The sequence below is a fragment of the Kitasatospora sp. NPDC056184 genome, assembly GCF_042268405.1.
GTDB lineage: Bacteria > Actinomycetota > Actinomycetes > Streptomycetales > Streptomycetaceae > Kitasatospora.
Map to the genome: position 1 here is coordinate 1 of NZ_JBHJUI010000037.1, position 57,019 is coordinate 57,019.

A 57,019-nucleotide genomic window follows, 5' to 3' on the forward strand; every position below is an offset into this window, starting at 1 on the left:
TCCCAGAGGGTGCGCCAGGTGGCGGCGCCCTGTTCGGCACGGCGGCGGACCGGTCCGTCCCAGTAGCCGAGCAGCCGGGCGGCGTCGGCCGGGTCGTCCTTGCGGACGACGCCGATGAGCTGGCCGGGGAGGCGGCCGAGCAGGTCGCCGCCGTCGGGCAGGTAGGCGGCGGAGACACCGAGGGCGGTGGCCACCGAGACCGCCTCGGCGGTGCTCATCACCGTGGAGGGGCGCTCGACGTCCCAGCCCTCGGTGGAGCGGCCGGTGCGCAGGTCGCGGAAGGCGGTGACCAGGGCCTCCAGCACCGCGTCGTCCACCGCGTAGGCGGCGCCGGCGCGGGCGACGGCGGCGGTGGACTGGCGGCGGACCAGGTCCACCTCGGCGGCGAGGCTGCCGATCGGGCCGACCGTCTCGAAGTTGAACCGTCGCTTGAGGGCGGCGGACATCTCGCTGACGCCCTTGTCGCGCAGGTTGGCCGTGGCGATCAGGGTGAACCCGGGGACGGCGGGCAGCTGTCCGTCGGGGGTGCCGGCGAGTTCGGGGACGGCGACCCGCCGCTCGGAGAGCAGCGAGACCAGGGCGTCCTGGACCTCGGGCAGGCAGCGGGTGACCTCCTCGACCCGGGCGACCGCTCCGGTGGTCATCGCGGTGAGCACCGGGGAGGGCACCAGGGCGTCGCGGCTGGGGCCCTTGGCGAGCAGCAGCGCGTAGTTCCAGCCGTACTTGAGCTGGTCCTCGGTGGTGCCGGCGGTCCCCTGGACGGTGAGCGCGCTGGTGCCGCAGACGGCGGCGGCGAGGAGTTCGGAGAGCATCGACTTGGCCGTGCCGGGCTCGCCGACGAGCAGCAGGCCGCGCTCGCCGGCGAGGGTGACGACGCAGCGCTCGACCAGCGCCCGCTCGCCGACGAACTTCTGCTCGATCGCCAGGCTCTTCCGGCCGGCCTTGAGCTTCTCGCCGCCGCTGCCCATCACGAAGGTGACCACGGCGCGCGGGGTGAGCCGCCAGCCGGGCGGGCGCGGACCGGAGTCGTGGGCGGCGAGGAACTCCAGTTCGGCGGCGTACTTCTCCTCCGGCAGGACGACCTGCCGGGCGGCCGGCCCGGGCGGTGCGGCGGCGGTGGCCGTGGCAGTGGTGGTGGTCGTGGTGGTCATCGGCGGGCCTTCCTGCGCTTGCCGGTCTGGAGCTCTTCGAAGCCGGGGGCGTCCCCGTCGGTGACGCGCTGCCAGGCCCGGGTGAACAGCTCCGGGACGGGCAGCAGCGGCAGTGCGGCGTGGTGGGTGGGCAGGGTGTAGAGGCCCGCCTTCCAGGTCTCGACGGGCAGGCCGCGGGCCTTGGCCTCCTGCCAGCCGCAGGGCAGGAAGAGGGTGCGCCCGGCGCGGGACCGCTTGGCCTCCACCACCAGTCCGGAGGCGAGGAGTTCGGCGCGCGCCTTCTTCAGCCGGGCCGGCTTCCAGCCCGTCCAGCGGGCGACGTTGCGGTCGGTGGGGTCGGGCAGGGCGAGCAGCTGGAGGTAGAGCACGGCGGCGTCCTCGCCGAGCTCCCGGGTCTTGGCGACCTCGGTGACCAGCTCCGGCACGCTGAGCAGCGGGTGGTGGGGCCAGTGGTCGGCCCCGTCGCCGGCGGCCGCGGCCTCCCCGGGGAGCTCCGGCAGCGTGGCCAGCCGGTCCAGGCCGCCGTCGAGGAGGGCGGCGAGAACGGTCTTCTGGCGGGCGAGCCAGTAGCTCTCGGCCAGGCCGGCGAGCAGTTCCAGCGCCGGGTCCTGCGGCCCGCCGACGCCCGCCGGGCGCCACCAGATGTACTCCGCGTCGTCGTGGCCGGGCGACAGCACCACGGCCTCGCCGCAGCGGACCAGTCCGTCGGCGTCGGCGCCGCCCTCGGCGGGCAGGCCGTAGCGGGTGCGCAGCACCGCGGCGAGCGGCTCGCCCTTGCTGTTGCGGCGCAGGTCGTAGGCGAGCAGCAGCCCCGGGTCGGCCAGCCGGGTGCGCAGTGCCCGGACGGCCGGGGCGAGCAGGGCGCGCAGCGGACTGTTCCAGGACAGCCGGTACGCGAGCCAGGCGAGGGCGTCGACGAACTCGGAGAGGGTGCTGTACTCCGGGACGGCGTCCGCGTCCGCGGGCAGCAGGCTGAGCTTGGTGCCGTCGCCCTGGGGGCGCAGCCGCTGGGTGGTGGTGCGGCTGAGCCACGGGGTGGCCGGGTGGTTGAGGATCTCCTCGATCCGCTCGATGCCGGCGCCGCTGACGGCGGCCTGGTCCTCGTCGGACAGGGTGACGACCCGGCCGAGGCGCTCCGTCCAGCGGGCGGCGCCGGCGGCGCTGTCCGGGCCGGTGGTCCAGAAGTCCTCGGGGTCCCCGGGCAGCAACGCGGCCCAGACCTCGGCGACGGCGGCGCGCTCGCGCCCGCGCAGCCAGTCCCGGGCGGCCCGGGCCTCGGCGGACTTGAGGCCGTACTCCTTGAGCGTCGCGGCGGGCAGCGGCGAGCCGTACCACTGGACGAGGGCGGAGGTGGGGCTGAACAGCAGGGTGGAGCGGACGGTGCCGATGCCGGTGCGCTCCCCGAAGTCGGCGGCGCGGTCGGCCCGGTGGGTGATGGCGCCGTGTTCGGCGAGCAGGGCGGTGAAGCGGGTGACCCACGCGGCGGTGACGGTCTCCTCGGTGGTCCGCTCCCTGGTGGTGGCGAAGTGGGCGACCGGGCCGAAGGCACCGCCCGGGTCGTGGTCGACGGCGAGCCAGTACACCCTGTCGTCGTGGTGGTGGCTGCAGCCGAGGACGACGACGGTGCGCTCGCCGTGCCGCCAGACCTGGCCCGCGCGGCGCTCGTGCTTGCCCTGGTCGGCGCTCGGGTCGGCGAGCGGCTCGGAGAGGATGATCTCTCGCAGGGTGGCGCCGCGGTCGGCGAGCGGCCCGGCGGTGAGCTCGGTGAGCAGCAGCGCGAGCGAGGCGCGGTGCTCGTCGGAGGTGAGCGGGGCGGCGGCCGCGTAGGCGAGGGTGCCGAGCCTGCCGAGGACGTGCAGCCAGCCGTGGTGGGTGTCGTCGCCGTGCAGCTCGACCTGGTGCGGGGTGCTCCAGCCGTCGCCGTCGGCCGCGGGGGGCTCGGCGAGGACGGCGGTGACGGTCCGGAGGTTGTTGAGGACGCGGTAGTTGACGGTGCGCTCCCAGGAGCGGCCGAAGCCTCCGGTCCCGGGCAACAGCAGGGTGACGGCCTCGCTGAGGTCGTGGTCGGTGCCGTGCTCGGGCCGGTACGCGAACTCGGGGGCGCCGGAGGTGCCGGTGGTGCGGGAGGCGTCCTCGGGCTGGGGCAGGTAGCGGGCGACCGTGCCGAGCAGGTCGGCGGCGGTGCGGGCGAGGCCGGTCACGCCGGCCAGCAGCCGTCGGTGGGCGATGCCCGGCAGGACCTGCGCGACGGCGTCGAGCGGGAGCTCCTCGACCGACTTGCCGCTGCTGACGACGGGGCGGCGGACGCCCTGGACGGTGATCCAGCGCTGCTCCCCGGCGGGCACGGGCTCGGCGTCGACCGGCCAGGCCGCGTCGACGAGGCGGGCGGCCTGCTCGTCGGTGACGCCGCGCAGCACCGCCGAGCCCTGCTCGTCGCGCGGGCGCAGGGCGTGCCAGAAGGCGAGCGGCAGCACGATGGGGGTGCCGGCGGCGTCCAGGCCGCCGGGGCGGCCGGGTTCGAGGTCGGCGGTGTAGCCGGTCGGGTCCGCGGTGACGGTGCCGTCCGCCGCCGAGTGCGCGGCGGGCAGGCCGAGGCCGAGGTGGTGGCCGTTGCCGTCCTGGACGACCGGTCGGCCGCCGCCGGGCAGGGTGAGCCGGCCGCGCGGGTACGTCAGCGTCTGGTTCCGGGTGTTGTGGACGACGAGCGTGGTGCCGTCGGCGGTGCCGGTGGTCATCCGGAGGACGTCGACCCGCGGCCAGCTGCCGAGCACGGTGCCGTCGGTGCCGAGCGGGGTGGCCTCCAGGCCCGGCACGAGCGGCAGCAGCCGGGTGCGGCCGATGTCGAGGCGGCCCGCGGCGGCGCCCGCGGCGATCCGCGGCGGCTCGGAGGCGCGGCCCAGGGTGCCGGTGGCGGCGTCGAGTTCGTGCAGCACGTTGCCGCCGCGGGCCCAGCGGGCGGTCCAGTGGCCGGTGCCGTCGGTGAGGACGTGGTCCTGGTCGGACACCTGGGTGTCGCCGACGTGCAGCGGGCGGTGGCCGCCGGTGCGGCCGCCGCCGGGCAGCGGCAGGCTCGGCATCTCGATCTCGTCGCTGCCGCCGTAGTAGCGGGCGATGCTCTCGCCGCCGAGGACGAAGGTCTCGGCGGGCCGGCCGGACCAGTAGGCGTGCTGCTTGCCGTCGTGGAACCAGATGACCAGCAGTTCGCCGTCGGCGAAGCGGAAGTGGGGGTGCTGGTGGCTCTCCAGCTTGTCGGGGATGCGCAGGGTGTGTTCGAGCACGATGCCCTGCGGTCCGGCCACGACGACCTGGCTGCCGCGCGCGAGGACCAGGTTCGGCCAGGCCTCCTGCAGCACCAGCCCCTTGGGGCGGCTCTGGCCGTTGCCGTACCCGGGGGTGTCGTCGCCCTCGGCGCCGAGCTTGGCGAGCGCCTCCTCCAGGGCCGGCCAGGCGAGTTCGTCGAGGATGCCGCCCCGCAGGGCGCGGGCGAGCAGCCCGGCCACGTCGAGGTCGGCGATCCGCCGGGCGGCGGCCGGGTTCTCGTCGCGGATGCCGGTGCGGTGGGCGCCGAGCTCGCGCAGCAGCCCGTCCGCGCTCTCCAGGCCGCGGACGGCCTCCAGTTCGTCGACGCGGGCGTCGGACCACTCGACGAACAGCTCGCGCAGCACCGGCCGGGCGGCCAGGCCGCGGCGGTCCACGGCGTCCCAGACGGCGGGGACGGCGGCGCGCAGCGCGGGCCGGAAGCGGGGGTCCGCGGCGACGGCCGCCAGGGTGCGGCCGGTCGCGGAGGAGCCGGCGACCCAGTGCTGGAGGAGGAAGGTGTGGCCGTCGTCCGGGTCGGCGACCGGGACGCCCTCCGCGAGCAGCAGGTCGAGGAGTTCGATCTGGGTGGCGCTGCGGCGCACCCCGGTGAAGAGGTCGACCGGGACGGCCTCGGCGCGCAGCCGCTCCAGCATGCGGGTGACCAGGCCGACGGTCTCGGTGTTCAGGCCCCGGTCTCGCCAGCCGCGGCCGACGTGGTTGGTCCAGCGCCGCAGCCAGGCGGCGGCCGGCTCGGGGGCCTCGCCGGCGCCCGCGTCCGTGGCGGGCGCATCCGTGGCGGGCGGGTCGGTGAGCAGCCGGTCCGCGCCGCTCTCGGCGAGGAGGGCGAGCCAGGCGGCGTCCTGGACGTCGGCGTCGTTGTTGCCGGGCGGGTCGGGCATCAGCTCCAGCAGCCGGGCGCGGACGGCGTCGTCGCGCTGCCCGAGGGCGACGACGGCGCCGCGCCAGGCCGTCCAGAAGGTGCCGGGCGCCCGGTTGACGGCGGGTGAGGCGAGCAGTTCGGAGAGCAGCTCGCGCTCGTGCTCCTCGCGGTCCAGGCCGGCGGCCTTGAGCAGGGCGCGGGCGTCCTCGGCGACCCCGGCGTAGGGGGCCATGCCGGCGGCGGAGCGCTCGGTGCACAGCTGGCGGAACCGCTGCCAGGCGGTCAGCGGGTCGAGCCGGCCGCTCAGCTCCTTGACGTACTGGCGCAGCGCCTTGACGCTGAGCGCGCCCGCCAGGGCGAACTCCAGGAAGACGGCGCGCAGCCGCTCCTCGTCGATGGCGAGGTTGTGGGTGCGCTCGGCGTCGCGGGCCTTGCCGAAGAAGGTGCTGGCGTAGGTCTGGTTGCCCTGTTCGAGGAAGATCCGGCCGACCTGCTCGCAGTAGGTGGGCAGGAAGTGCGGGACGGCGCGGCCGAGCCGCACGGCCAGCTCGTCGAACCCGTCCTTGGCGTGGCCGGGCTTGGACTTGGCCTGGCGGGCGAGCCGCTCCATCTCCTTGACCAGGGCGAGCGCGTGGTGGCCGTTGGCCGGGTCGTTGACGAGCGCCCAGGCGGGGAAGCCGAGCGCCTCCTGGCGGACCTGGCCGACCTCCACGGGCTCGGTGGCCGGGGTGAGGCCGAGGAAGTCGACGGCGGCGTCCTCGGCGGGGCCGAGCGAACCGGGCACCAGGCGCACGATCCGGCGCCCGTCGAGGACGGGGTGGGCGTAGGTGCGGGCGGTGAGGACGTCGGCGGCGCTGTCGGGGGTGCCGACGCCGGACAGGGTGCCGGGGGCGAGGATCGCCCCGGACTCCAGCAGCCGCTCGTGGCGGGCGTGGTCGCCGGGCGCACCGGCGGTGCGGTCGGGTCCGGTGGTGGTGCTCATGCGGCTTCCTCCCCTTCGATCGTGCGGCCGGCGTACAGTGCGGCGGCCATCCGCATCCCCTCGGACCAGGCGACCGGTCCGACCTCGGCCAGCGGCAGGACCTTGCCGTCCGGGCCGGTCCAGCTGAGCGCGCCGGTCTCGCACTCGTCGTACTCGTAGTAGTCGCCGACCCAGACCCGGGCCTCCAGGGCGAGGCCGTCCTCGACGACGGGCAGCACGGCGTGTCCGCCGCGGACCCGGTAGCCGAGCCGGGCGCAGCGGCCGAGCAGGTCGCGCAGCGCGGCGTAGTGCCCGCCGGCGTAGGTGGAGACCTCGGTGCCGGCGGTGTCGCCGGGCCGGTGCCAGACCTCCCGGTAGAGCTGCTGGACCTGCTGGGAGACGCCGAGTTCGACGGCGAACTCGCGCAGCTCGTCGAGGTCCTCCAGCAGGACCGGGTGGGGTATCCGCAGTTCGCCGTCGGTGAGGCGGACGGTGTCCCCGTCGAGGTCGACCAGGCCGAGGCCGCGCTCGGCGTCGGCGCCGCGCAGGAAGCCGGCGACGGCGCCGTCCGGCCCGGTGACGACCAGGTCGCGCAGGACCTCCTGCCAGGCCTCGTCCGCCCAGACGGCGGTGACGACGGCGGCGGGCACCGGCAGCGAGCGGACCATCCACCGCTCGACGGTCTCCAGGCAGCCGCGCCGGTGCGCGTCGAGCCACTCGGTGAGCTGCTTGAGGCCGACGACCACCGGGTCGTCGTTCAGCTTCGGCGGGACGGCCTTCAGCAGGCGGCCGGCCGCGTTGCGGCAGACCACCTTGCCCTCCTCGTCGAAGGCGACTTGGTAGCCGCCCGTTCCCGTTTCCACCCACGCCACGGCCGCTCTCCTCCCAGCTGGTCAGTGATGGGAGGAACGTAACGGGACACACTGACAACCGAACCGGCAGGGAGGGGTACCGAGCGGTAGGAAGCGGTGGATCCCCGGTCGAACCGCGTTCAAACCACTCGAACAGGTGATCCAAAGTCGCTCACGGTCACCCGCGGTTGACGGTCAGCCGCCCACACCGACCGTCAGCCGCAGGATCCGGTCGTCGCCGGGACGCGGCTCGCCGCGCCCGTCGGTGTTGTCCGTGAGCAGCAGCAGGGTGCCGTCCCGGTCGGCCGCCACGGCGCGCAGGCGGCCGTACGCGCCGGAGAGGAACTCCTGCGGCGCGGCGGCGGCCCGGTCGCCGTCGAGCGGGATCCGCCAGAGCCGCCCGCCGCGCAGGGTGGCCGTCCAGACGCTCCCGGCGGCGTGGGCGATGCCGCTCGGCGAGGCGTCGGCGGGGTGCCACTGGGCGACGGGGTCGGTGAACCCGGGGCGGCCGGCGACGCCCTCGACGGTCGGCCAGCCGTAGTTGCCGCCGGGCGCGACCAGGTTCAGCTCGTCCCAGGTGTCCTGCCCGAACTCCGAGGCCCAGAGCCGGCCTTGAGGATCCCAGGCGAGGCCCTGGACGTTGCGGTGGCCGAGCGACCAGACCGGCGAGCCGGGGAAGGGGTTGCCGGGGGCGGGGGCGCCGTCCGGGGTCAGGCGCAGGATCTTGCCGCCGAGCGAGTCGCGGTCCTGGGCGAGCGGCCGCTCGCCGGCGTCCCCGGTGCCGGCGTAGAGGAAGCCGTCGGGGCCGAAGGCGATCCGGCCGCCGTTGTGCCGGGAGCCGTGCGGGATGCCGCTCAACAGGACGACAGAGTCTCCGAGTTGGGATCCAGCGGGCCGGGACGGGTCGTAGTCGAGGCGGGCGATCCGGTTGTCGGAGGCGGTCGAGAAGTAGGCGTAGACCCGGTGGTCGGAGGCGAATCCGGGCGAGAGGGCGAGGCCGAGCAGGCCGCCCTCGCCGCCGTCGGTGACGCCGGGCACGGTGCCGGCCTCGGTCCGGCCGCCGTCCTTCGCCGAGACGCGCAGGATCCGGGCGTCGTCGCGCTCGGAGACCAGCAGGTCGCCGTCCGGCAGGACGGCCAGACCCCAGGGCGAGGCGAGTCCGTCGGTGACGGTGCCCGTGACGTCCACCGAGACCGGCGCGCCCGGGGTCGGGGTCTGCGCGGGAGCCGACGCCGGGCTCGCGGTGGAAGGCGCGGCGGCCACGGACGTCGAGGAGGGCGAAGGGGTCGCGAACGTCGCGGACGTCGCGGAGGGCGTGGAGGGCGTGGAGGGCGCGGACGTCGCGGGCGGCCCTCCGGCGCGCCCGGGGCTCGCGGCCGAGGAGCAGCCGGCGGTGACGGCCGAGCCGAGGACGAGGGCGGCGAACAGGGCGGCGGATCGACGGGGCATCGGTGACCTCTCCCGGAAGCGGCGGGCGCGGCGGCGGCGCGGACGCCCGGCGGACGCCCGTCCAGCAGACCACACCCGGCCCGGCCCCGGCCGCAACCTGCCGCTCCCGCCCGGCCGTCCGGGGGACCCGGGCGGATCGCGGCGGTCCCGGGCGCACCCGGGAGGGCGCGGGCGGACCCGCCGTCAGCCGGCCGGGGAGACCGCCGACCGGGTCCCCGCGCGCGGGACGATCACCGGCGCGCCGTCCCCGGGCGCCGCGAGCACATCGCTGTCCACGTCGTACAGCGCCCGCACCAGCGGCGCGTCCACCACCTCGCGCGGCGGACCGCAGGCGATCACCTCTCCCCCGCGCATCGCCACCACCAGATCGGCGTAGCGGGCCGCCGCCGCCAGGTCGTGCAGCACCATGACGACGGTGCGCCCGCCCGCCGCGACCTCGCGCACCAGCTCCAGCACCTCGACGGCGTGGCCGAGGTCGAGGGCGCTGGTCGGCTCGTCGAGCAGCACGACCGGGGCGTCCTGGGCCAGCACCATGGCGAGCCAGCAGCGCTGCCGCTGCCCGCCGGAGAGCCGGTCGAGCCGCCGGTCGGCGAACTCCTCGACGCCGGTGGCCCGCAGCGCCTCGGCGGTGAGCCGCTCGTCGTCGGCGGACCACTGCCGGAACAGGCCCTGGTGCGGGTGGCGGCCGTAGCGGACCAGCCCGGCCACGGTGACCGCCTCCGGCGCCTGCGGGCTCTGCGGCAGCAGCGCCACCCGGTGGGCGGCCTGGCGGGGCCGCAGCTTCCAGATGTCCTCGCCGCCGACCAGCACCCGTCCGGAGTCCGGCCGGTGGAGGCGGGCGATCGAGCGCAGCAGGGTGGACTTGCCGCAGCCGTTGGGGCCGACGATCGCCACCACCTGCCCGCCGGGCACGGTGAGGTCCACGCCGCCCAGCACCGGGCGTCCGGGGCCGTACCCGGCCGTCAGGCCCTCGACCGTCAACTCCATGGCGGGTTCCTTCGGTTGGGAGGGGGGAACGAACCGAGCGGCGGGCGCCCGGTGAGGGGGGCGCCCGCCGCCGGCGGTCACTTGGCGCCGAGCGCCTTGCTGATGTCGCCGATCACCGCGTCGGCCGCGAGCGGGCCGCCGCGGGTCGACCAGACCGAGCCGTCGACGGTCACGGTGTGGTTGTTCTTCACCGCGTTCAGCTCCTGGTAGGCGGGCTTGGACTGGACGTCCTTCAGCGCGGCCTTGCCGTCGTCGGTGAGGGTGGAGAGGAACAGCCAGTCGCCGTCGATCTCGTTGATCTTCTCCAGGCTCAGCGCCGGGGTGTGGGCGTTGCCGTCCTTGTCCTGGGCCTGCGGGCGGGTCAGACCCATGTCGAGGGCGACGCCGCTGGCGAACTGCTTCTTCTCCATCCAGCTGGGGCCGGTCGGGTTCCAGCGGACGATCGAGACGGCCTTGCCCTTGTTCTCGCCGAGCTCGCCGCCGGCCTTGGCGGCCTTGGCGTCGTAGTCGGCGATGACCTTGTTCGCCTGGTCGAGCTTGTTGACGGCGTTTCCGATGCCGCGGAAGGAGAGCTTCCAGTCGTCGGTCGGGGCCATCGTGACCAGGGTGGCCGGGGTGATCTCGCGCAGTTGCTTGAGCACCTGCTGGTCCTGCATGTCGCCGGCCAGGATCAGGTCGGGCTTGGCGGCGATCACCTTGTCCATCACGGGCTGGAGCAGGTTGCCGACCACCGGGATGCCCTGGACCTTGTCCTTCAGGTACGCCGGCGGCTCGCTGAGGCCCTGTCCGTTGGTGATGCCGGCCGGCTTGAGGCCGAGGGCGAGCACCGCGTCGAGGTCCTCCTGGGTGAGGGTGACGATGCGCTTCGGCTCGGCGGGGATCTCGACGGCCGTACCGGTGGCGTCCTTGACGGTCCGCTTGCCGCCGGCCGCGTCGGCCGCCGGGGCTCCCGCGGAGGCGGAGGCGTTGGCGGAGGCGTTGGCGGACGGCGAGTTCTGCTCCGAGGAGGAGCCCTTGTCGGAGGAGCCGGACGAGCCGCAGCCGACGAGCAGGAGCGCGGCCGCCCCGGTGGCGGCCAGCGCCTGGACCGCGCGGCGGCGGGCGGGGCTGAGCGGGCTCTGGGGGGTCGACATGGAGGCCTCCGGGCAGGGGTGTTGCAGACGGGCGGTTGCGGACGGTGGTGCGGTGGAACGGTGGTGCGGTGCCGTACACCTGGACGATCCGGACGGATCCGGCGCAGGGCCGGACACCTGTCCGACCGCGATGACCATTAGGTTAGCCTTACCTTATGACATTGTCGCAAGTGGGTACCGCCGAGGCGGCCGACGCGGATCCCCCCGCCCCCGCCCCGCCGGCGGCCGAACGGTCGCGCCGCACCTCCTGGGCCGCCGTCGGCGGCATCCTCGCCGCCCTGCTCGCGCTCACCGCCCTCTCGCTGTCCGTCGGCGCCGGCGAGATCGGCCCCGGCCGGGTGCTGGACTACCTCCTCGACACCGACGGCGCCCGCGCCGACAGCCGGCTCGCCCTGGTCGTCGGCGACCTGCGGCTGCCCCGCACCCTGACCGCCCTGCTGGTCGGCGCCGCCCTCGGCGTGGCCGGCGCCCAACTCCAGGCCGTCACCCGCAATCCGCTCGCCGAGACCGGCCTGCTCGGCGTCAACGCCGGTGCCTCGCTCGGCGTCGTGCTCGGCGTCGCGGTGCTCGGCGTCCAGACCTCCTACGGCTACCTCGCCTTCGCCTTCGGCGGCGCCGTGCTCGCCAGCGGGCTGGTCCTGGCGATCGCCGGCAGCCGGGGCGGCGGCTCCCCGATGCGGCTCGTCCTCGGCGGCTCCGCCGTCGGCGCCACCTTCGGCGGCCTGACCGGCGTACTGATCGTCAACTCCCCCGAGGCGTACGACCGCTACCGGGTCTGGGTGCTCGGCTCGCTGGCCGGCGTGGAGGGCTGGACGACGCTGCGCCAGCTCGCCCCGGTGCTCGGCGTCGGCTTCGTGGTCGCCCTGCTCACCACCCGGCCGCTGTCCGCGCTCGCGCTCGGCGACGACCTCGCCCGCGGCCTCGGCCACCGCCCCGGCGCCACCCGTGCCGCCGTCGCCCTCGCCGTCACCCTGCTCACCGCCTCCGCCGTCGCGCTCGCCGGGCCGATCTCCTTCCTCGGCCTGCTCGCCGGCTTCCTGGCCCGCGCCGCCGCCGGGCCCCGGGTCGGCCGGCTCACCCTGCTCGCCGGACTCGTCGGCGCGGCCGTGCTGACCGGCGCCGACGTGCTCGCCCGGGTGGTGGCCCGCCCGTTCGAGGCCCCGGTCTCGGTGATCGTCGCGCTGATCGGCGCACCCACCCTGATCGCCATCGTCCGCTCCCGGCGGATGGCCGCGCTCGGCATGACCGACACCGCGCCCGCCGGGTCCTCCGGCCGCCACGGCCACCCGGAGGAGAAGCCGCCCCGGCCCGACCTGGTGATCCGGCGCGGCGCGCTGTCCGTCCTGCTCCCCCGCCGCTCGGCGCTGGCCGCGCTCGGCCTCGCCGCCGCGCTGCTGGCCGCCGTGGTGGTCTCCGCGCACGCCGGCCAGAGCGAACTCGGCCTCGGCCGCACCTTCCAGGCCGTCTTCGGCTACGGCGAGCGCCTCGACGTGCTGCTGGTGCAGAAGTTCCGGCTCGGCCGGATCGTCGCGGGCCTCGCCGCCGGGGCCGCCCTCGGCCTGGCCGGCTGCCTCACCCAGACGCTGGCCCGAAACCGGCTCGCCACCCCCGAACTGCTCGGCGTCAACGACGGCGCCACCGCCGCCGTGCTCATCTCGGTCACCGCCTCCGGCACGTTCGGCGCCTGGTGGGCCGGGCCGATCGGCGCGCTGGTCGCCGTCGCCGTGGTCACCCTCGTCTCCGGCGGCCTCGGCGCGCGCGGCTACCGGGTGCTGGTGGTGGGCCTGGCCATGTCGGCGCTCGCCTCCGCCGTGATCCAGGTGGCGATGGCCCGGCGCTCGCTCAGCTCGGCGTCCTCGCTGTACGTCTGGACCTCCGGCAGCCTCAACGGGCGCGACTACGAGGTGGCCACGCCGGTGCTGATCGGCCTGGCCGTACTGGTGCCGCTCGCCCTGGTGGTGGCCCGCCGGCTGGCCGTCCTGCGGTTCGACGACAACGTGGCGTCCTCGCTCGGCGTCGACCCCGGCCGGGTCCGGCTCGCCTGCCTGCTGCTCGCCGTGGCGCTGGCCGGGCTCGCCGTCGGGATCTGCGGGCCGGTCGGCTTCGTCGCACTGGCCGCGCCGGTGGTCGCCGGACGGCTGGCCGGCCCGGCGCGCGTCCCGGTGCTCGGCTCGGCGCTGGTCGGCGCGGTGCTGATCGTGCTGGCCGACACCCTCGGCCGGGTGCTCATCTCCGGCGTCGAGATCCCGGTGGGCATCGTCACCACGGTGCTCGGCGGCCCCTTCCTGCTCTGGGTGTTGCTCGGCCGCAAGGGCAACCCCGCCTGAGCGACCCGCCCCACGGCCCCCGCCTCGCAGTCCCCGCCCCACGGCCCCCACCCGACCGAACCCGCCCGACCGACCCCGCCCGACCATCGAGGAGTTCTTTCCGTGCAGAGTGAACAGCCGGACACCGGTGACGGGTTCTGGGCCCGGGTCGCCGCCGAGGGCGCGCCGCTGGTCGACCCCGACCCCGACGACCCGGCCTACCGGCGGGTGACCTTCGTGCTGCGCGACGAACCGGGCGAGGAGCCGTACGACGGCGTGCTCGCCCTCGTCCACACCGTCACCGACAAGGACCGGCACGCCGGCGACCTCACCCCGCACCTGATGGAGCGCCGGGCCGGCGGCTGGTCGCGCACCTACCGGCTGCGCGCCGACCACCGGGCCTCCTACCAGCTGTACCCGGTGCGCGGCACCGTCCCCGGCACCCGGCGGGCCGACTGGCTGCGGGTCCTGGACGGCGCGCGCCCCGACCCGCACGGCGCCGGGGAGCTGCTGCCCGCCCGGGACGGCCGCCACCCCTCCTCGGTGCTCGCGCTGCCCGAGGCGCCCGCCCAGCCGTACGCGGGGCGGCGTGCGGACGTGCCCCGCGGCCGCACCGTGCGCGCCGAGGCGGCGGGGCGGCGGATCGACGTGCACCTGCCCGCCGGGCACCGCGCCGACGCCGGCCCGTACCCCGTACTGGTCCTGCTGGACGGCGAGATGTGGGGCGAGGTGCTGTCCTTCGGCGACACCCTGGACAATCTGACGGCCGAGGGCCTCCTCCCGCCGACCGTCGCCCTGTTCGTGCACACCATGGGCCCCGGCCGGCCGGACGACCTCAGCTGCAACCCGGACTTCGTCGACCTGCTCGCCGACCGGATCCTGCCCTGGGCCGCCGCCGAGCACCGGGCCACCGCCGACCCGGCGCGCACCGTGATCGCCGGGCAGAGCGCGGGCGGCCTCACCGCCGCGTTCGCGGCCTTCCGCCGCCCCGCCCGGTTCGGCAACGCGCTGTCGCAGTCCGGCTCGTTCTGGTGGCCGGACGGCACCGAGTTCGACAGCGGGAGCGAGTGGCTGACGCGTCGGTTCGCCGCCGCCGAGCGCGGCACCGCCCGGTTCTGGGTCGAGGTCGGCCTCCAGGAGTGGATGCTGCTCACCCAGAACCGCCACCTGCGCGACGTGCTGACCGCCCGCGGCTACGACCTCGCCTACCGCGAGTTCAACGGCGGCCACGACTACGCCTGCTGGCGCGGCGGGCTGGCCGACGGCCTGGTGCACCTGCTGGGCCCGGACGGGCCGCAGGGGCGCTGACGACCGGGTCGGGGCCCCCGGTCGAAGGCCTGGGGCCCTGGGGGCCCGGGGGCTCGCGGGCCCGGGCCCCCGGGGGGTCAGAGCACGACCTCCTTGAGGAGCCCGGTCGCGACGTCGAAGACGAAGCCGCGCACCGCGCCGGTGTGCGGGACGAAGGGGCTGGTGCGGATCCGGGCCGCCGACTGGCGGACGTCCGCCTCCACGTCGGCGAAGGCCTCGGCCGCCCACGGCGGCTTGACGCCGGTCTCCTCCCGGATCGACTCGCGGAAGGCGTCGTCGCCGAAGGTGAGCATGCCGCAGTCGGTGTGGTGGACGAGGATGATCTCCTGCGTGCCGAGCAGCCGCTGGCTGATCGCCAGCGAGCGGATGGCGTCGTCGGTCGCCACCCCGCCGGCGTTGCGGATCACGTGCGAGTCGCCCTCGGCAAGGCCGAGCGCGCCGTAGACGTTGAGCCGGGCGTCCATGCAGGCCAGGACGGCCGTGCGGCGGGCCGGCGGGAGCGGGAGCGGCCCGTCGAAGGCGGCGGCGTAGCCGGCGTTGTTGCGCAGGTAGTGGTCGGTGGCGGTGTCGGTCATGGCGGACGGCTGTCCCTTCGGGGGATCGGATCGTGGTCGGCCGGGGACGCGTACGGGCATCCGGGCGCGCGGCCGCTGAGCCGACCTGGATGCGCGCGCGTCGACGGTGCTCCCCGGCGAGGTGGAACGACGGCCGCGGCGGCGCAGCCCCGTGGGGCGGCGCGGCCGGACGGGCCGGGCGATCGAACGATCAGACGATGACCGGACAGCCGGTGGAGTGGATGCGGCCGAAGTCGATGTGACGACGGCGGACGAGCACGGTCATGCGGGCACCGTACTGCCCGCCACGGCCGCCCGCCCGGGAATCCGGCATTCTCCAACCCATCGGGTGACCGTGCCGGCGGCCGCCCGCCGATCGCACCGGCCGGGCGGCGGCCGCTTCGGGAAAAGCTGGGCGGGGCCGACCCGACATCAGTACGATGTCACATGTGACCGACTATCATTTCTGCGGCGGCCACGGGTGATCCGCCCGTTCCGGCCCGGGGGCGACTACCCCGCGCTGGCCGAACTGCTGTCCGCCGACGGGCCCGAGACCGTGACGGCGGCCGAACTCCGGGAACAGGACGCCGCGCTGCCGGGCGCGGACGACCTCTCCACCGATCACCGGGGGCGGCTCACCGGGCACGGCCGGGTCCGCCTGGTCCAGCCCGGCCCCTCCGGGGACCTGCTGGCCTACGCCACCGCCTGGCGGGCGCCCTGGACGCTGCCCGGCGACCTCGCCTCGCTCGTCGTCAGCGCGCCCGGACGCGCCCCGGCCTGGCTGCTGCCGCTGTACGACGGGCTGGAGCGCTGGGCACGCGAGGCCGGCGCCTCCCGGCTGCTCGGCGAACTCCCGGACCGGGGCCAGGAGTCGGGCCACACCCACGGGACGTGCCCGTCCGACCTGGCCGGCCTGCTGCTGGGCCGGGGCTACCGGGTGGACGCCCACGTCCGGTCGGCCGTCGCCGCCGTGGGGCCGCACCTGCCCGCCCCGCAGGCGCCACCCGGCCTGCACCTGGACACCCTCGCCACCACCACCGCGCCCGAACCCGAACAGCAGCTCCACCGCCTCTACCGGGAGACCCTGCGCGACAACCCGGGGTTCGCCGAGGCCCTCCCGGAGTTCGCGCAGTGGCGCGCCGAGACCCTGGGCGGCCCCGCCGGGCGGCCGGACTGGGTGTTCACCGCCGAGTGCACGGGCCGCATCGTCGGCGCCACCGTCGTGCACGCCGACCCCGACCCGCACGCCTGCCACGTCCACTACACCGGGGTGCTGCGCCCCTGGCGCGGCCGCGGCCTGGCCCGGACCCTCAAGCTGCACGCCGCCCGCCACCTCGCCGCGCACGGCGTGCGGACGGCGCACACCGAGGTCGAGACCGGCAACGCGCCGATGGTCGCCGTGAACACCGCGCTCGGCTACCGGTGGGGTCCGGGCCGCCGCCGGCTGGTCAGGGAGCTCTGAGCGCGACGCCCGCCGGGGGCGACGGCGTGTTGGACGTCCGGTTCGCCGGCCACCCTCGACTACCCTGCGCAACGAGTGATCAATTCATGACACTCGGCGACGAAAGGGGTCACCATGACGGAGGACTTCGGCCAGCGACCGGGGCCGGAATCAGTGCGCCTGATCGACTTCGACGAGGCCAAGGCGGTGCCCGGGATCGTCCCGGACACCTTCATCCTCATCGTCAGCGGGCAGAAGCCCTACGAGAACATGACGGTCCGCCTGGTCCCGCTGGTCTACATCAGACAGCCGGAGTACTGGGGCATCGAGGTGACCGGCTCGCTGCCCTCCGGCATCCAGCTGCCCGTCACCGCTCCGTACACCGAGGCGCTGCCGCTGGACGGCATCCGGGGGACCAAGGGCATCGAGGTGATCGGCGCCTACAAGCGGGAGAAGATCGATCTGCCGCGACCCGTGTGAGCCCGGCACGGGGCACCCGGCACGGGGCACCCGGCACGGGGCACCCGGCACGACGGCCCGCCGCCCCGGGAAGGGCGGCGGGCCGTCGGCCGTCCGGCACGGTCAGTCCATCGGCGGCGGGCCGGGGGGCTCCTTCGGGAGGCGGGCCGCGACCAGGGCGCCGAGGGCGACGGCGGCCGCCGTGGCCAGCAGGGCGACCCGGTAGGGGCCGGGGTCCGTGGCGTGGACACCGTCCTCGGAGAGGGCGCCGATGAGGGCCGCCGCACCGGCGATGCCAAAGGCGCCGCCGAGGGTGCGGACGATGGTGAACAGGCCCATCGCCCGGCCCATCGCGGGCGGCGGCACGTCCGCGAACCCGGCGATCTGCACGGTCAGCACGGCGGTGCCCAGGATCAGGCCGACGCCGAACATCAGCGCCCGCACGGCCCAGGCGTTCTCGCCGACGCCGGGCACCGCCAGCGCGGCCAGCACCACGGCCGCCAGCAGCAGGGCGGGCAGCGCCAGCAGGCGCGGGCCGAGCCTGGGCAGCAGCCGGTCGACCACCTGCGAGGCGGCCATCAGACCGATCGCCTCGGGGAAGACGCTCAGGCCCGCGTCCAGCGCCGAGGCGCCGAGCGCCGCCTGGTACAGCAGCGGGAAGGCGAACAGCGCGCCCATCAGGCCGGCGGCGGTCAGCAGGGCCAGCCAGCTCGCCGCGCCGAAGGCCCGGTCGGCGAGCAGGCGAAGGTCCACCAGCGGTTCCTCGGTGCGCAGTTGGTGGCGGACGGCGAAGCCCAGCAGCAGCGCGCCGAGCACCCCGGACACCGCCACCGCCGGGGAGCCCCAGCCGTGCGCGGGGCCGAAGCCGAGCGCGTAGGCGAGCAGGCCGAGGCCGGGGGTGGCGAGCAGGAAACCGGTGGTGTCGAAGCGTCCGGCCGACGGCTCGTCCTGGTCGCGCAGCCCGAACAGGCCGGTCAGCACGGCGGCCACCCCGATCGGCACGTTGACCAGGAACAGCCAGTGCCAGGAGAGGTGTTCGGTGAGGAGGCCGCCGAGCGGCGGGCCGAGCGCGGGCATCAGCGCCGTCGGCACGATCAGCACCTTGCCGAGGCCGGCCCGCTCGTGCGGCTCGAAGGCCCGGAACAGCAGGGTCATGCCGACCGGCGTGAGCAGGCCGCCGGCCACGCCCTGGACCGCGCGGGCGGCGGTGAGCGCGCCGAGGCCGGGCGCGGCCGCGCACAGCGCGCTGGCCAGGGTGAAGACGGCGAGCGAGCCGAGGAAGACCCGGCGCACACCGAACCGGTCGCCGAGCCAGCCGGCCACCGGGAGGCCGACGGCGAGGCCGACCAGGAAGGCGGTCTCCACCGCGTTGGCGGCGGAGACCGGGCGGCCGAAGTCCCCGGCGATGGTGAACAGGGCCGGGTTGACGATCGTCGAGTCCAGGCCGTTCATGCACATCGCGGCCGTGTAGACGAGCACCACGGCGAGGCGCCCGGCGAAGAGCGGGCGCGCCGGAGCGGCGGCGGGCCCGGGCGGGGCGCCGGGGCCGGGGCCGGGGCCGGGGCCGGGCTGGGTGTCCGCCTGGCTCATCGGGCCGGGTCGAGGTCGGCCCAGTGGGCGGTGATCCAGTCGAGGGCGGCGGCGCGCTCGCACGGCCCGTGGGCGACGGTCCAGCCGGCCGGGACGGCGGCGAAGGCCGGCCAGAGCGAGTGCTGGCCCTCGTCGTTGACGAGCGCGAGGAACTCGCCGTCGCCGTCGAAGGGATTGGCGGGGGCGTCACTCATGGGATGGGTTCTCCAGACGGGGCGGGGTAGTCGGTGGGCGGCTGACGGATGACAGCTGACAGATGTCAAAATCTGTCAGCTGTCATCCGTCATCTGTTATCTGTCAGCTGTCAGGCGCGGGAGTCGAGAGCGGTGAGGTGGTCCGCGACGACGCCCGCGATGTGCGCGATCGGCTCGGGCAGCGTCATGTCCTTGTGCGAGCAGGCGACGTTCGTGTTGTCGATCCGCCCGGCCACGTACGGCGTCCACAGCTCCGGCACCAGGGTGTCGTCGATGGTGTCGACGGTGGCGCGGAAGAACAGCACGTCGCCCTCGAAGCGGCGGTGGTCGTAGCCGCGCACCAGGTGGTTGATGTGGAGGTAGATCCGGTTCAGCGCCTCGACGGTGGCGTCGTCCAGGCCGGCCAGCGGGCTGCCCTCGCGCCGCAGCAGCTCGGTGACGTGGGCGAGTTCGAGCGGCCGGCCGTCGAGGTCCGCCGGCCCGTAGCCGCCCATGGTGAGCAGCGCCTCCAGGGCCTCGGCCTGGTCCGGGACGGGCAGGTCGCGGAAGCCCTCGGCCGGGTAGGCGTCGAGCACCGCCAGCAGCTCGACGCCGTGGCCGAGTTCCTGCAGCCGGGCGGCCATCGCGTGGGCGATGATGCCGCCGGTGGACCAGCCGAGCAGCCGGTACGGGCCCTCGGGCTGGACCTCCCGCAGCCGGTCGACGTAGTGCGCGGCCAGCTCCTCCATCGTGGCGGGCAGCGGCTCGCCGGCGGTGGCGGCGCCGACGCCCTGCGCCTGGAGGCCGTAGATCGGCACGTCGGCCGGGAGGTTGCGGATCAGGCCGGTGTAGCACCAGCTGAGCCCGCCGGCCGGGTGGACGGCGAACAGCGGGTTGCGCCGGCCGGGGGCGGTGGGCCGCAGCGGCAGCAGGACGTCCAGCGCGTCGGCGCCGGGGGCGTCGGCGGCGAGCGCGGCGTCCAGCGCGGCGACGGTGGGCGCCTGGAACAGCGTGCCGATGCCGACCTCCAGGCCGAGCACGGCGCGGATCCGCCCGGCGAGCCGGACGACCAGCAGGGAGTGGCCGCCGAGGGCGAAGAAGTCGTCCTCGACGCCGACCGCGGGGACGCCCAGGACCTCGGCGAACAGCTCGCAGAGCTGCTGCTCGCGGGGATTGCGCGGGGGCCGCCCGGCACCGGTCTCGGGGGCGTCGGGGGCGGGCAGGGCGCGCCGGTCGAGCTTGCCGTTGGCGGTGAGCGGGAGGCGCTCCAGCAGCACGACCGCGGACGGGACCATGTGGACGGGCAGGTCGGCGGCGGCGCGGGCCCGCAGGTCCTCGGCGACCGCCTGCTCCGCACCGGGGGCGAGGACCGCGTAGCCGACCAGGCGCTTGTCGCCGGGCACGTCCTCGCGGACGATCACGGCGGCGTCGGCGACGGCCGGGTGGGCGGCCAGCACGGCCTCGATCTCGCCGAGTTCGATCCGGAAGCCGCGGATCTTGACCTGCTGGTCGGCCCGGCCGAAGTACTCCAGGACGCCGTCGGCGCGGCGGCGGGCGAGGTCGCCGGAGCGGTACATCCGGGTGCCGCGCTCGCCGAACAGCTCGGCGTACGGGTCGGCGACGAAGCGCTCGGAGCTGAGCGCGGGACGGCCGAGGTAGCCGCGGGCGAGGCCCGCTCCGGCGACGTACATCTCGCCGGTGACGCCGGGCGGGACGGGCCGCAGGTACGGGTCGAGGACGTAGACGCGCAGGTCGGGGATGTTGACGCCGATGGTGCTGCTGGTGCCGGCGGCGGCGCTCGCCCGGTCGAGGGCGATGTAGGAGACGTGCACGGTGGTCTCGGTGATGCCGTACATGTTGACCAGGGTCGGCGCGTCGTCGGCGTGCCGCTCGTACCAGTCGTCGAGGCGGCCGAGTTCGAGCGCCTCTCCGCCGAACACCACGTAGCGCAGGGCCAGTTCGCTGCCCGGGTTCTCCCGGTCGGCGGCGCTGAGCTGGTAGAAGGCGGAGGGCGTCTGGTTGAGGACGGTCACCCGCTCGCGGGCGAGCAGGTCAAGAAAGGCCGCCGGGTCGCGGCTGACCAGGTGCGGGACGACGACGAGCCGGCCGCCGTGCAGCAGGGCGCCCCACAGCTCCCAGACCGAGAAGTCGAAGGCGTAGGAGTGGAAGAGCGTCCAGACGTCCTCGGCGCCGAAGCCGAACCAGTGTTCGGTGGCGGAGAACAGCCGGACCACGTTGTGGTGGGTGACCGGCACGCCCTTGGGACGGCCGGTGGAGCCGGAGGTGTAGATGACGTAGGCGGTGTCCTCGGCCCGGAGCGGCCGGGTGCGCTCGTGCTGGGCCAGCGGGGTCGCCGGGAAGCCGTCCGACTCGCCGCCGTCGACCAGGAGTTGCGGCACCTGGTGGTCGGGCATCCGGGGCGCGGTGGCACGGTCGGTGATCAGCGCGGCGGGGGCGGCGTCGGCGAGCATGTAGGCGAGCCGGTCGGCCGGGTACTCGGGGTCGAGCGGCAGGTAGGCGGCGCCGGACTTGGCGACCGCGAGCAGGCCGACGACCAGGTCCAGCGAGCGCGGCAGGGCGAGCGCGACGATGGTGCCGGGGCCGATGCCGCGGGCCGCCAGCAGCCGGGCCAGCCGGTCGGCGCGGGCGGCGAGTTCGGCGTAGCCGAGCGAATCGCCGCCGCAACTGACCGCGACCGAGGCGGGGTTGGCGAGGGCGGCGGCCTCGAAGAGCTCGGGCAGGGTGGCGCCCGGGACCGAGCCGACGGGGGTTCCGTTCCACTCGACCAGGGCGCGGTGGTGCTCCTCCGCGCTGATCAGCGGGAGCCGGCCGACGACGGTGTCGGGCGCGCCGGCGGCGGCGGCGAGCAGCCGGGCCAGGCGCTCCGCGAGGGCCTGGACGGTGGCCTCGTCGAAGAGGTCGGTGCGGTACTCCAGGAAGCCCGCGATGCCGCCCTCGCGCCGTTCGCCCGCGTTGAGGGTGAGGTCGAACTTGGCGGTGCCGGAGGGGATCGCGGCGATGGCGGCGGTGAGGCCGCCGCCGAGCTCGAACTCCCGGTCGGGGACGGACTGCCAGGCGAGCATGACCTGGAACAGCGGGTGGCGGGCGAGCGAACGGGGCGGGTTCAGCTCCTCGACCAGGCGGTCGAAGGGCAGGTCGGCGTGGTCGTGGGCGCCGAGCACGGCGGTGCGGGCGCGGCCGAGCAGTTCGCGGAAGGTCGGCTCGCCGGAGACGTCGGTGCGCAGGACCACGGAGTTGACGAAGTAGCCGACCAGGGCGGCGGTTTCGTCGGAGTCGCGGCCGGCGACGGGCGTGCCGATCGGGATGTCGGTGCCGCAGCCGTGCCGGGCGAGCAGCGCGGCGAGGCCGGCCTGGACGGCGGTGAACACGCTGGTGCCGGTGGCGCGGGCGAGCGCGGCCAGCGCGGCGTGGGCGTCGGCGTCGAGGTGGAACGGCACGGTGGCGCCGCGGTGGGCGGCGACGGCGGGCCGGGGGCGGTCGGTGGGCAGGTCGAGCTGGTCGGGCAGGCCGGCCAGCGTCTTGCGCCAGTGGTCGAGTTGGCGGACGGCGAGCGGGCTGGGGGCGTCGGCGGTGCCGAGCAGCTGCGCCTGCCAGGCCACGTGGTCGGCGAACTGAACCTCCAGCGCCGGAAGTTCGGGGGCGCGGCCGGCCAGGCGGGCGGCGTAGGCGGTGGCGAGGTCGCGGGCCAGCGGGGTGGTGGAGGCGCCGTCGCCGGCGATGTGGTGGAGCAGCAGGAGGAGGGTGTGGCGGCCTTCGTCCTCGCTGAACAGGGTGGCCCGCAGCGGGGGTTCGGCGCCGAGGTCGAAGGCGTGGCGGACGGCCTCGGCGAGCGGGCCGGCGCCGGTGCCGGTACCAGCGCTGGCGCCGGTGCCGGTGTGCAGCTCGACCGGGGCGGGCGGCAGGATCCGCTGGTACGGCTCGCCGTCGGCGGACTCTCCGTAGACGGTGCGCAGGGTCTCGTGCCGGGCCGCGAGGTCGGTGACGGCGAGCGCGAGCGCGTCGCGGTCGAGCGGGCCGGTGAGGGTGAGGGCGAGCGGGATGTTGTAGGTGGGGCTGGGGCCTTCGAGCCGGTAGTGGAACCAGAGGCCGCGCTGGGCCGGGGACAGCGGCAGGCGCCCGGCGCGCTCGACGGGGACCAGGGCGGGGCGCGGCTCGGGGGCGGAGCGCTCGCGCAGCAGGGCGGCGAGGGCGGCCGGGGTGGGGTTGCGGAAGACGTCGGCGAAGCCGATGGCCGCCCCGAGGGTCTCGCGCAGCCGGGCAGCGAGCCGGCCGGCCAGCAGGGAGTGGCCGCCGAGGTCGAAGAAGTCGGCTTCGCGGGAGGGCAGTTCGTTGCGGTCCAGCAGGTCGGCGAAGAGCCCGGAGATGATCTCCTCCTGCGGGGTGGCGGGCGCGGCGCCGTCGGCGGCGGCGGTGGACCCGGGCTCGGGCAGGGCGCGGTGGTCGAGCTTGTCGTTGCCGGTGCGCGGCAGGTCGTCGAGGACGAGGACGGCGGCGGGCACCAGGTGCTCGGGCAGCCGGGCGGCCAGGGCGGAGCGCAGCGCGGCCCCGTCGAGAGCGGCACCGGCGGCGGGGACGGCGTAGCCGAGCAGGCGCTTGCCCTGCGGGCCGGGGCGGGCGATGACCACGGCCCGGTCGACGCCGGGGAGTTCGCCGAGGACGGCGGCGATCTCGCCGGGCTCGATCCGGAAGCCGCGGATCTTGACCTGGTCGTCGGCGCGGCCGAGGAACTCCAGGGTGCCGTCCGCGCGGCGGCGGGCGAGGTCGCCGGTGCGGTACATCCGGCTGCCGGGCGGGCCGTAGGGGTCGGCGAGGAAGCGCTCGGCGGTGAGGTCGGGGCGGCCGAGGTAGCCGCGGGCCAGGCAGGCGCCGGCCACGTACAGCTCGCCGGTGGCGCCGTCGGGGGCGGGGCGCAGCGAGCCGTCGAGGACGTAGGCGCGCGAGCCGCGCACGACGCGGCCGACGGGGGTGCCGTCCGGGCCGGGGGTCCAGGAGTAGGCGTCGACGGTGGTCTCGGTGGGGCCGTAGAGGTTGACGGGGGCGAGGCCGTCGACGGCGGCGAGGCGGCGCCAGAGCGGGTCGGGGGTGGCCTCGCCGCCGACCGCGATCACGGCGGGGCGGTGCCGGTCCTCGGCCAGCAGGCCCTCGGCGAGCAGGACGTCGAGGTAGGAGGGGGTGACGTCGAGGTAGTCGATCCGCTCGCGGTGGACGTGGGCGGTGAGGGCGGCCGGGTCGCGGTAGGTGTCGTCGTCGAGCAGGTGGAGTTCGTGGCCGTGGAGCATCCACAGCACCGGGTCCCAGGAGGCGTCGAAGGCGAAGGAGGCGCTGTGGGCGATGCGCAGGCGGGCGCGGCCGGTGCGGGCGACGGCGGGGGCGATGTGGTCCTCGCCGTGGCCGGCGTGCAGGTTGGCGAGCGAGGCGTGGGTGACGACGACGCCCTTGGGGCGGCCGGTGGAGCCGGAGGTGTGCAGCAGGTAGGCGGTGTGCGCCGGGTCGGGGGCGGGCAGCGCGGCGGCGGGGAGGGCGGCGAGTTCGGCGCGCACGGCCGGGTCGTCGAGGGCGACGGCGGGCCGGTCGGCGGCGCCGGGGAGGGCGGCGAGGGCCTCGGCGGTGCCGACGGCGCAGACCGGGCGGGTGTCGTCGAGGATGTCGGCGATCCGCTGCCGGGGGTGGGCGAGGTCGAGCGAGAGGCAGGCGCCGCCGGCCTTGAGCACGGCGAACATGGCGACCAGGGTGTCGGCGCCGCGCGGCATGGCGAGGGCCACCGGGGTGCCGGGGCCGGCGCCGAGGGCGGCGAGACGGTGGGCCAGGCGGGTGGCGGCGGCGTCGAGTTCGGCGAAGGTGAGGGCGGTGGCGCCGCTGCGCAGGGCGATCGCGTCCGGGGTGCGGGCGGCCTGCTCGGCGAGCAGTTCGGGCACGGTGCGGGTGGCGGCGGGCTCGGTGCGGCCGGTGGTGGCGCGGCGCAGCGCGTCCTCGTCGAGCAGGTCGATCCGGGCGATCGGGGTGTGCGGGTCGTCGAGCAGCAGGGCGGCGAGGCCGTCGAGGTAGCGCAGCAGGCCGTCGCGGTGGGCGGCGAGCGCGTCGGCGCCGTAGTGGTCGGGGTGGGCTTCGAGGCCGATCCGCAGGGCGCCGCCGGGGCCGGGTGAGACGGCGAGGGCGAAATCGTCGACGGGGCCGGCGGCGAGGTTGCGGACGGTGGCGGGCAGGCCGGCGAGGTCGAGGTCGCCCTCGAAGGCCTTGATGTTGACCATCGGTCCGAACAGGGCGCGGCGGTTGCCGGTCCGGGCGAGGTCGCGGCGCAGGTCCTCCAGCGGGTAGCGCTGGTGGCGGCGGACGTCGCGGACCTCCAGGACGACGCGGCGCAGGAGTTCGGCGGCGGTGTCGCGGGGCCGCACGGCGAGGCGCAGCGGCAGGACGTTGGCGGTGGCGATCGGGGTCCGCAGGGCGGCGGGGCCTCGGCGGTTGGCGAGCGGCAGGCCGAGCACGACGTCCTCGGTGCCGGCGAGGCGGTGCAGGTAGCCGGCGGTGGCGGCGATCACGAGCTCGGCCCAGGTGGCGCGGGCGGCCTTGGCGGCGGCCTCCAGGCGGGCCAGGGTGCCGGCGGGCAGTTCGGCGGCGAGGCGCGGCAGTCCGGCGGGGCCTGCGGGGGTGCCGCCGGGGAGGGTGGCGGGGGCGTCGGCGCCTTCCAGCCGGGCGCGCCAGTACTCGCGGTCGGCGGCGTGGTCCCGGCTCGCCCGGTAGGCGGCCTCCTCGGCGGCGACCTCGGCCGGGGTGGCGAAGGTGCGGTCGGTGGGGCGGGTGCCGGCGGCGAGCGCGGTGTAGAGCTCGGAGACCCGGCCGGTGAGGAGGGTGAGCGCGTAGGCGTCGACGGCGAGGTGGTGGACGCGCTGGTACCACCAGTGGCGTTCGTCGGCGAGGCGGATGAGGGCCTGGGTGAACAGCGGGCCCTCGGCGAGGTCGACGGGGCGGGCGAGGTCGGCGCGCATCCAGGCCTCGGAGGTGGCCTCGGGGTCGGCGTCGGTGCGCAGGTCGAGGTGGTGCAGGGGCCAGGGGCGGTCGGGGGTGAGGCGCTGGTGCGGGGCTTCCGAGCCGCCGTCGTCGGTGACGACGACGGCGGCGAGCGCGTCGGCCTCGCCCACGGCCCGGCGCAGGGCGGTCTCGAAGAGCTCGGCGTCGAGCGGGCCGGTGATCTCGACGGCGTCGCCGGTGTTGTAGACCGGGCTGTCGGGGTCGAGCGCCTGGGCGTACCAGATCGCCGCCTGGGTGGCGAGCAGCGGTACGTCGGCTGCGGCGGGGACGGCGACGGGGTCGGACGCGGCCTGGTGGCGACGCATGGTTCTGAGAGCTCCTCGGGTCCGGCGCAACGGAACGCCTACTGCCTACTTAGGTTAGCCTAAGCTATCTGCATATCGTCTGGTCAACAGCTCGCCGGGAGGCGGGCCCTGACGCCCCCGGAGGCGCCGATGTCCCCCCTGAACGCGAGCGAGCCGGCCGTGGCCGACCCCGGGCTGAAGGAGGCGGTGCGCGAGCGCGTCCTCGCCCACCGGGACGAGCTGCTCGCGCTCAGCCGCCGCATCCACGCCCACCCGGAGACCGCGTTCGAGGAGCACCAGGCCGCCGAGTGGTGCGCCGACCTGCTGCACGCCCACGGCTACGCCGTCACGCCGGGCGCGCACGGCCTGCCCACCGCCTTCGACGCACGCCTGGGCACCGGACCGGTCACTGTCGCCGTGGTCTGCGAGTACGACGCGCTGCCCGGCCTCGGCCACGCCTGCGGCCACAACCTGATCGCCGCCGCCGGCCTCGGCGCCGCGCTCGGCCTGGCCCCGCACGCGGACCGGCTCGGGCTCACCGTCCGGGTGATCGGCGCCCCGGCCGAGGAGCGCGGGGCCGGCAAGGCCCTGCTGCTGGAGGCGGGCGCCTTCGAGGGCGTGGACGCCGCGATGATGGTCCACCCCTGTCCGGTGGAGGTCGCCGACTTCCACTCCTTCGCGCTCGGCACCCTCTCCGTCCGCTACACCGGCCGCGCCGCCCACCCGAGCCTCAACCCGCACGAGGGCCGCAACGCCGCCGACGCGCTCACCGTCGCGCAGGTCGCCCTCGGGCTGCTGCGCCAGCAGCTGCCGCCGCACTGGCGGGTGCACGGCATCACCACGGCGGCCGGGACGGCTCCCAACCTCATCCCCGACAGCGCCGCCGCGGAGTACGAGATCCGCGCCTCGGCGGCCGAGGACCTCGCGGAGCTGCGCGCCCGGGTGGAGGACTGCTTCCGGGCGGGGGCGCTGGCCACCGGGTGCGAGGTCGAGCTGACCCGGCCCGAGCCGGACTACCTGGACTTTCGCAGCGACGCCGGGCTGCTCGCCCTGTGGCGAGCCAACGCCGCGGCGGTGGGCCGCCCGGAGCCGGTCGAGAGCGGGCCGTTCGCCTGCACCGACATGGGCAACGTCTCGCACGTCCTGCCGGCCATCCACCCGGTGCTGGACATCACCGGCGGCGCCTGCGGCCCGCACGAGGCGGCGTTCGCCGAGGCCGCCGTCTCACCGGAGGCGGACCGGGCGATCGTGGAGGGCGCCGTCGCCATGGCGTGGACGGCGGCGGACTTCGCGGCGGCTCGGCGGTGACGGCCGGGGCTGACAACTGACGACTGACAGATAACAGCTGACAGATTTCAGACTCTGTCAGCTGTTATCTGTCAGCTGAAATCTGTCAGCTGTCAGTCGGCGGCCGTCAGCCCCGCTCCGGGACCAGGTGCACCGGTCCCGGCTCGGGCAGCAGCTCGCCGAGCACCGCCGGCGCGGCGCGCAGGGCGGTCACCCCGGCGTCGCGGACCAGCTCCCCGACCTCCCCCGGCCGGTCCGGATCGGCCAGCACCAGCGCCGCCCCGGTCCGCAGCGGCCAGAGGAACTCCCACAGCGGAAGACCCAGTTGGAGCACCCGGTCGCCCGGGCCCAGCCCGTACGAGGCCTGCAGCTCGCGCACCCGGCGGTCCACCTCGGCGTGGGTCGTCCACACCCCCAACGGCCGCCCGCCCGGGCCGTACGCCCGGCAGAGCGGGTGCTGCGGGGTGAGCGCCCGCGGCGGGTCGGTGACCGCCCGGCCCGCCAGTTCGGCTGCGGCCGGCCGCTCGGCGGTCGGCACCCCCTCCCCCAGTACACAGACCGGCGCCGCGTCCGCCAGCAGCCAGGACAGCCGCCCCGGTGCGTCGTCCGGGTCCAGCGGCAGGTACGCCGCCCCCGACTTGGCCACCGCCAGCAGCGCCGGCACGAGGTCGACCGGGCGGGTGAGCGAGAGGCCGACGACCGTACCGGGGCGGGCGCCGCGGTCCGCCAGGCAGCGCGCCATCCGGTTGGCCGCGGCGTTCAGTTCGCCGTAGCTCACCGGCGCCTCGCCGACCGGCAGCAGCGCCGGGGCGTGCGGCGTCCGGGCGGCCTGTGCCTCGATCGGGCCGATCGCCGTGGTCGCCGGCCACCGCTGCGCCCGCGCGGGCCGCTCCGGCCCCGTACCGGGCTCCATCAGGACGCGCCGAGCAGCTCGGCCCAGGCCTCGACGGCCGGGCGCTCCGCCAGCTGCAGAAAGGCCACCTCGGCACCCTCGGCGCGCCAGCGCTCGGCCAGCGCCATCAGCCGCACCGAGTCCAGGCCCCAGTCGGCCAGGTTCTCGTCCAGCGGGATGTCCGCCGGGTCCTCGCCGAGCAGGTCGGCGACCTCGGCCCGGATCCGCTCCACGGTGAAGGCCATGCCCGTCACTTCCCTTCCAGTACGGCGTCGGTGGAGGTGACCACGCCGCAGCGCCCGGCCACCCAGGTGAGCGCGGCGCGGTGCTCGTCCGCGCCGAAGTCGGCGACCGCGTCGGCCACCACGAAGGCCCGCACGTCGCGCATCCAGGCGTCGCAGGCGGTGGCCTGAACGCCGATGTGCGCGTAGACGCCGGTGATCACCAGCTCGTCGCGGCCCTGCTCGCGCAGCAGCTCGTCCAGGTCGGTGCGGACGAAGGCGCTGTACTTCCACTTGGTGAGCAGGAGGTCGCCCTCGGCCGGGGCGACGGCGTCGGCGATCGCCGCGGCCCGCGGGTCGTCCGGGATGCCCGGGCCCCAGAAGTCCTGCTGGAGACCGCGCTGTTCGGGGGTCTGGCCGCCCGGCTGCGCCGAGTAGACGACGGGCACGCCGTGCTCGGCGGCCCAGGCGCGCAGCCGGTTGATGTTGGCGAACAGCTCGGTGACCGGCGCGGCCGCCGTGTCGAAGGCGTTCAGGAAGTGGTTCTGCAGGTCGTGCACCAGCAGCACGGCCCGGGACGGGTCGACCGTCCAGTCGACCCGGTTGGCCGGCAGGTCGGTGGCGGCGGGCATCGGATAGGAGGGGATGCGGGGCAGGCCCACGGCGGTGCGTCCTTAGCTGTGTCAGGAAATTCGGGGAGTTCGGTGAGGGGAGCCCTCAGCCTTGGGAGTTCAGGGGGCTCTGTGGGCTCAGGGCGTGGCGAGGTTGGCGGCGATGGCGGCGCGCAGGTCCTTCTTGCTGACCTTGCCGATGCCGGTGGCGGGGAAGGCGTCGACGAACTCGACGCGGTCCGGCACCTTGAAGTCGGCCAGCCCGCGCTGCCGCACGAAGCGCTTCAGCTCGACGGACTTCGGCGGCCGCGCGCGGTGCTCCTCGCGCAGCACGACGTAGGCGCAGGTGCGCTCGCCGAGGTAGGGGTCGGGCATCGAGACCACGGCCGCGTCGTGCACGGCCGGGTGGGCCAGCAGGTGGTTCTCGATCTCCTCGGCGGCGACCTTCTCACCGCCCCGGTTGATCTGGTCCTTGGCCCGCCCCTCGACCACCAGGTGGCCGGTCTCCGTGCGGCGGACCAGGTCGCCGGTGCGGTAGAAGCCGTCCGGGGTGAACGAACCGGCGTTGTGCTCGGGCGCGTTCCAGTAGCCGCGGATGGTGTACGGGCCGCGGGTGAGCAGGTGGCCAGTGGCGCCGTCGGGCAGGTCGTCGTCCTGGTCGTCGACGACCCGCACCTCGTCGTCCGGGGAGATCGGCCGCCCCTGGGTGGTGACGATGACCTCCTCGGGGTCGTCCAGCCGGGTGTAGTTGACCAGGCCCTCGGCCATCCCGAACACCTGCTGGAGGGTGCAGCCCAGCACCGGGCGCACCCGCCGGGCCGCTTCCTCGCTGAACTTGGCGCCGCCGACCAGCAGCACCTCCAGGCTCTCCAGCCCGGTCGGCCCGCCGGCCTCCCGGCGCCGCTCGGCGGCCTCCAGCCAGAGCAGCGCCAGCGGCGGCACCAGGCCGGTGATGGTCACGCCCTCGCGCTCGATCAGCGGGAACGCCGTCTCGGGGCTGGGCTGCGGGCAGAGCACCACCCGGCCGCCCGCGTACAGCGTGCCGAGCGAACCCGGCGAGCTGAGCGGGAAGTTGTGCGCGGCGGGCAGCGCCACCAGGTAGACGCTGCGCTCGTCCTGGCCGCAGAGCTCGACCGAGCCGCGCAGCGAGTAGATGTAGTCGTCGTGGGTGCGCGGGATGAGCTTGGGCACCCCGGTGCTGCCGCCGGACAACTGGAGGAACGCGACGTCCCCCGGCTGCGGCTCGGGTCCCTCGGCCGGGGAGGGGTCCGCGGGGACCTCGGCCAGCGGCGTGTGCTCGCCGGCGTCCCCGCCGACGACCAGGACGTGCCGCAGCGACGGCGTCTCCGCCCGGACCCGGGTGGCGAGTTCGCGGAAGTCGAAGCCGCCCTCGACGGCCGGGACGACGTAGCCGACGGCCTCGGTGAAGGCGCAGAAGTAGGAGATCTCGGTGTAGCGGTGCGCGGGCAGCGCGAAGACCGGCAGGGCTCCGATCCGGAACAGCCCGAAGACCACCTCGAAGAACTCGGCGGTGTTGGGGAGCTGGACCACCACGCGGTCGCCCCGGCCGATGCCGCGGGCACGCAGCCCGGCGGCCATCCGGTCGGCACGGCGGTCGAGTTCGGCGTACGTCCAGCGGCGGGTGGGGTCCTCGCCGGGCCCGCCCGCCGGGTCGACGACGGCGATCCGGTCGGGGTGGGCGGCGGCGCGCTCGCGCAGCATCGAGCCGAAGGTCTCGCCGCGCCAGTGGCCGGCGGCCCGGTAGCGCTCGGCGAACTCCGCCGGGTACGGCGTGAATCCGGCGAGCACCCGCTCCATCGGGTCGAGGTCGAGCGGTTCGGTCACGAGGGCCCCCGGGGTGGTCAGGTCGCTCACCGCGGAACTCCCGCGGCGTCCAGGAAGGTACGGAACTTGGCGCTGGTCTCGGCGAGTTCGGCCTCGGGCCGGGACTCGGCGACGACGCCCGCGCCGGCGAACACCCGCAGGGTCCGCTCGTCGGCCTCGGCGCAGCGCAGGGTGACGACCCACTCGCCGTCGCCGTCCGCGTCGCCCCAGCCGACCATGCCCGCGTACAGGCCCCGGTCGAAGGGCTCGATCGCGCGGATGGCCTCGCGGGCGAGCGGCGTGGGGCTGCCGCAGACGGCCGGGGTCGGGTGCAGCGCGACGGCCAGCTCCAGGGCGGAGACCGCCGGGTCGGCCAGCTCGGCGGTGATGGTGGTGGCCAGGTGCCACATCGCGGCGGTGCGCACCAGGGTGGGCCGCTCCGGCACGTCCAGGGTGCGGCAGTAGGGCGCGAGCGCGGTGCGGATGGCGTCCACCACGAAGGCGTGCTCGTGGAGGTCCTTGGGGGACTCCAGCAGCGCGGCGGCGCGGCGGACGTCCTCGCCGAGGTCGGCGCTGCGCGGCACCGAGCCGGCCAGCGGGTTGGCGACGACGGCGGTGCCGCGGCGCGAGAGCAGCAGTTCGGGGCTGGCGCCGATGAGGGTGCGGCCGCCGCCGGCCGGGACGCCGAAGGTGTAGCCGCCGGGGTCGCGGCGGGCGAGGCGCTGGAGGATCGCGGGCAGGTCGAGCGGGCGGTCGGCGTGCAGTTCCAGGGTGCGGGCGAGCACCACCTTGCTCAACTCGCCGCCCTGGAGCCGCTCGACGGCCTCGGCGACGCCGGCGCCGTAGGCCTCGGGGGCGGGCAGCGGGCGGACGTCCCAGTCGATCCGGTCGGCGGCCGGGGCGGGCAGCGCGATCAGCGGGTCGTCGCGCAGCGCGCCGCTGGTGCGCAGCCGGGCGGGGACGGCGAGTTCGGCCCGGCTGTCGTGGTCGAACGCCACCGCGCCCACCACCAGCGGGTGTTCGATGCCGTCCCGGCGGGCCCGGGCGAGGGTGTCGGCGACCCGGTCGGCCAGCGGACGCCCGTCCTGGGGCACCCGGGCGTGCACGCCCTCGGCGAGCAGCGTGCGGGTCGGGGAGGCGAAGAACGCCTCGTCGGGCGCGGCCCGATACTGGCCCAGCAGCCCGCTGGCCGCGCCGATGACGGTGTGGTCCGTCCCGGCGGGGGCGTGGTGCACCGTGGTCACCTGGATTCTCCCAGTCTGCGAGTGGTCGCCGGGCGTCGCTCGTCGCGGCGGCCGGCGGGTGGCGGGGTTCGGGCGGCGCGCGCCCCGGTGGGGGTGCGCGGCCCGGGTGGGGCGGCGGTCCGGGCGCTGCTCGTCCCGGGGTGCGGCCCGCGTGGTCGTCCGGGTGCCCGGACTGCCGGGGTGTCAGGCGCGCAGGGTGGCGCCGCCGTCCACGTAGAGGTCGTGCATGGTGATGTGGCGGGCGCGGTCGGAGACCAGGAAGGCCACCGCCTCGGCGATGTCGGCGGGTTGGGCGATCCGGCCGAGCGGGATGCCGACCCGGTAGCTGCCGGGGTCGCCGTCGATGACGCGCTGCTCGGCGGCCGCGGCGTCGTCGTGCCAGAGCGCGCGCTGCATCTCGGTGTCGGTGGAACCGGGCGAGACGATGTTGCAGCGCACCCCGGAGCGGCCGAGTTCCAGGCCGAGGCAGCGGGTGAACATGGTGGCCGCCGCCTTGGAGGCCGCGTAGGCGGCCATCCCGGTGCGCGGCACGCCCGCGGCGTTGGAGCCGACGGTGACGATGACGCCGCCGCCGCGCCCGGCCATCCGCCGCCCGACGGCGCGGGAGGTGTGGAAGACGCCGGTGGTGTTGACGGCGAAGGTGTCGGCCCAGTCCTGGTCGCTCAGCTCGATCGCCGGGGCGGCGCGCAGGATTCCGGCGACGTTCACCAGGATGCCGACCGGGCCCAGTTGATCCTCGATCAGGTCGACGGTGGACTCGACGGCGGCGGCGTCGGCGACGTCCAGCAGGTAGGGGTGGACGGGGCCGTGCGCGTCCGGACGGCCCGACAGTTCGTCCGCGAGGGCGGTCAGCGGACCGGGGTTGCGGTCGGCCGCGGCGACGACGGCGCCGGCGGCGACGAGCGCGCGCGTCACCGCCGCGCCGATGCCCTGCCCGGCTCCGGTGACGATCGCAACGGAGCCGGCGAGTTCGGACTGCTGCACTGAAAATCCCCTCCGACCAGCAACATTAGGCAAGGCTAACCTAACACAGTTGTTCGGGTCCGCCGAGGGGTCGCGCGAGGCCGGACGGCTCCTGCGGCATCGTCAACTCCGCCCGCTCGGGCCGAACGGGGCTCTCCACCCCCCATGACGGTGAATGTAGACGCAACGTTGCGTCCAGTGTTACGGTCTCATCGAGACGCAACGTTGCGTCCACTTTCGCGCCCGGCGGCTCCGACCGCCCCTTCCGCAGCGCTCACCTTCCTTCGCCCCCCAGAGGAGCAACCGTGCCCTCCGCCCCGCCCCGCCTCCCCGGCAGCCGGTTCGCCCCGGCCGCCGTGGCCCTCGCCTTCTGGGTCACCATGGCCGGCACCACCGTCCCGACCCCGCTCTACCCGCTCTACCAGCACGCCTTCGGCTTCTCGACGTTCACCGTCACCGTGATCTTCGCCGTCTACGCGCTCGGCGTCGTCGCCGGACTGCTCGCCCTCGGCTGGCTCTCCGACCAGATCGGCCGACGGCCCGTGATGGTCACCGCCCTGCTGCTCGCCGCGGCCGCGGCCGGGCTGTTCGAGGCCGCCGACTGGCTGCCCTGGCTGCTCGCCGGACGCGTCCTCTCCGGATTCGGCGCCGCCCTGGTCACCGGCTCCGCCACCGCCGCCCTGCTCGACCTCGCCCCGCCGGAGCACCGCCTGCGCGCCCAGACCGTGGCGCTCGGCGCCAACATGGGCGGCCTGGCCGGCGGCACCCTGTTCGCCGGCATCCTCGCCGAATGGGCCGGCTCGCCGCTGCGGCTCCCCTGGACGGTGACGCTCGTCCTCACCGGCGTCGCCCTGCTCGGCCTGCTCGCCGTTCCCGAGACCGTGCCCGCCGAGGTCCGCGCCGCCTCCCGGTTCCGGCTGCGCCTCCAGCCGCTGCACGTGCCGCCCGCGATCCGCCCCGCGTTCCTGCGCGCCGCGCTCGCCGGAGGCGCCGGATTCGCCGTCACCGGCGTGCTGACGGCGGTCAGCGGGCTCTTCCTGGCCACCGTGCTCGACCTGCACCACCACGCGCTGACCGGCCTCGTGGTCGCACTGGCGTTCCTCTCCATCGCCGTCGGACAGCTCCTGGTCCGCGTCCTGCCGCCGGCCCGCGCGCTCCCGCTGGCCTGCGCCGGACTGGTGCTGGCCGCCGCACTCGTCGCCGGCGCGCTGCTCGGCGGGACGCTGCCGCCGCTACTGCTCGGCGCGTGCGTCAACGGCCTCGCCACCGGCACGGCCATCGGCACCGGGCTGGGCACCATCAACGGCGGGGTCGCGCCGCAGCAGCGCGGCGAGACCGTCTCCGCCTTCTTCGCGGTGCTGTTCACCATGCTCTCGCTGCCCGTGATCGGCGTGGGCGTGCTCGTCCGGGAGACCGGCCTGCGGACCGGCGGGGTCGCCTTCAGCGGCGTGGTCGCCGTGCTGGCGCTGGTGATCGCGGCCGGGCTGGTCCGGCGGCCGGGCGGGGCCGGGCGGGTGTCGTCCGCGCGCCCCGAGGGGGCGTGAGAGGATGGCCGCGACCATCGCCACCGGCCCGCAGCCGCCCCCGGACAAGGACCAGCACGCCATCGCCGCCCAGCCCCGCCCCGCCACCGGAAGCCGCGCCGTCGGCGGCCGTGCGTCCGCCGCCTCCGGCGGCACCGGACGGCGCAGCGAGGCCGCGCGCCTGGCGGTGCTGAACGCCGCCGACGACCTCCTGGTGGAGCAGGGCTTCGAGGGCCTCACCATCGAGGGCATCGCGGCCGCCGCCGGGGTCGCCAAGCAGACCATCTACCGGTGGTGGAAGTCCAAGGTCGACATCCTCTTCGACAACCTCGTCCTGGACGCCGGCACCGCCCTGGCCTGGCCCTCCGACACGCCGTGCGACCCGGCCGACCTGCGCGCCTACGTGCACCGGTTCGCGGCCTTCCTGGGCACCGAACCGGCCGGCCAGGTCCTCCAGGCGCTCCTCGGCCACGCCCAACTGGACGCCCGGACCGCCGCGTTGCTGCATGACGGATTCCTGGACGAGCTGCGTGCCCGGGATGTCGCGCACACCGTCGCCTGCCTCGGGCTCACCGCGGACGACCCCGGCATCGACGAGGCCGCCGCACTGCTGGACGCCCTGCTCGCCCCGCTCTACCACCGCGCCCTGGTGCTGCGCCGCCCGCTGGACGCGGCATTCGTCGACGCGCTGCTCGACCAGCACCTGCCGCGCTGACGCGCCGCTCCCCCGGCTCCGCTTCCCCGACTCCGCTCCCCCGACTCGGCTTTCCTGATTCCGCTCCCCCGACTCGGCTTTCCTGATTCCGCTTTCCCGATTCCGCTCTCCCACCCCGTTCGCCGCATCCCGCGCCGACCCCGGCCCGTGTCCACCTCCGGGCCCATTGCCGGCGCCACCGGATCCCCGCCAGGAGTCATCGTGTTCCGTCGCCCCCGGCCGACCTACGACGTGCGGGTCACCGCCGTCACCCCGCTCACTCCCTCCCTGGTCCGGCTCACCTTCGCCGGCCCCACCCTGGACACCCTCGTCATCGAACACCCCACCCAGTGGGTCAAGTTGGATCTTCCCGAGGGCCACTCCCGGGCCTACACCATCCGCCACCACCGCCCCGCCGAACGCGAGGTGGACATCGACGTCGTCCTGCACGGCAACGGTCCGCTCTCCCGCTGGGCCGAGATCGCCCGGCCCGGCGACGCGGCCCGGCTGGCCGGACCGCGCGGCCGCCGCCCCGCCTTCGACGGCGCCGCGCACGTGCTGCTCGCCGCCGACGAGAGCGCCCTGCCCGCCGCGCTCACCATCCTCGACGACCTCCCGCCGACCGTCCCGGTCTCGCTGTTCGTCGAGGTCGCCGACGCCACCGGGTCCGCCCTGCCACTGCCCGAGCGGACCGGCCTGACCGTCCACTGGCTGCCCCGCCATTCGGGCCTGCCGAAGGGCCGCACGCTCTCCGACACCCTGCTCACCACCGACCTGCCGCCCGGCACCGCGGCCTGGCTGGCGGGCGAGGCCCACGCGGTGGCGACCGTGCGCCGCCATCTGCTCACCGACTGGGCGCTGCCGCGCGAACACGTCCACAGCAAGGGCTACTGGAAGCTCGGCGAGGCCGACCACAAGGGCTGACGCATCCTCATATTCCTTGCCTGCGAATCCTGGCGGCCGCGACGGCGTCGGTGTACAGCTCGGTGGTCAGGTCACCCTCCGCCACCCCGAGCCCGGCCAGCACCGCCCGGACGGCGGCGAGCGCGGCGGGCAGCTCGCGCTCGTCCGCCGCGGCCGTCTCGACCTCCAGGAACACCCCGTCGAGCTCGGCCACCCGCACCAGCGTGGCGAGGACCCGGCGGCCCTCGCGCTCGAACGCGTAGGTGCGGCAGCGCTTTTCGAAGACGAGGCCGGGCCGGTGGCCGAGGCCGCGCACGATCGCGTGCGCGGCCTCACCGTCGGCCACCCAGGTCTCGTGCTCCGGCTTGGACCCGGACGCCTCGTCCACCCGGGCGCCCTTGTAGGTGAGCAGCACCGTCCGTCCGCCGTCCGCTCCGGCCACCTCACGGATGCGCAACTCACGGTCATAAGCTGCGAGTTGCCCGTCCGGCGTGTCGTAGTAGGTGTCCCGGTACACCTCGACGCGCCCCGGGCCGTACGCGTCCTCCAACCGGCGCAGCACCGCGTCGGGTTCGCGCAGGAGCGCCTTCAGCTCCGCCTCGATCACCCTTGGCCGCCGCGGTGTGCCGCCAGCCGGTACGGGCCCAGGAAGTACGAGAGGGCCGCGAGCGAGGCGCCCTCGGCCACCTCGCCCGTCGCCAGCAGCTTCACCACCTCGGCCTCGGGCAGCCACTCCACCCGGCTCGCCTCCGCCCGGTCCACCGGCTCGCCGATCCGGGTCGCGCCGGTGGCGTGGAAGCAGTGGAAGTGCATCGTGGAGATCCCCGCCATGGCGTCCAGCCGCGTCAGCGGCACGACCTCGCCCGGCCGCCAGCCGGTCTCCTCCTCGACCTCGCGGGCGGCCGCCTCCGCCGGGTCCTCCCCGGGTTCCACCCAGCCGGAGGGCAGCTCCCACCCCCAGCGGCCGGTGATGAAGCGGTGCCGGTACAGCATCAGGTAGCGCCCGTCCCCGTCCGTCACCACGGCGTTGGCGCACTCCTTCGGCATCCGCACCACGTGGTGGTCGACCCGGCCGACGCCGGGGATCTCCACGTCGTCCAGCCAGAGCTCCACCCACGGCGACCCGTACACCTGCCGCCGCCCGCGCACCGCCCACTCCGCCACTGCCCGCACCCTCCGTACGCCGATCGTCCCCCGACCCTCTCACGCCTTCCGGCGTGTGCTCAGCGCGAGGCGGCGGGGGTGCGGGTGGGCGTGGACGCAGGGGTCCGCGCGGTGCCCGGGGCGGAAGCGGCGCCCGGGGCGGAAGCGGCGCCCGGGGCGGAAGCGGCGCCCGGGACGGAAGCGGCGCCCGGGGCGACGGCCGTGCCCGGGGCCGCGGTTGCGCCGGGGACGGGGGCGAGGCCCGTGCAGCCGCGCAGCCCGTCACGGCGCTTGAGCGCGGCCGCGGCCTCGGCACCGGACTGCGGCACCGGCACGCCCTTGTCGTCGATCGTCGCCGGGGCGAACGCCTCGCCGAGCACCTTGCCCGCCGGGCTGACGGTCAGCGTGGTGACGCCGCTCTCGTTGGAGTTGGCGTAGTTGGAGGTGCCGTACCAGAGGAAGTTGCCGAAGCCGTACCCGATGTAGGTGTCCCCGATCATGCCGGCGCCGAGCATGGTGTGCGCGTGCGTGCCGACCACGGCGGTCGCGCCCGCGGCGGCGAGCTTCTTGGCGACGGCGGTCTGCGCGCCGGTCGGGCAGGCCTTGCCCTCGTCGCCCCAGTGCAGGTAGACGAGCACCACCGGTGCCTGCCGCTTCGCCTCCCCGACCGCCTTGAGCAGGGCGGCGGTGTCCAGTGCCGAGGCGATGCCGGGCTTGTTCGCGCCGGCCCGCCACTTCTGGTTGGTGAGGTCCTCGACCTGGCTGGCCGCGACCACCGCGACCTTCACCCCGCGCACGGTGGTGACGTACGGGGCATACGCCTCCTGGGCGTTGCGGCCGAAACCGACGATCGGGACGGGCGAGGAGGCCTTCGCGGCGAGGGTGTCGGTGAGGCCGTCGGCGCCGAAGTCGACGGCGTGGTTGTTGGCGAGCGAGACGACGTCGACGCCGGAGTCCTTGAGCGCGGTGAGCGCCTTGGGCGAGGTGCGGAAGGTGTACGTCTTCGGCTCGGGGGCGCCGCGGTCGGTGATCGCGGTCTCCAGGTTGAGCACGGACAGGTCGGCGGCGGAGAGGGTCTTGGCGATCGGGCCGAGCGCCGTCTCGGGCGGCTGCACGGCGAGCCGGGCCTCGGTGCGGCCCTCGAAGTGGACGTCCCCCGCGAACGCCACCGTGATGCTGCCGTCGGGGCGGGGCGCCGTACCGTCGCCGGACGCCTGGTCACCGGAGGAGTCGGAGGCGCCCGGGGAGGCCTTTCCGGCGGCCGCGTCGGCCGCCGCCTTGGCGGACTTGGAGGCCTTGACGGTGGCCGGATCGGGGTCGTCCGGTCCGCAGGCGGCCACGGGTATCAGCCCCAGCAGCAGGGCGACGGCGGCCGCGGCACGGCGCATGTGTGCTCCCCCAAGGTCGGTCCGGAAGCGGTCAGCCTACGCCACTCCCCCGCGCCCCCTTCGCCCTGCCTCCACAACCGATACCGGCCCGTCGCCCGGTGTTCGACCGCCCGGCCGGGCCCGGGTTCGCAGGCCCCGGAGCGAGGTCCCCGGCGCCCTTCGGGCCCGCCCGTCCGAACCCGCCGAGCGGTCTTGGCCGCCGCGTCCCTGGCGCGGCGCCCGGGTGGCGCGCAGCGTGGAAGGGTGCAGGCCCCGCGAGGGCGCGGGGGCGGTGGTAGCAGGCGGGTGGTGCGGGTCATGACCGGCAACGGGACCAAAGGGGCCGGGCGGCGGATCGTGGTCGGGATCGACGGCTCCGAGCCCTCGAAGGCGGCGCTGCGCTGGGCGGCGGGGCAGGCGGCGCTGACCGGGGCGGCGGTGCACGCGGTGGCCGCGTGGGAGTACCCGTCGCTGTACGGCTGGTTCGCGCCGATGGTGGACGACGGCTTCGAGCAGTCGGCGCGCCGGAGGCTGACCGCCGAGGTGGACGAGGTGATCGGCCGGCAGCGGCCGGTGCCGGTGGAGGAGAGCCTGGTGCTGGGGCACGCGGCGGAGGTGCTGCTGGAGGCGGCCGGGGGCGCCGACCTGCTGGTGCTCGGCAGCCGGGGCCGCGGGACCTTCGCCCGGACGCTGCTGGGGTCGGTGAGCGCGCGCTGCGCCGTGCACGGGTCGTGTCCGGTGGTGATCGTCCGGTCCGACGGGACGGCCACCGCGCCCACGCCGCTCGCGGCGGCCGGTTCGGCCGGGGGAACGGCGGGCACGGCCGGAGGAACGGCGGGCGACGGCGGGGAGCCGGCCGTCCGCACCAAGGACTGGCGGTTGAGCCTGCACTTGGTCGAGGACCGCGACACCACCCGGGTGCACGCGGTGCTCGACGCCGACGGCTCCGTCCTGCACAGCGACGCGCTCGCCCGCCGCAATCCGCAGGACGCCCCGGCGCCGACGGTGGGCGACGAGTTCGCGGTCGGCCGGGCCCTGGTCGACCTCGGCCACCAACTGCTCCGCGCGGGCACCCACGGCGCCACGGGTCCCGCCGAGGAGTGACATGCTGACGGCCGAAGGACAAGATGACGATCGACGATCGACGATCGACGGCCGATGCCTGACAGCTGACAGTTGACAGCTGACAGATTTCAGATGACGGATAACAGATGACAGATTCTGTCAGCCCAACTCCGGGCGACCACCCCGCCCCGTCCCCCGACTTCACCCCCGCCCAGCGCGCCCGCGGCCGCGCGCTGCGCCGCGCCCAGCTGCCGTGGGCGCTCGGCGGGCGGCTCACCGGCCTGGCGCTGACCCTGGCGCTGGGGCTGACGCCGGCGGGCGCCGGGCTGGTGTCGGCGGTCGGCGGCTGGTTCGGCGGCTCGCGGACGGCGGAGGTGCTCGCCGGGGCGGCCGCGCTGGTGCTGCTCGGGCAGCTGGCGCAACTGCCGTTCGGGGCGGGCGCCCGGTCGGTGCGGGCCCGGTTCGGCCTGGTCACCCAGGGCTGGGCCGGCTGGGCGGTGGACGCCCTGCGCGGGCTGGCGCTGACCCTGGCCCTCGCCCTGCCGGTGGCCTTCGGCCTCTACGCGCTCACCGACCGCTCGCCGGAGCGGTGGTGGCTGCCGGCGGCGGGCGCGGCCGCGCTGCTGACCGCCGCCCTGTCCTTCCTCTACCCCCTGCTGGTCGAGCCGGTGTTCAACCGCTTCACGCCGATGGAGCCGGGCCCGCAGCGCGAGGCGCTGCTCGGCCTGGCCGAGCGGGACGGCGTCCGGGTACGGGACGTCCTGGTGGCGGACGCCTCGCGCCGCACGACGGCGCTGAACGCGTACGTGTCGGGCCTGGGTGCGACGCGGCGGATCGTCGCGTACGACACGCTGCTGTCGACGGCCGATCCGCGCGAGGTGGAGCTGGTGGTGGCGCACGAGCTGGGGCACGTCAAGCACCGCGACGTGCTGACCGGCACGGTGCTGGGCGCGGTGGGCGCGGCCGTCGTGGTGGCGCTGCTGGGCCTGGCCTCGGGCTGGGACCGGCTGCTGTCGGCGGCGGGCGCGACGAGCGCGGCCGATCCGCGCTCGCTGCCACTGCTGGCGGCGTGCGCCGCGCTGCTGGGCACGCTGTCCGGCCCGGTGCAGTGCGCGGTGAGCCGCCGGGTGGAGACCCGCGCGGACCGGCACGCCCTCGAACTGACCGGTGACACCGAGCAGTTCATCGCGATGCAGCGCCGACTGGCGCTGACGAACGTCTCCGACGTCGACCCGCCCCGGGTGCTTGAGCTACTGTTCGCCACTCATCCGAGCGCCACCCGGCGGATCGCGGCCGCGCGCGCCTGGCGGGCACAGCGCTCCCCCGCACCCGAAGTCGTTGTATAGTGCAACAAAAGTCCGAGACCCCGAGGAGGTAGGTCACCGTGCCCGACCGCGAGACGTCGATCGCCACCATCCAGCGCGAGCTGACCGCCTTCGCCCGCCGCGCCCGCCACAAGGCCTCCCAGCTGCACCCGGACCTCTCGCTGGTCACCTACAGCATCCTGGACCTCATCACCGAGCGCGGCGGCTGCCGGGCCGCCGACGTCGCGGCGCACTTCATGCTCGACAAGTCCACCGTCAGCCGCCAGGTCACCGCCCTGGAGAAGCTCGGCCTGCTGCGCCGCGAGACCGACCCGGAGGACCAGCGCGGGCAGATCCTGCTCGCCACCGACGCCGGGCTGACCCTGCTGCGCGAGGCCAACGAGCAGCGCCGGCTCTCCTTCGCCGCCCGCTTCACCGGCTGGGCGGACGAGGACGTCGCCCGGTTCGCCGACTACCTGACCCGCTACGGCGCCGAGGGCTGACCCCCCAGTCCGCCACCGGCGGCAGACACCGCGGCCGGCCCCGGCCGCCGCCCCGGGGTGCGGCGGACCGCCCGGACGGTGTACAGAGGAGAGGTGCCACTTCGGCAGCCTCCCCGCGAGCGGCACCCCCGCGCGGGGCACCCCGACGACCGGCGTTCCCGTGACCGCCGCCGTTCCTGGCGGCCCGACCGCCGGGCGCTGACGGCCGTACCGCTCGCGCTGATCGCGCTGATCACGGTGGTGGACGTGCTGTCCCCACCGGACATCCACCTGGGCCCGCTGCTGATCGTCGCCCCCGCCCTCACCGCCTCCGTCGCCGGCGCCCGCGCCACCGCCGCCGTCGCCGTGCTGGCGATCGCCGCGCTGACCGTCATCGGCATCCTGCGCGACGGCGTCACCACCGCCAACCACGAGACCCAGCTCGGCGCCCTGCTCGCCGTCTCGGCCCTCATCGTCGGCCTGCGCGTGCTGCGCGACCGCCACGAGCGCCAGCTCGCCCAGGTCCGCTCCGTCTCCGAGGCGGCCCAGCGCGTCCTGCTGCGCCCGCTGCCCGACCGGATCGGACCGCTGCGCCTCGCCTCCGTCTACCTGGCCGCCGAGGCCGAGGCCCAGGTCGGCGGCGACCTCTACGCGGCCTCCCGCACCGCCTCCGGCACCCGACTGCTGGTCGGCGACGTCCGCGGCAAGGGACTGTCCTCGCTCGGCGACGCCGCGCTGCTGCTCGGCGCCTTCCGGGCCGCCGCGCACCTGCACGCCGACCTGCCCGGGCTGGTCGGCTACCTCGACGGCAGCATCGCCTGGGACCTCGCCCAGCTCGCCGAGCAGCAGCGCGCCCAGGCGCGGCGGGCCCACGCGCAGACCCGGCTGCCCCTCCCGACCGTGCTCCGGCAGGGCCCGCGCCCGCCGCCCCTCGACGGGACGCCGCCCACCGCCGGCACCGCCGACGACACCGACGCCGCGGCGGACGACAGCGGCGAGTCGTTCATCACCGCCCTGGTCCTGGACATCCCGGACGACGAGGCGGTGGTCCGGCTGGTCGACTGCGGCCACCCGCCGCCGCTGCTCCTGCACGGCGACCGGGTCACCGCCCTGGAGCCGGCCCGCACCGCGCCGCCGCTCGGACTCGGCGAACTGGCCCCGGGGGCGTACGCGGTGGAGGAGTTCCCGTTCCGGCCCGGCGACCGGCTGCTGATCTACACCGACGGCGTGATCGAGGCCCGCGACGCCGCCCGGCGGTTCTACCCGCTGCCCGACCGGGTCGCCGCCCGGACCGCCGACCACGCCGCCGAGCCGCCGGACGCCCTGCTGCACCACCTGCGCCGGGACCTGCTCGGGTACGTCGGCGGGCGGCTGGACGACGACGCGGCCATGGTCGTGGTGGAACGCCTGGGCTGAACCGGGCCGGACACCCGCGAGCCGCGAGCCGCGAGGCTCACGGCCGGTACGGCAGCTGCGGCACGTCGAAGCAGGTGGTGGTCATGGACTCCACCTGGGTGACCCAGCCCCCGCGCCCGCCCTCGGCGGAGTCCTGCCAGCGGGCCGCGTCGAGGCAGGCCCGGGTGAGCCCGGTCGGCGGGGGCTGCGGGACGAAGGAGGCGGGCAGGATCAGCCCGTGGGCGTCGTAGGGCTCGGGGCGGTTCATGAACCGTTCGACGCAGGCCCGGGTCAGCTCCGCGCCGCACGGGTCCATCGCGTCGGCGAGCCACTGCGCGCCCGCCCAGCCCTCCAGCTCCCAGGCCGAGAGCAGCGGCTCGCGGTCCGGGTAGTAGCGGGCCATCGCCGCGCGGAAGGCGGCCACCGCCGGGTGGCCGACGTCCTCGTAGTTGAGCGAGGAGGAGGTGGCCCAGAGCGCGTTGCGGCAGGCGGGCGAGGCCCGGTAGTCGGTGCGCACCGTCTCCGACCAGTTCTGCACATTGGTCACCTTGGCGGTGACCCGCACGCCGGCCTCGTCCAGGGAGCGGCAGAGCGCCGCGTTGCCCCGGGTGTCCATGGCGTCGAACAGCAGCTGCGAGCCGTCCGCCCGGACGGCCGCGGCCACCGCCTGGAAGTTCGGCAGCGCGAAGTCCACCGTCTGCGTGAGCACCCGGTAGCCCTCGGCCTCCAGGCCGGCCCGCAGTTGGGCGGCGTAGCGGGCGGAGTCGGCCTGGTTGTAGGCGACCACGGCGGCGCTGGTCGCGCCCAGCCGTTCCTTGAAGAAGCGGAACACCTCGGTGGACTGGTAGAGCGTGCCGTTCCAGCCGACGGCGTGCCCGTCGCGCGGCGCGCCGCTGCCGTAGATGCCGTACAGGTGCGGCCAGCGGTCGTACGCGGTGCCGATCGGCTGGCCGCCGACGTCCGGGACCGCCTTGCCGCTGACGTAGGGGGCGCCGGCGTAGTCGAGGACGCTGCCGGAGACGAAGGCGAAGACGTGCGACTGGTCGATCAGCCGGTGCACGCAGTCCTGGTTGCCGATGCCGCTGCCGCCGTCGTCGCAGGTGACGAGCTTGACGGTGCGGCCGTGCAGGCCGCCGCGGTCGTTGAGGGCCTGGAAGAAGGCCTGGGCGCCGTAGCGCGGTCCGCTGAACACCTCGCTGCCGACCGGGCTGGTCAGCGAGGTGACGATGCCGATCCGGATCTCGGTCGGGGTGACGCCGGTATCGGAGGCCGGGTTGCCGCCCCCGGTCCCGGTGGCGCCCGCCGTGGTGGGGCGGGCGCCGAAGGCGTCGGGCGGCAGGCGCGTCCCGCAGCCGGCCGCGCCGGCGAGCACCAGCGCGAGAATGGGGGCGAGGGCGAGGGCGAGCGCCCGGGCGGGAGTGGCGGGGGTCAGCTGCATCCGGGGATCGGCGTGCCGCCGGCACCCGCGGCCTGGGCCAGCAGACCGCAGAGGGTCGCGCGGGAGACCTTCCAGGTCCCGTTGTCCAGCACGGCCAGGCCGGTCGCGGCCGGCTCGATCACGTTGCCCTGGAGGGACAGCTCGTAGGTGACGGTGGCCTCGGTCGGGGAGGTGAACGCCACGTCGGTCACCGTGGCCTTCACCTGGCCGACCCGCGGGTCCTGGGCGAAGCCCTGCAGGACGGGCAGCAGCACGTCGCCATTCTGGAGCAGCGAGGCCTTCTCGGGGATCGGGGTGGTCGGGTCGAAGAACTTCTGCCAGTTGGTGGTGATCGCGGTGGTGGCCGCGGCGGGATCGGCCGGCCCGGTGGCCCCGGGGCTCGGGGTCCCGGTCACCGTGGCCGTCCCGGTGGCGGTCGCCGTCGTCGTGGCGGTCGCGGTCGCGGTGGTGGTCGCGGTCGCGGTGGTGGTCGCGGTCGCGGTGGTGGTCGCGGCGGGCGGTGACGGACTCGCCGTCGAGGACTCGGACTTGCCGCTGCTGCAGGCCGCCACCGCGCCCACCAGCAGCAGCGCGAGCAGGGCGCCCACCGACCGCGGGACCGGGCCGCCCGGCCGACGGGTGCCGCTCTGGCTCACGTGCATGGTGTTCCTCGCTCCGGATGCTGTTCCAGGCCGATCCTGGAAACGTCGCAAGTGACACCATCAAGGCGGATCCATGGACGAATCGCAATCCGGGCGACAGAGCGCCGCGAACCGCGCGAAGGACGCGGTGGCCCGCGCGGTGCGCTCGGCGCGGGAGGGCGGCGGCTGGGCCGGATGGGCGCTGGTCGCCGCGGGGGCGGTGCTGTGCGTGCTGGGCTGGTACGGGGTGTCCGGCGAGCGCTTCGTCGAGCAGCAGGTCCCGTACCTGGCCTCGGCGACCGTCCCGGGCGCGGCACTGATCGTGGCGGGCGCCGTCCTGGTCGCGCTGCGCCCGCCCGGGCGCGCCCCGTCCGCACCGCCACCGCCGTCCGCGGGTCCGCCCATGGCCACGGACCGCCGGATCGAGCACCTGTACGCCCTGCTCGTCGACCCCGCCGGCACCGAGGGCGGCGGCTACCCCGCCGGGCCCGCCGGTACCGCGGCGGGCGACGCCGCCGGACCTCCGCTGGCCGTGCCCGGCGGCACGCTCTACCACCGCCCGGACTGCCCGCTGGTGGCGGGCAAGCCCGCCGCCGCCCCCGTCGGCGCCCCCGCCGTCCGGGACCGCGGGCTCACCCCGTGCCGGCTCTGCGACCCGGGGCCGCCCGGCGGGGATCCGGGAGGGAACACCGGCACGGATCCCGCCGGCACCACCACCCGTCCGGGCGATCCGCGCCCGCCGACCGGCTGAGGCGGCGCGATGACCGTCCTCGACCCGGCCGACCTCACCGTCGACCTCGCCCTCGCCGGCCTGACCGTCGGCAGCGCCGCCGCGCTCAGCGGCATCGGTCTGGTCGTCTGCCACCGCGCCACCGGCGTGCTCAACCTCGCCCAGGGCGCGCAGGCGATGCTCGTCGCCTACCTGCTGCGCGATCTGGTCGTCGAGCGGAACTGGCCGGTCTGGCCGGCCGTGGCGTGCTGCCTGCTGCTGGTGGCACCCGCCCTCGGTGTGCTGCTGGACGTTCTGGTGTACCGGCCACTGCAACGGCGCGGGGCCGGACCGGCCGAGACGACGGTGGCCGGGGTCGGCGTGTTCGTGCTGCTCATCGGGGTGGTGGTGCTGGTGTGGGGCGCCGCGCCGGTGGGCGGCGCGCCGTCGCCGCTCGGCGGGGCGCCGATCGCCCTGCCCGGCGGGCACACGCTGCGCCCGGACACGGTGGCGCAGCTGGCCGCGATCCTCGTGCTCGCCCTGGCGGTCGGCGTGACCACCCGGTTCACGCCGTTCGGCCTGCGGGTGCGGGCGGTGGTGGACGACCGGCGGCTCGCCGAGCTGGCCGGGGTGGACGCCGACCGGGTGTCGGCGGCCGGGTGGGCGTTCGGCTCGTTCACCGCCGGGCTGGTCGGGATCGCGCTCGCGCCCTACCTGCTGCTGGACCCGTACGGGCTGCCGCTGCTGGTGATGGAGACGATGGCGGTCGCGGTGGCGGCCCGGCTGCGGAGCATCCCGGTCGCGGTGGTGACCGGGCTCGGGCTGGGCGTCCTGCAGGCGGAGCTGACCCGGTTCCGGCCGGCCGGGCAGCTGCTTCCGCTGGTGCAGGCGGTGCAGGCGAACCTGTTCGTGGTGGCGCTGCTGGCCGCCGCGCTGCTGGCCGGTCCCCGGCTGGCCGACGGGCCGGGGCGGGCGGACGTCCGGCCCGTCGCCCCGTGGGCGCGGGTCCGCGGTGGCGGCGGCCGGGCGGCGCGGGCGGTCTGCCTGGTGCTGCTCCTGCTGCCGCTCGGCTTCCGCGGCAACGACCTGCGCGGCGCGCTGCTGGTGCCGGCGCTGGCGCTGGTGCTGCTGTCGATCGTCGTGGTGACCGGCTACGGCGGGCAGATCTCGCTCGGCCAGGCCGGGTACGCGGGGCTGGGGGCGCTCGGGACGGCGCTGCTGATGTCCGGGCGGATCCCCGGTCTGCCCGCCCTGCCGGCCGCGCCGGCGCTGCTGTTCGCCGTGCTCGCCACCGCGCCGCTCGGCCTGCTCACCGGCTGGCCGGCGATCCGGCGACGCGGGCTGGCCCTGGCGCTGGTGACCTTCGCCGTCGGAACGACGCTGAGCCGCTTCGTCTTCCAACAGCCCTACGCCACCACCGGGTTGGTCCTGGACCGGCCCGCGTTCCTGGCCGGCGACCGCGCCTTCTACCTCGCCGAGCTGGTGCTGCTCGGCCTGGGTGCGGCCGCCGTGCGGGCGCTGCACGGCGGGCGCACCGGCCGCGCGCTGAGTGCGATGCGCGACCACGAGCCGGGGGCGTCCGCGGCGGGGGTAAACGTGCCGGGGCTCAAGCTGTTCGCCTTCGTGGCGGGCGCGGCGTTGGCGGCGCTCGGCGGCGGGTTGATGGGCATGGCCGGGCGCGCCTTCGACCCGGCGGCGTTCGATCCCGTGCAGGGACTGCTCTGGTTCGCGGCCGTGGTGGTCGCGGGCGCCGACAGCGCGGCAGCCGCGATCCTGGCGGCGGCCCTGCTCATCGGGCTGGACACCGGCACGGTGGCGGGGGTGTCGGCGGTCGCGGTCGGTGCGCTGGCGGCCGCCATCGGCCGGCTCCCGGGCGGCCTGGCCGGGCTCGCCGCGAGCCGGGCGGCACGGGCCGCCGCGCCGGCGCCCCCGGCGCTCCTGCCGCTTCCGCCCGTGCCCGCCGGACGGCTGACGCCGGCGGGCCGGCGGGTGCGCGCGCTGATCGCCGCCCGCCGGACGGCCGGTGGCGGGGCGCCCGGGGAGGCCGCGGAGGCCGGGCCGTGACCGGGCCCCGCCGCGCCGCCGCGCCGACCGGCCCACTCGCCGGCCGGCTGACGGCACGCGGGGTGGTGCGGCGATACGGCGGGATCGAGGCGGTGGCGGGGGTGGACCTGGTCGCGGCGCCGGGGCGGGTGACGGCGCTGATCGGGCCGAACGGGGCGGGCAAGAGCACGCTGTTCGACTGCCTGGCCGGGACCGCCCGCCCGGACGCGGGCCGGGTGCTGCTCGGCGGCCGGGACGTCACCCGGCTCCCGGTGCACGCGCGGGTGCGGCTCGGGCTGGCCCGCACGTTCCAGCAGATCGCCGTGTTCCCGACGCTCTCGGTGGCGGACAACGTGCGGGTCGGCGCCGAGCAGCGGTCCGGCCCGGCGGACGGCCGGACGGCGCGCGCGCTCGCCGTGTTCGGGCTGGCGGCGGTGGCGGCGGAGCCGGCCGGCGGGCAGCCGACGGGCGTGCTGCGACTGGTCGAGCTGGCGCGCGCGCTGGCCGGCGAGCCGCGCGTGCTGCTGCTCGACGAGCCGGCGGCGGGCCTGGACACCGCGCAGACCGCCCGGCTGATCACCGTCCTGCGCGGTCTGGCCGACGACGGCATGGCCCTGCTGCTGGTCGAGCACGACCCGGATCTGGTGTCCGAGCTCGCGGACACCGTCTACGCGATGGCCGACGGCCGGGTGGTCGCCGCCGGTCCGGCGGCGGCGGTGCTGGCCGACCCCCGAGTGGTCCGCGCCTGGGGCCGGTGAGGGAGCGGCTGACAACTGACAACTGACAGATTTCAGATAACAGATAACAGCTGACAGATGACAGATATCAGCTGACAGATTTCCAACTTCCAACCCTCAACCCGCGCTCGACCCTTCAGGGAGGTCCCGTGCCCGTCGAAGTCGCCCTGTTGGCCGTGCGGGTGCGCTACGGCCCGCTGGAGGCGCTGCACGGCGTGGACCTGGCCGTGCCTTCCGGGCAGGTGACGGTACTGCTCGGCCGGAACGGATCCGGCCGCACCAGCGCGCTGCACGTGCTCGCCGGGCTGGTGCGGCCCGCCGCCGGGCGGGTGGTGTGGCGGGGGCGGGACGTCACCGCGCTCGGCGTGCACCAGCGGGTGCGACTCGGGCTCGCGCTGGTGCCGGCGGAGCGGGCCGTGTTCCCCTCGCTCACCGTCGCCGAGCACCTCGCCCTCGGCGCCCACCCCCGGGGCGACTCCGCCCACGAGGCGCTGGAGCTGTTCCCCGAGCTCGCCGCGTTGCTCCCCCGGCAGGCCGGGACCCTCTCCGGCGGCCAGCAGCAACTCGTCGCCGTGGCACGGGCGCTGACCGCCGCGCCGCGGCTGCTCCTGCTCGACGAACCGGACCGGGGGCTGGCCCCGGCCACCGCCGCCCGGCTGCACGCGCACCTGCTGTCCTCGGCCGCCGCCACCGGCCGGACGGTGCTGCTGACCGCGCAGACCCTCCCGGCGACGCTGGCCGGGGCGGCCGCCGTGCACGTCCTGCACCGGGGCGAGGTCGGCTTCTCCGGGGAGCCCGGCGAGCCGCGAACGGTTCCGGACGCGGCGCGGTGATCACCTCGCCCGGCGCAACGGCGGCCGTGATCTCGCCCAACAGGAGCCTCGCCCCGGTGAGTTCACGGACCGCCCCGGCGATCCGGGCGCGCTCGCGGGCCAGGCCGTCGAGGAGTTCGGGGCAGCTCGGGCCGGGCGGACGCCCGCCCGGCCCCCCGGCACGCCGGACAGCAGATCGACGCCGCACCCAGGGAGCGGACCGCGCCGCCGACCGTCACTGCGCGAGGTAGCCGCCGTCCACCGGGAGAACCGCACCGGTGATGAACGACGCCTCGTCGGACGCCAGGAAGAGGACCGCCGCGGCCACCTCCCCGGGAGAGCCGAGGCGGCGCATCGGGTGGAGCTGCTCGATGGCGGCGAGGTACTCGGGCCCGCCGGGCTCGTCCCGCAGCCGGGCGACCCGCTCGGTGGTGATGGTGCCGGGGGCGACGGCGTTGACCCGGATGCCCCGGTCGGCCCACTCCACCGCGAGGTGCTTGGCGAGGCCGGAGGCGACGAACTTGGCGGGCCCGTAGACGGCCTGCCCGCGCTGCCCGGCGACACCGGAGATGGACGAGACGCAGACGATCGCCCCACCGGAGCCGGCCATCGCCTCGATGGCGTACTTGCAGGTGAGGAACATCCCCCGGCCGTCGACGGCCATCACCTGGTCCCAGTCCTCGGCACCCGCCTCGGTGATCTCCATCAGCGGGATCACCCCCGCGTTGGCCACCAGGACGTCCAGCCGGCCGTGCCGTTCGACGGCGGCGGCGACCATCAGGCGGGCGTCCTCGTCCCGCGAGACGTCGCCGACCACCGTGCTGACGGCCTGCGGCAGCTGCTTCTCCAGCCGCCGCAGGCCGTCGGCGTCGAGGTCGGTGGCCACCACCGACGCCCCCTCGCGGGCGAAGAGTTCGGCGACGGCACGGCCGATCCCGTTCGCCGCACCGGTGACCACACAGGACTTCCCGGCCAGCCGCCCACCGTTCCCCCGGGCCGCCGCGGTCTTCAGATCCTCCATGCCACCGAACTGTAACGGCTCGGTTTCACCGGGTGAAGACCGTCGACGGCACAAGCCCGCTACGCCGCCGCGCGGGCGTCCGTGACCAGGGCCTCGGCGGCGGGAAGGTTGGGCTGCGGGTGGGTGAGCAGGTGCACACCGGCCGCCAGCGCACCGCCGACCAGCGGCGCGAGGAGGAACAGCCACAGCTGCGAGAGTGCCGGACCGCCCGCGAACAGGGCCGGGCCGAGGCTGCGCGCCGGGTTCACCGAGGTGCCGGTGAGCGGGATGCCGACCAGGTGCACGACCACCAGGGCCATGCCGATCGGCAGCCCGTCGAAGCCGGTGGCGGCGAGCCGGTGGGTGACGGCGAGGACCACGTAGACCAGCAGGAAGGTCAGCACGACCTCGGTCAGGAAGGCGCCGCCGGCGTTGATGTGGACCGCGGAGCGGTCGCCCCAGCCGTTGGTGCCGAGCTTGCCGTGGGTCTCCAGACCCGGGACCTGCTTGGCGAGCAGCAGCACCAGCGCCGCGCCCGCGATGCCGCCGAGCACCTGCGCGACCCAGTACGAGACCGCCGTGCGGCCGTCGATCCGGCGGGCCAGCAGGAACCCGAGCGTCACCGCCGGGTTCACGTGGCAGCCGGAGATCGGCCCGATCGCGTACGCGAGGGCGAGCAGCACCAGGCCGAACGCGAGCGCGATGCCCACCGAGCCGATGGCCTCCCCGGCCAGCACCGCCGCTCCCACCGCCAGCAGCACCAACAACAGCGTTCCGAGGAATTCGCCGACCACCGCTCGCCTGTCCATCCGGGTCCTCCTGACCTCGTCCGCGCGGACGGCCTGGCGCCGCCCGTCGCTCCCGGCCGACCCCCTGCACCCGCATGGGCGAGCGCAGGTCGGCCGACCGGCTGATCCCCGCGATCACGGGGATTCCGAGCGTCGGATTATTCCAAACGAGTGAAAATCAGACCAATCCGGACTTAGCTCACCATCAGGACGATCTTCCCCCGCAGGTGGCCGCGCTCGCTCTCGGCCTGCGCCTCGGCGGCCTCCGCCAGCGGCAGCACCCGGTGCAGCGGCAGGGCCAGAGCGCCCGTCTCGAACAGTTCGAGCGCGCCGTTCAGCGCCGGGCGGTCGTAGGTGACGGTCGCCCCTCCGCCGCTGAAGCGCACCCCGTGCTGCTCGGCGCCCTGCCAGTCGGCGATGGTCAGCACGCGCTCCGCGCCGCCCGCCAGCTCGACGGACAGCGGCAGCACCCCCGTCCCGGCCGCGTCCAGCACCCGGTCCACGCCCCCGGGCGCGACGGCGCGGACCCGCTCGGCCAGCCCCTCGCCGTACGCCACCGGGACGGCGCCCAGCTCACGCAGGTACGCGTGGTTGGCCTCGCTCGCGGTGCCGATCACCCGGATCCCCCGGGCCCGGGCGAACTGCAGCAGCACCGTGCCGACGCCGCCCGCCGCGCCGTGCACCAGCAGGGTCCGGCCGGGCTCGGCGCCCAGCAGGTCGAGCGCGCGCCAGGAGGTCTCGGCCGCCACCGGGATCGCCGCGGCCTGCGCCCAGCCGAGCGCCGCCGGCTTGCGGGCCAGCCGGTCCGCCTCCGCCAGCACGTGCTCCGCGTAGCCGCCGCCGTGCACCGCGCCGAGCACCTCGTCGCCGGCCCGCCACTCGGTGACGCCCTCGCCGACCGACTCCACCACGCCCGCCACCTCGTAGCCGACGACGGCGGGGAGGGTGACCGGGAACAGCGCGATCAGCGCGCCGGAGCGCACCTTGTGGTCGAGCGGGTTGACGCCGACGGCGCGCACGGCGATCCGCACCTGGCCGGGGCCGGGCGCGGGCAGCTCGATCCCGATCGGCCGCAGGACGTCCACGCCGCCGTGCTCGGCGAAGCCGATCGCCTTGCTCGAAAGGGTGCTGCCGCTGAAAGGGTTGCTCATGGGAAGGCCCACCGTTCTTTCGCTGCTGGGGACTTGGGGGCCGGGCGGCCTCCGTCGTCGTCCCGGTGACGTCTCCAGCCTGGTACGGGCGGCCGGTCCGCCCGCCCCGCCGATCGGACGGTTCCACCTGTCCCTTCGGCCAGGCCGCCCGGGGCGGGCGCGCACTACGCTGGTCGGCATGGTGGAGCAGCCGCGCGGCAACGGCGGGCACGGGAACGACGACGGGCACGGCGACGGACAAGGCGTCGAACAAGGCGGCGGACAAGGCGTCGGACACGGCGGCAACGGGGCGGCCGGTCCCGGCGGGTGGTCCTGGGACGACCCCGAGGGTGCACTGGCCCTCACCGCCGAGGTGCTGCGCACGCCCCGGCCGAGGCTGATGGCGAGGATCTCCGAGGCGCTCGCCGGGCTCGTCCCGCACATCGCGCTGGCCCAGCTGAGCGGGATCTGCACGCACTCCCCCGCGAGCGTCACCGGCCCCGAGGAGTTGTCCGCGCGGATCACCGGCGCCGAGTTGGCCGGGCTCCGTGACCGGGTGACGCCCGGCCGCCCCTGGCAGGGCGAGGCGGTGCTCGGCGGACGCCTCCGCCCGGCGGTCGCCGTGGCGGCGGCGCCGGCCGGCAGCAACGGCGCGCTGCTGGTCCTGGTCCGGGCGGCGTCCGGAGCCGGGACCGGCCGCCCTCCGGCGCCGCTGCCCGAGCGGCCGCTGCGGGTGCTCCAGCAGCTGTGGGAACTGCTGACCACGCACTCCCACCACCGGGCCGTCGACGCCGCACCCGCGCACGCCGCCGCCTCGCGCGCCTCGGCGAGTGCGCGGGCGCGCACCATCGCCGAACTCGGCGGCGCCCACGCCTCCGCCCTCTCCGCGATCCTCGCGCCGCTGCGCTCGGCCGCCCTGGACGACGCCACCGCCCGGCGCAACGCCACCGACCTGGCCGTCACCGCCCTGCTCGACCTGCGCGGCGCCGCCGACCTCGACCGCGAGCTGAGCGAGGAGCCGGCCGCCACCGCCTTCGCCCGACTCGCCGACGAGCTAAGGCCGTTGCTGCGGCACAGCCCGGTCCGGCTGGACCTGCTGGCCCCGGCCGAGGGGGACCGCTCGGTCCCCGCCGACACCGCGCACGCCGCCCGCGCCGCCGTCCGCTCCACCGTGCTCGCCATGCTGGAGCAGGACGCCCCGAGCCGGCTGCACGTGCGGTGGCAGTTCGTCGACAACGGCCTGCGCGCGGTCGTCCGGGACGACGGCCCCGGACTGCTGACCGCCGACGCACTCGCCGTCCACCGCACCGCCGACCGGATCGCCGCCCTGGCGGGCCGGCTGGCCGTCGACGCCGTCCCCGGCTGGGGCACCACGGTGACCGTCGACCTGCCCCTGCACGCCCCCGAGGCCGGAGCGGCGACCTCGACCGACCCGCTGGAGGGCCTGCACCCGAGGGAGTTGGAGGTCCTGGACCAACTCGCCCGCGGCCGCCGCAACCGCGAGATCGCCCACGCCCTCCACATCAGCGAGTCCACGGTGAAGTTCCACGTCGCCAACATCCTCGCCAAGCTCGGCGTCGCCTCCCGCGGCGAAGCCGCCGCCCTGGCCCACCGCGCCGGCCTCCCCACCCCCCTCCACGCCCCCCTCCCCACTCCCCTCCACGCCGCTTCCTGACCGCGAGAACCCCGCCGGCGTCCCACCCCACACGGGAGGTCGGCCCGGTCGGCCTTCCGTGCGGGAGCGGTCAGTAGTAGTGGCGCAGGTGCGGCCGCAGGGTGGACCAGGGCCGGTGGGGGCCGGGGCACAGGAGGACGGGGGCGTGCTGTTCCCCGTTGGGGACGGCGTGGCCGTTGTCGACGTGGCCGATGGGGTGGCAGTCGGTGAAGTGGCGTTCCGCGTCGGGGAATCCGACCGGGTGAACGAGGAGGACCGGGCCGTCGAGGGTGTCCGGCGGCGGGCCCCAGTCGGCGAAGGCCAGGTGCCCGGAGTAGGGGGTCGGCAGGCCGCGGGCCGGGCCGTAGCGGGCGAGGGCGCCCGCCTCGCCGTAGTCGGCGGCGAGGAGGACGGCCCGGATGCGCCGGTCGGGCGGGATGGTGCGCCGGCCCTCGGCCGCGGCGTCGGCGAGTTCGGGCCAGCCGATCTGCTCGCCCTGCTCCCGGTAGATCCAGCCGACGGCCGGGGTCAGCCGGGCCGGCAGCACGGGGAGGGTGATGACGACGTTGACGGCCGCGCCGATCGCCAGCGCGGTCGCGGCGCGCCGGATCCGGCGGGGACCGGCGGCCACCAGTCGGCGGGCGACCGGTTCGCAGCCGGCCGCCGTCAGGACGAGCAGCGCCGGCAGCGCGTAGTACGGCTTGCCGTCGGCCGCGACCACCAGGACGCAGAGCGCCGGGTAGGCGACCGCGAAGGACTTCGCCCGGGCGAGGTCCGCGTCCAGGCGCAGCCGACGGAAGCCGGCGAGCCAGATCGGCACCAGGACCGGCGACAGGTACAGCACCTGCATCGGCACGAACAGCAGCCGGTTCTCCGAACCGTCCTGGCCGCTGATGCCGGCGGCGACGGTGAGTTCGGGCCGGCCGTGCGCGGCCTGCCACCACAGGTCGGGCAGCGCGACGGCCCCGGCGACGGCCAGGCCCGCCGCGGGCCACCGGCCGCGCAGCACGGCGCGCGGGCCGACGGCCAGGACGGCCGGGACGAGTGCGGCGGCGAGCAGCAGGACGAGGTCCTTGTTGAGCAGCGCGACCCCGGTCGCCGCGCCGACGGCGAGCCACCAGCGGCCGTCGCCGGTGCGCAGCAGGCGCAGGACGAGCAGGCAGACGACGAGCCAGGCGCACAGGTCGAAGATGGCGGTGTTGAGGAGGTGTCCGACCGCGAGGGCGAACGCCGAGCAGGCCGCGCACCCGGCGGCGAGCAGTTGGCCGGCCCGTCCGGCGTCCAACTCCCGTGCCAGCAGCGCGACCAGGACGACGGCGGCGCCGCAGAGCAGGGCGGGCACGACGCGCAGGCCGGTCGGGCCGTCGCCGAACAGGGCGGTGGAGGCCCGCCCGAGGAGCGGGGTGAGCGGCGGCTGGTCGGCGTAGCCCCAGGCGGGGTGGCGGCCGGCGACGAGGAAGTACAGCTCGTCGCGGTGGAAGCCGTAGCGGCCGGACAGTGCGATCTGCAGCGCGGTGACCGTCGCAGCCAGGGCGGCGACCGGCCCGGCGGCGAACGGCTTCAGCGCGGACATCCCCGTGTGTCCACCAGGGGAGTGTGGCAGTCCTCCTGCGGAGCGGGAAGGCGGAGCGCGGGGTCGGATCCGCCGTCGCCCCCGGCGGCCCGGCCTTGTCCGGAGGGCGTCGGAGGGCGCCGGAGGGCCTCTCGGGAGCGGGTGGTGGTGGCGGCGGGCGGGCGTCGGGTCTGTCGGCCGAGATTCGGGGTCGGGCCCCGGCCGATGCGGCGGCGGCCCGCGGCCGTGGCTGCGACCATGGCCGTGGCCGTGGCCGGGCGGTACCGCCGCCGGTCAGGCCCGCCCGGTCTCCGTCCGGCGGGTGCGGGCGCGCAGGTGGAGGCGTTCACCCTGCTTGCCGAAGAGGCTGAGGACCTCGACGTCCCCCGCGCCGGTGGAGCCGAACCAGTGCGGGTTCTGGCAGTCGAACTCGGCGGCCTCGCCGGGGGTGAGGACGACGTCGTGCTCTCCGAGCAGCAGCCGCAGCCGGCCGGAGAGCACGTAGAGCCATTCGTGGCCGGTGTGGGTGGCGAGCGAGGGGGTCTGCTGGGCCGCCGGGATGGTGATCTTGAAGGCCCGGGGCTCGGTGCGGTGGCGGGAGAGCGGGACGAAGGTCCGGCCGTCGGCCCGCCCCGGGTGCTGGTGGACGCGCGGGTCCTCGACGCGCGGGGCGGCGACGATCTCGTCCAGCGGGACGGCGAGGGCGGCGGCGATCGGCAGCAGGAGTTCCAGGCTGGGCTTGCGCTGCTCGGACTCCAGCCGGGACAGCGTGCTCTTGGAGATGCCGGTGGCCTGGCCGAGGTCGGCCAGCGACAGGCCCTTGCGCTCGCGCAGCCGGCGCAGCCGGGGGCCGATCTGGCGCAGGGTGGCGGCGATCTCGGGGTTGGCGTCCTGGTCCATACGGCCGATCGAACCAGGCCGTCCCGGTTCCGGCAACGCGGCTTCCCGCTCCCCGCTCCCCGCTCCGCTATCTGTTACCCGCTGTCCGTTACCCATCACCCGAGCGGGCGGCGCGGCAGCGGCAGCAGGTGGTGCAGCGGCCGACCGGCGGCGGCCCAGCTCTCCAGGCGGGCGCGGTCGACCCAGTGGACCCCGTACTGGTCGCCCCAGTCCATCGCGTCGCGGGTGAGGCCGCCGTTGGTGACGACCACGGCGACGTCGGCACCGTGCACCGGGCCGGCGGTCCCCTTGACCTGGTACATCACCTGCACGCCGACCTTGGCGCCGACGGTGGTGTGCTTGGCCTGGAGGACGATCCGGCCGTGCCGGGGGTGGTGGCCGATCACATCGGCGGCCTGGTCGCCCTGCCGGCCGACCTGGTCCGCCGTCCAGCCGTCGCGGACCAGCAGGTCGCGCAGCGCGTACTCGAAGTCCTGGTCGCCCATCGCGTCCACCTCGGCGAGGCTGAGGCGCAGGCCGGCCAGCCGCTCGGTGCGGGTGCGCTCCAGCATCGGGCCGCGCGCGGCGCCCGCGAGCGTGAGCAGCGCGACCGCCACGAGGAACACCCAGGAGCGCAGCAGCGCCTGGGTGATGCCGAGCACGGCGACCGCGACCGCCGCGGCGACGAGCGCCGCCGCGAGCCGTTCCACCGGGCCGCGCGGCTTGCGGAAGTGGGCCGCCATCAGGGCGCCTCCGCTTCGGCCGGGCCCGCGTCGGCCCGGTCCGCGGACGTCGGCGCCGCCGTGGCGGCGGGCGCGGCGGGCGGCGGCGCGGCGGCGTCGTCGCGGTAGCCGACGAAGTGCCC

Annotated in this window: 44 protein-coding genes and 1 pseudogene (1 of these 45 cut by a window edge); 16 read left to right on the plus strand and 29 right to left on the minus strand. The window is 76.1% G+C overall.

Annotation, left to right across the window (positions count from 1 at the left end):
- The 6 genes from ACFC0B_RS38125 to ACFC0B_RS38150 all read right to left on the minus strand — a co-directional run.
- Positions 1–1,151: AAA family ATPase (locus tag ACFC0B_RS38125; protein WP_376097206.1), on the minus strand; the 1,151-nt coding region annotated here is incomplete at its 3' end.
- On the minus strand, positions 1,148–6,313 hold the full coding sequence (locus ACFC0B_RS38130; RefSeq protein ID WP_376097209.1) for a hypothetical protein: 5,166 nt from the start codon (positions 6,311–6,313) through the stop codon (positions 1,148–1,150). The genes ACFC0B_RS38125 and ACFC0B_RS38130, both read right to left, overlap by 4 nt.
- Positions 6,310–7,164 carry a DUF4132 domain-containing protein gene (locus tag ACFC0B_RS38135; RefSeq protein WP_376097212.1) on the minus strand — a complete coding sequence of 285 codons (855 nt, stop codon included), beginning with the start codon at positions 7,162–7,164 and terminating at the stop codon, positions 6,310–6,312. Before ACFC0B_RS38135 ends, ACFC0B_RS38130 begins: the two co-directional genes overlap by 4 nt.
- 174 nt (positions 7,165–7,338) lie before the next feature.
- Entirely contained in the window at positions 7,339–8,592 is a 1,254-nt protein-coding gene (locus ACFC0B_RS38140; RefSeq protein ID WP_376097215.1) for a PQQ-dependent sugar dehydrogenase, read from the minus strand.
- A gap of 183 nt (positions 8,593–8,775) precedes the next feature.
- On the minus strand, positions 8,776–9,579 hold the full coding sequence (locus tag ACFC0B_RS38145; protein ID WP_376097218.1) for an ABC transporter ATP-binding protein: 804 nt from the start codon (positions 9,577–9,579) through the stop codon (positions 8,776–8,778).
- Between the two features lie 77 nt (positions 9,580–9,656).
- Positions 9,657–10,712: an ABC transporter substrate-binding protein gene (locus ACFC0B_RS38150; protein ID WP_376097221.1), complete on the minus strand. Its 1,056-nt coding sequence runs from the start codon at positions 10,710–10,712 to the stop codon at positions 9,657–9,659.
- Positions 10,713–10,867: 155 nt separating this feature from the next.
- On the opposite strand from ACFC0B_RS38150, the gene fhuB reads away from it, so the two are divergent.
- Positions 10,868–13,039, plus strand: a complete 2,172-nt coding sequence (gene fhuB, locus ACFC0B_RS38155) for a Fe(3+)-hydroxamate ABC transporter permease FhuB (protein WP_376097224.1) — start codon at positions 10,868–10,870, stop codon at positions 13,037–13,039.
- 102 nt (positions 13,040–13,141) lie between these two features.
- Positions 13,142–14,326 (plus strand): enterochelin esterase, encoded by a 1,185-nt coding sequence (fes, locus tag ACFC0B_RS38160; protein ID WP_376097227.1) that lies wholly within the window; start codon positions 13,142–13,144, stop codon positions 14,324–14,326.
- A gap of 77 nt (positions 14,327–14,403) precedes the next feature.
- On the opposite strand, the gene ACFC0B_RS38165 is transcribed toward fes, so the two are convergent.
- The gene (locus ACFC0B_RS38165; RefSeq protein ID WP_376097230.1) at positions 14,404–14,901 is read right to left on the minus strand and encodes a beta-class carbonic anhydrase; all 498 of its coding nucleotides are present in this window, start codon (positions 14,899–14,901) and stop codon (positions 14,404–14,406) included.
- A gap of 190 nt (positions 14,902–15,091) precedes the next feature.
- Complete coding sequence (locus tag ACFC0B_RS38170; RefSeq protein ID WP_376097233.1) at positions 15,092–15,214, minus strand: hypothetical protein; 123 nt, start codon at positions 15,212–15,214, stop codon at positions 15,092–15,094.
- A gap of 147 nt (positions 15,215–15,361) precedes the next feature.
- Here ACFC0B_RS38170 and ACFC0B_RS38175 point away from each other — a divergent pair, with 147 nt between their 5' ends.
- Both ACFC0B_RS38175 and ACFC0B_RS38180 read left to right on the plus strand, forming a co-directional pair.
- Entirely contained in the window at positions 15,362–16,342 is a 981-nt protein-coding gene (locus tag ACFC0B_RS38175) for a GNAT family N-acetyltransferase (protein WP_376097236.1), read from the plus strand.
- A 114-nt stretch (positions 16,343–16,456) separates the two neighbouring features.
- Positions 16,457–16,801, plus strand: coding sequence for a hypothetical protein (locus tag ACFC0B_RS38180; protein ID WP_376097239.1), 345 nt, complete (start codon positions 16,457–16,459; stop codon positions 16,799–16,801).
- 102 nt (positions 16,802–16,903) lie between these two features.
- Here the strand turns inward: ACFC0B_RS38180 and ACFC0B_RS38185 are convergent, their stop codons facing one another.
- From ACFC0B_RS38185 to ACFC0B_RS38195, 3 genes are all read right to left on the minus strand, one after another.
- Positions 16,904–18,370: a DHA2 family efflux MFS transporter permease subunit gene (locus tag ACFC0B_RS38185; protein ID WP_376097242.1), complete on the minus strand. Its 1,467-nt coding sequence runs from the start codon at positions 18,368–18,370 to the stop codon at positions 16,904–16,906.
- Positions 18,367–18,564: an MbtH family protein gene (locus ACFC0B_RS38190; protein ID WP_376097245.1), complete on the minus strand. Its 198-nt coding sequence runs from the start codon at positions 18,562–18,564 to the stop codon at positions 18,367–18,369. The genes ACFC0B_RS38185 and ACFC0B_RS38190 overlap by 4 nt, the downstream gene beginning before the upstream one ends.
- A 110-nt stretch (positions 18,565–18,674) precedes the next feature.
- Positions 18,675–25,895, minus strand: a complete 7,221-nt coding sequence (locus ACFC0B_RS38195; protein WP_376097248.1) for an amino acid adenylation domain-containing protein — start codon at positions 25,893–25,895, stop codon at positions 18,675–18,677.
- Positions 25,896–26,024: 129 nt separating this feature from the next.
- On the opposite strand from ACFC0B_RS38195, the gene ACFC0B_RS38200 reads away from it, so the two are divergent.
- Entirely contained in the window at positions 26,025–27,182 is a 1,158-nt protein-coding gene (locus ACFC0B_RS38200; protein ID WP_376097251.1) for a M20 family metallopeptidase, read from the plus strand.
- 106 nt (positions 27,183–27,288) lie between these two features.
- Here ACFC0B_RS38200 and ACFC0B_RS38205 read toward each other — a convergent pair whose 3' ends face one another.
- The 6 genes from ACFC0B_RS38205 to ACFC0B_RS38230 all read right to left on the minus strand — a co-directional run bounded on the left by ACFC0B_RS38205 (position 27,289) and on the right by ACFC0B_RS38230 (position 32,970).
- Entirely contained in the window at positions 27,289–28,074 is a 786-nt protein-coding gene (locus ACFC0B_RS38205) for an AMP-binding protein (RefSeq protein ID WP_376097254.1), read from the minus strand.
- Positions 28,074–28,298 carry a phosphopantetheine-binding protein gene (locus tag ACFC0B_RS38210; protein WP_030391815.1) on the minus strand — a complete coding sequence of 75 codons (225 nt, stop codon included), beginning with the start codon at positions 28,296–28,298 and terminating at the stop codon, positions 28,074–28,076. The genes ACFC0B_RS38205 and ACFC0B_RS38210 overlap by 1 nt, the downstream gene beginning before the upstream one ends.
- Positions 28,299–28,303: 5 nt before the next feature.
- Entirely contained in the window at positions 28,304–28,936 is a 633-nt protein-coding gene (locus ACFC0B_RS38215) for an isochorismatase family protein (RefSeq protein ID WP_376097257.1), read from the minus strand.
- An 87-nt stretch (positions 28,937–29,023) separates the two neighbouring features.
- Positions 29,024–30,703, minus strand: a complete 1,680-nt coding sequence (locus ACFC0B_RS38220) for a (2,3-dihydroxybenzoyl)adenylate synthase (RefSeq protein ID WP_376097333.1) — start codon at positions 30,701–30,703, stop codon at positions 29,024–29,026.
- 53 nt (positions 30,704–30,756) lie between these two features.
- Positions 30,757–31,959: an isochorismate synthase DhbC gene (dhbC, locus tag ACFC0B_RS38225; protein ID WP_376097335.1), complete on the minus strand. Its 1,203-nt coding sequence runs from the start codon at positions 31,957–31,959 to the stop codon at positions 30,757–30,759.
- Positions 31,960–32,136: 177 nt separating this feature from the next.
- Positions 32,137–32,970, minus strand: a complete 834-nt coding sequence (locus ACFC0B_RS38230) for a 2,3-dihydro-2,3-dihydroxybenzoate dehydrogenase (protein ID WP_376097260.1) — start codon at positions 32,968–32,970, stop codon at positions 32,137–32,139.
- 251 nt (positions 32,971–33,221) lie between these two features.
- On the opposite strand from ACFC0B_RS38230, the gene ACFC0B_RS38235 reads away from it, so the two are divergent.
- From ACFC0B_RS38235 to ACFC0B_RS38245, 3 genes are all read left to right on the plus strand, one after another.
- On the plus strand, positions 33,222–34,460 hold the full coding sequence (locus ACFC0B_RS38235) for an MFS transporter (RefSeq protein WP_376097263.1): 1,239 nt from the start codon (positions 33,222–33,224) through the stop codon (positions 34,458–34,460).
- Between the two features lie 4 nt (positions 34,461–34,464).
- A complete protein-coding gene (locus tag ACFC0B_RS38240; RefSeq protein ID WP_376097266.1) occupies positions 34,465–35,154 on the plus strand; it encodes a TetR/AcrR family transcriptional regulator in 690 nt (229 codons plus the stop codon).
- A 201-nt stretch (positions 35,155–35,355) separates the two neighbouring features.
- Positions 35,356–36,057, plus strand: a complete 702-nt coding sequence (locus tag ACFC0B_RS38245; RefSeq protein ID WP_376097269.1) for a siderophore-interacting protein — start codon at positions 35,356–35,358, stop codon at positions 36,055–36,057.
- A 7-nt stretch (positions 36,058–36,064) separates the two neighbouring features.
- Here the strand turns inward: ACFC0B_RS38245 and ACFC0B_RS38250 are convergent, their stop codons facing one another.
- From ACFC0B_RS38250 to ACFC0B_RS38260, 3 genes are read right to left on the minus strand one after another with little or no spacing between them, the layout of a single operon-like run.
- Complete coding sequence (locus ACFC0B_RS38250; protein ID WP_376097272.1) at positions 36,065–36,643, minus strand: class IV adenylate cyclase; 579 nt, start codon at positions 36,641–36,643, stop codon at positions 36,065–36,067.
- Entirely contained in the window at positions 36,640–37,200 is a 561-nt protein-coding gene (locus ACFC0B_RS38255) for an NUDIX domain-containing protein (protein WP_376097275.1), read from the minus strand. The genes ACFC0B_RS38250 and ACFC0B_RS38255 overlap by 4 nt, the downstream gene beginning before the upstream one ends.
- A gap of 59 nt (positions 37,201–37,259) precedes the next feature.
- Positions 37,260–38,567 (minus strand): CapA family protein, encoded by a 1,308-nt coding sequence (locus tag ACFC0B_RS38260; RefSeq protein WP_376097278.1) that lies wholly within the window; start codon positions 38,565–38,567, stop codon positions 37,260–37,262.
- Between the two features lie 297 nt (positions 38,568–38,864).
- On the opposite strand from ACFC0B_RS38260, the gene ACFC0B_RS38265 reads away from it, so the two are divergent.
- The 4 genes from ACFC0B_RS38265 to ACFC0B_RS38280 all read left to right on the plus strand — a co-directional run bounded on the left by ACFC0B_RS38265 (position 38,865) and on the right by ACFC0B_RS38280 (position 42,813).
- Positions 38,865–39,650: a universal stress protein gene (locus ACFC0B_RS38265; RefSeq protein ID WP_376097281.1), complete on the plus strand. Its 786-nt coding sequence runs from the start codon at positions 38,865–38,867 to the stop codon at positions 39,648–39,650.
- 107 nt (positions 39,651–39,757) lie between these two features.
- A complete protein-coding gene (locus tag ACFC0B_RS38270; protein ID WP_376097284.1) occupies positions 39,758–40,957 on the plus strand; it encodes a M48 family metalloprotease in 1,200 nt (399 codons plus the stop codon).
- Between the two features lie 38 nt (positions 40,958–40,995).
- Entirely contained in the window at positions 40,996–41,418 is a 423-nt protein-coding gene (locus ACFC0B_RS38275) for a MarR family winged helix-turn-helix transcriptional regulator (RefSeq protein ID WP_376097286.1), read from the plus strand.
- A gap of 198 nt (positions 41,419–41,616) precedes the next feature.
- On the plus strand, positions 41,617–42,813 hold the full coding sequence (locus tag ACFC0B_RS38280; protein ID WP_376097338.1) for a PP2C family protein-serine/threonine phosphatase: 1,197 nt from the start codon (positions 41,617–41,619) through the stop codon (positions 42,811–42,813).
- A gap of 37 nt (positions 42,814–42,850) precedes the next feature.
- Here the strand turns inward: ACFC0B_RS38280 and ACFC0B_RS38285 are convergent, their stop codons facing one another.
- Together ACFC0B_RS38285 and ACFC0B_RS38290 are read right to left on the minus strand one after the other, a co-directional pair.
- Positions 42,851–44,230 carry an ABC transporter substrate-binding protein gene (locus tag ACFC0B_RS38285; RefSeq protein ID WP_376097289.1) on the minus strand — a complete coding sequence of 460 codons (1,380 nt, stop codon included), beginning with the start codon at positions 44,228–44,230 and terminating at the stop codon, positions 42,851–42,853.
- Positions 44,221–44,871, minus strand: a complete 651-nt coding sequence (locus ACFC0B_RS38290) for a hypothetical protein (RefSeq protein ID WP_376097292.1) — start codon at positions 44,869–44,871, stop codon at positions 44,221–44,223. The genes ACFC0B_RS38285 and ACFC0B_RS38290 overlap by 10 nt, the downstream gene beginning before the upstream one ends.
- A 73-nt stretch (positions 44,872–44,944) precedes the next feature.
- Between ACFC0B_RS38290 and ACFC0B_RS38295 the strand changes: the two genes are divergently transcribed.
- The 3 genes and pseudogenes from ACFC0B_RS38295 to ACFC0B_RS38305 all read left to right on the plus strand — a co-directional run bounded on the left by ACFC0B_RS38295 (position 44,945) and on the right by ACFC0B_RS38305 (position 49,172).
- Positions 44,945–45,601, plus strand: a complete 657-nt coding sequence (locus ACFC0B_RS38295; protein WP_376097295.1) for a hypothetical protein — start codon at positions 44,945–44,947, stop codon at positions 45,599–45,601.
- Between the two features lie 9 nt (positions 45,602–45,610).
- Positions 45,611–48,360: pseudogene (locus ACFC0B_RS38300) on the plus strand (ATP-binding cassette domain-containing protein).
- Between the two features lie 128 nt (positions 48,361–48,488).
- A complete protein-coding gene (locus tag ACFC0B_RS38305; protein ID WP_376097298.1) occupies positions 48,489–49,172 on the plus strand; it encodes an ABC transporter ATP-binding protein in 684 nt (227 codons plus the stop codon).
- Positions 49,173–49,386: 214 nt separating this feature from the next.
- Here the strand turns inward: ACFC0B_RS38305 and ACFC0B_RS38310 are convergent, their stop codons facing one another.
- The 3 genes from ACFC0B_RS38310 to ACFC0B_RS38320 all read right to left on the minus strand — a co-directional run bounded on the left by ACFC0B_RS38310 (position 49,387) and on the right by ACFC0B_RS38320 (position 52,090).
- Positions 49,387–50,172, minus strand: a complete 786-nt coding sequence (locus tag ACFC0B_RS38310) for an SDR family NAD(P)-dependent oxidoreductase (RefSeq protein ID WP_376097301.1) — start codon at positions 50,170–50,172, stop codon at positions 49,387–49,389.
- 59 nt (positions 50,173–50,231) lie between these two features.
- The gene (locus ACFC0B_RS38315) at positions 50,232–50,960 is read right to left on the minus strand and encodes an MIP family channel protein (RefSeq protein ID WP_376097304.1); all 729 of its coding nucleotides are present in this window, start codon (positions 50,958–50,960) and stop codon (positions 50,232–50,234) included.
- Between the two features lie 173 nt (positions 50,961–51,133).
- On the minus strand, positions 51,134–52,090 hold the full coding sequence (locus ACFC0B_RS38320; protein WP_376097307.1) for an NADP-dependent oxidoreductase: 957 nt from the start codon (positions 52,088–52,090) through the stop codon (positions 51,134–51,136).
- Positions 52,091–52,268: 178 nt separating this feature from the next.
- On the opposite strand from ACFC0B_RS38320, the gene ACFC0B_RS38325 reads away from it, so the two are divergent.
- Positions 52,269–53,744, plus strand: a complete 1,476-nt coding sequence (locus tag ACFC0B_RS38325; RefSeq protein WP_376097310.1) for a LuxR C-terminal-related transcriptional regulator — start codon at positions 52,269–52,271, stop codon at positions 53,742–53,744.
- 70 nt (positions 53,745–53,814) lie between these two features.
- On the opposite strand, the gene ACFC0B_RS38330 is transcribed toward ACFC0B_RS38325, so the two are convergent.
- The 4 genes from ACFC0B_RS38330 to ACFC0B_RS38345 form a co-directional block, all read right to left on the minus strand.
- Positions 53,815–55,296: a glycosyltransferase family 39 protein gene (locus ACFC0B_RS38330; RefSeq protein ID WP_376097313.1), complete on the minus strand. Its 1,482-nt coding sequence runs from the start codon at positions 55,294–55,296 to the stop codon at positions 53,815–53,817.
- A gap of 273 nt (positions 55,297–55,569) precedes the next feature.
- Positions 55,570–56,175 carry a helix-turn-helix domain-containing protein gene (locus ACFC0B_RS38335; RefSeq protein WP_376097316.1) on the minus strand — a complete coding sequence of 202 codons (606 nt, stop codon included), beginning with the start codon at positions 56,173–56,175 and terminating at the stop codon, positions 55,570–55,572.
- Between the two features lie 95 nt (positions 56,176–56,270).
- Positions 56,271–56,897, minus strand: a complete 627-nt coding sequence (locus tag ACFC0B_RS38340; protein WP_376097318.1) for a restriction endonuclease — start codon at positions 56,895–56,897, stop codon at positions 56,271–56,273.
- A protein-coding gene (locus ACFC0B_RS38345) for a hypothetical protein (RefSeq protein WP_376097321.1) crosses the window boundary here: on the minus strand, positions 56,897–57,019 show its 3' end. Its footprint extends 144 nt past the window's final position; only the last 123 of its 267 coding nucleotides appear in the window; its start codon lies beyond the right edge, outside the window; it ends in the stop codon at positions 56,897–56,899. The genes ACFC0B_RS38340 and ACFC0B_RS38345 overlap by 1 nt, the downstream gene beginning before the upstream one ends.

Coding starts and splice junctions, on each gene's coding strand:
- ACFC0B_RS38130 (WP_376097209.1), bottom strand. CDS start 6,313: ATGAGCACCACCACCGGACCCGACCGCACCGCCGGTGCGCCCGGCGAC.
- ACFC0B_RS38140 (WP_376097215.1), bottom strand. CDS start 8,592: ATGCCCCGTCGATCCGCCGCCCTGTTCGCCGCCCTCGTCCTCGGCTCG.
- ACFC0B_RS38145 (WP_376097218.1), bottom strand. CDS start 9,579: ATGGAGTTGACGGTCGAGGGCCTGACGGCCGGGTACGGCCCCGGACGC.
- ACFC0B_RS38150 (WP_376097221.1), bottom strand. CDS start 10,712: ATGTCGACCCCCCAGAGCCCGCTCAGCCCCGCCCGCCGCCGCGCGGTC.
- fhuB (WP_376097224.1), top strand. CDS start 10,868: ATGACATTGTCGCAAGTGGGTACCGCCGAGGCGGCCGACGCGGATCCC.
- ACFC0B_RS38165 (WP_376097230.1), bottom strand. CDS start 14,901: ATGACCGACACCGCCACCGACCACTACCTGCGCAACAACGCCGGCTAC.
- ACFC0B_RS38170 (WP_376097233.1), bottom strand. CDS start 15,214: ATGCCGGATTCCCGGGCGGGCGGCCGTGGCGGGCAGTACGGTGCCCGC.
- ACFC0B_RS38180 (WP_376097239.1), top strand. CDS start 16,457: ATGACGGAGGACTTCGGCCAGCGACCGGGGCCGGAATCAGTGCGCCTG.
- ACFC0B_RS38185 (WP_376097242.1), bottom strand. CDS start 18,370: ATGAGCCAGGCGGACACCCAGCCCGGCCCCGGCCCCGGCCCCGGCCCC.
- ACFC0B_RS38190 (WP_376097245.1), bottom strand. CDS start 18,564: ATGAGTGACGCCCCCGCCAATCCCTTCGACGGCGACGGCGAGTTCCTC.
- ACFC0B_RS38195 (WP_376097248.1), bottom strand. CDS start 25,895: ATGCGTCGCCACCAGGCCGCGTCCGACCCCGTCGCCGTCCCCGCCGCA.
- ACFC0B_RS38200 (WP_376097251.1), top strand. CDS start 26,025: ATGTCCCCCCTGAACGCGAGCGAGCCGGCCGTGGCCGACCCCGGGCTG.
- ACFC0B_RS38205 (WP_376097254.1), bottom strand. CDS start 28,074: ATGGAGCCCGGTACGGGGCCGGAGCGGCCCGCGCGGGCGCAGCGGTGG.
- ACFC0B_RS38210 (WP_030391815.1), bottom strand. CDS start 28,298: ATGGCCTTCACCGTGGAGCGGATCCGGGCCGAGGTCGCCGACCTGCTC.
- ACFC0B_RS38220 (WP_376097333.1), bottom strand. CDS start 30,703: ATGGAGCGGGTGCTCGCCGGATTCACGCCGTACCCGGCGGAGTTCGCC.
- ACFC0B_RS38240 (WP_376097266.1), top strand. CDS start 34,465: ATGGCCGCGACCATCGCCACCGGCCCGCAGCCGCCCCCGGACAAGGAC.
- ACFC0B_RS38260 (WP_376097278.1), bottom strand. CDS start 38,567: ATGCGCCGTGCCGCGGCCGCCGTCGCCCTGCTGCTGGGGCTGATACCC.
- ACFC0B_RS38265 (WP_376097281.1), top strand. CDS start 38,865: ATGACCGGCAACGGGACCAAAGGGGCCGGGCGGCGGATCGTGGTCGGG.
- ACFC0B_RS38270 (WP_376097284.1), top strand. CDS start 39,758: ATGACAGATTCTGTCAGCCCAACTCCGGGCGACCACCCCGCCCCGTCC.
- ACFC0B_RS38285 (WP_376097289.1), bottom strand. CDS start 44,230: ATGCAGCTGACCCCCGCCACTCCCGCCCGGGCGCTCGCCCTCGCCCTC.
- ACFC0B_RS38290 (WP_376097292.1), bottom strand. CDS start 44,871: ATGCACGTGAGCCAGAGCGGCACCCGTCGGCCGGGCGGCCCGGTCCCG.
- ACFC0B_RS38295 (WP_376097295.1), top strand. CDS start 44,945: ATGGACGAATCGCAATCCGGGCGACAGAGCGCCGCGAACCGCGCGAAG.
- ACFC0B_RS38310 (WP_376097301.1), bottom strand. CDS start 50,172: ATGGAGGATCTGAAGACCGCGGCGGCCCGGGGGAACGGTGGGCGGCTG.
- ACFC0B_RS38315 (WP_376097304.1), bottom strand. CDS start 50,960: ATGGACAGGCGAGCGGTGGTCGGCGAATTCCTCGGAACGCTGTTGTTG.
- ACFC0B_RS38320 (WP_376097307.1), bottom strand. CDS start 52,090: ATGAGCAACCCTTTCAGCGGCAGCACCCTTTCGAGCAAGGCGATCGGC.
- ACFC0B_RS38325 (WP_376097310.1), top strand. CDS start 52,269: ATGGTGGAGCAGCCGCGCGGCAACGGCGGGCACGGGAACGACGACGGG.
- ACFC0B_RS38330 (WP_376097313.1), bottom strand. CDS start 55,296: ATGTCCGCGCTGAAGCCGTTCGCCGCCGGGCCGGTCGCCGCCCTGGCT.
- ACFC0B_RS38335 (WP_376097316.1), bottom strand. CDS start 56,175: ATGGACCAGGACGCCAACCCCGAGATCGCCGCCACCCTGCGCCAGATC.
- ACFC0B_RS38340 (WP_376097318.1), bottom strand. CDS start 56,897: ATGGCGGCCCACTTCCGCAAGCCGCGCGGCCCGGTGGAACGGCTCGCG.